Origin of the sequence: Nocardioides astragali (assembly GCF_024436375.1) — a bacterium.
In the GTDB taxonomy this organism is placed as follows: Bacteria; Actinomycetota; Actinomycetes; order Propionibacteriales; family Nocardioidaceae; genus Nocardioides; species Nocardioides astragali.
The window spans coordinates 805,667-855,385 of the sequence record NZ_JAFMZM010000003.1 but is presented as its reverse complement, the minus strand read 5'-3'; the positions used below and the strand labels follow the sequence as shown (position 1 = coordinate 855,385).

The window sequence follows — 49,719 nt, the reverse complement described above, 5'->3', positions numbered from 1 at the left end:
TCTTCGGACAAGTCACTTCCCGGACCCGCCAGACAACACCCTAGAACTCTGCTTCCTGCTGCGTCTTGACACAGAGGGGTGCCAGATCCCGTAACCCGGACGCGCCGACAGGCGGCGGAGTGACGCAACTTTGGCGACGCACAGGGCGGCAGACGGGTGCGTCCAGTGTCTCAGTCAAAAGCCCGAGACGTCGAGCAGAGGCTCCTTCATGCCGTCGGGGTCGCCCGCGGAGTCGTAGTCGAAGCGCCCGGCACCGATGAGGGCGCGGCGCACCTGCGCTGGCGTTGATCTTGGGTGGGTGGACAGGTAGAGGGCGGCCGCTCCGGCCGCGTGGGGCGCGGCAAACGAGGTACCGTCGTACAGGGAGTAGGTGCCGCCGACGTCGGCGGAGAGGATGCAAAGAGACGGTGCGGCGATGTCGACGGCGGCGCCGTAGTTGGAGAAGTAGGGGAAGGTGTCGTCGAGCACCGCCACAGGAGCCTTCTTCATGCAATCGCTGCTCAGGCCACCCGGCACGCCGTCGAAGTCGGCGACGCCCGAAACCGTGATCACGTCGGAGTATGCCGCGGGTGCGACCGCACTCGCGTCGATTCCGTCGTTGCCCGCGGCTGCGACCGCGGTCACCCCCGCTGCCGTCACGCGACAGATGGCTTCGTGGAGCGCCTGGCCGCTCACTCGGCCGCATTTACCGTCGTCGCTGCCGACAAAGACGAAGCTCATGTTCACGACCTCGATGGTCGCTGCGTTCGAGACCACCCACTCCAGGCCGCACAGCACATCGCTCAGGCGGCCCCCGCCGCCCGCGTTGAAGGACGCGACCGCCCAGATTCTAGACCCGGGGGCGACGCCCACCACGCCGATCCCGTTGTCGGCGGCGCCGATCACACCGGCGACGCCGATCCCGTGGTTGTTCTTGTTATGGAACCCGAGGCCCGCGCAGTCGACGCCTGGGCGTACGTCGACGTCCGGGTGGTCGAGCTGAAAACCACCGTCGATGACGGCGACGTCAGCGTCCACAACGCCGCTGCCATCGCCGGACCTCGTGCTGGAGAGTTCACCTTCGACCCGGTTCACGCCGTTCGGGAGAGTCTGCGGGGGCTGCTTCCCAGCCAGCCTGATCTCGATGTCGTCGCTGACGTAGAGCACTGCGGGGTCGGCCTCGAGGGCGGCACGTCCCTGGGGAGTGGCGGCGGCGGCGAATCCGTTGATCGCGTGCGAAAACACCCGGGTGACCGCGACGCCGCCCGCCCGCTCGTGTGCCCTAGCCCGCGGCGTCGAGGCGACGTCGTCGCGGAGCACCACCACGACCGCCGTCTTAGGCGCATCGGTGACCACCGAGTCCGCGACTGCGGATTGAGCTGGCGGAACAGTAGGGATCATGAGGACGGCGGCTGCCACGCCTATGGTCCTTGCGGAAACGCCTGTCGAGGGTCCAGCGCGCATGATTCTCATTCCCCGCGCCGAGCCGCGACTCAGTCGTTGCGTGTACCTGCGAATCAGCGTCGACCAGAGAGACAGGAGAAGCAATACCTCAACCGGGGCACATCTGACACACGCCTCACCCGCCAGCGTTCAGCGCCGAGCCATGCGTGGTGACGGTGGCAGGACTCGGCACCGCCTTCGCGACGCTGTGTACAACCGAACGAAGGTCGAAGCTGCAGAGGTGGCGCCGTGGTGTTCCTTGGGTGCGTCATAGTGGGCGATGTGACGCTGGTCGCGCGCTCTCGGGATCAGCCCTTGGACCACGCCCACTGCGTGACCGTCCGCATCGGCGTCCAGCCGGTGAAGGTGCCGACGGGTGCGGCTGTCTCGACGCCGACGCGGGTGAGTTCTCCGCCGTGATCGGCGTACGCCTGGGCCAGCAACGTCTCGGTTTCCAAGGTCACGCCATGGACGACCAGGCGGCCACCGGGGCGGAGAGCAGCGAGGCAGGTGTCGAGCACGCCCTCACGCGTCGCACCGCCGCCGATGAAGATGGCGTCCGGGGCCTCCAGACCCTCCAGTGCAGAAGGAGCTCGCCCCTCGACCACCACCAGGTCGGGGACGCCAAGAGCAGAGGCGTTGCGGCCGATGCGCTCAGCACGGTCGGGGTCGGACTCGATGGCGATGGTGCGGCAGGTGGGATGCGCCCGCATCCACTCGATGCCGACCGAGCCGGCACCCGCGCCGACGTCCCAGAGGAGCTGACCGGGAGCGGGCATCAACCGGGCAAGGGCGGAGGCGCGGAGGTCGCGCTTGGTGAGTTGGCCGTCGTTCTCGAAGGCGTCGTCAGGGAGGCCGGGGGCCCAGGACGCGAGGCCGTTCCCGACAACCTCCAGCGCAATGACGTTCAGCGCCGGCGACTCAGAAGCCCACGACGAGGCGACGCCGGAGACGGAGGACTCGGAAGCAGCGCCGAGGTCGCCCAGCACGGTCAGACGGGAGTCCCCGAAACCCGACGAGGTCACGAGAGAGGCGACGTCAGCAGGCGTCGAGGCATCGCTCGACAGGACCAGGATCCGCCGACCCGGTGCTAGGGCTAGCACGAGACGCTTGATCGGCCGGCCCACGAGCGAGACGACCTCGCACGACTCGGCAGACCACCGCATCCGGGCGCGAGCCAACGACACCGACGACACTGCAGGCACCACGCGGACCGTAGCCCCGAGGTCGAGCAAGGTCGACGCGATCCCCGACACCAGCGGATCCCCCGACGCCAGGGCCACGACCGCGCGGCCGGCGTACTCCGACAACAGAGACGGCAGCCCGGAGGCCAAGGGCGAAGGCCACGGCACCCGCTCCTGACCGGGGACAGAAGGCACCAAAGACAGGTGCCGCGACCCGCCCCACAGCACGGCCGCATCCAGGACAAGTGCGCGAGGCGCAGGCGACAGCCCGGCAAAACCGTCAGCACCGATGCCGACGACCACGACCTCGGTGGGCACCCCAGTGGACGACATGGCCGCAGACGCTATCGTGACGCGGACAAGGCGAGAGGTGCCCCATTCGGGGAGAATCTGGGAAGCCGGTGAGAATCCGGCACAGGGCCCGCTGCGGTGACCGAGGCACGACCTCGGAAGTCCGAAGACCGGCCTCCCGCCACCCATGAAGCTGGCAACGAGAGCGGGAGCCCCCATGCCACTGCACTACCCCCTGTCCGCCGTCGTCGCCCCCCAGGTGGGCCAGCGCGACGACATGACGCTGGCCCTGATCCTCACCACGATCTCCCCGGAGGTCGGCGGCGTGCTCGTGCGCGGCGAGAAGGGCACGGCCAAGTCCACGACCGTCCGCGCCCTCGCCTCCGTGCTGCCGCCGATCGAGGTGGTGGCCGGCGACCGGTTCGCGAGTGCCCCCGGGGACACCTCGCCCGACGGCCCAGGCCCGGACAACAGATGGCCTCTCGAAGCCGAGACCGAGACCCGGCCCGTACGCCTCGTCGAGCTGCCCGTCGGCGCCACCGAGGACCGCGTGCTCGGCTCGCTGCACCTCTCGAAGGTCCTGGCCGACGGCGTGGCCGAGTACGAGCCCGGCCTGCTTGCCCGCGCCCACCGCGGCATCCTCTATGTCGACGAGGTCAACCTGCTCCACGACCACCTCGTCGACCTGCTGCTCGACGCCGCGGCGATGGGCCGCTCCACCGTGGAGCGCGACGGCGTCTCGGTCGCCCACGCCGCCCGCTTCGTGCTCGTCGGCACCATGAATCCCGAGGAGGGCGAGCTCCGCCCTCAGCTCCTCGACCGCTTCGGCCTCACCGTCGAGATCGCCGCGCCGCGCGACCCGCAGCTGCGCGCCGAGGTCGTACGCCGCCGACTCGCCTTCGACGCCGACCCGACTGCCTTCGTCGCGTCGTACGCCGACGCCGAGCGCGCGCTGACCGACCGGATCGTGGCCGCCCGCAAGCTGCTTCCGGAGGTCGAGCTCACAGACGCGGTGCTCACCAAGGTCGCCGAGGTCTGCGCCGCCTTCGAGGTCGACGGGATGCGCGCCGACATCGTCACCACGCGTACGGCGATCGCGCACGCTGCGTGGCACGGCCGGACCCACGTCACCCGGGCCGACATCCGCCAGGCGGCGCTGCTCGCGCTGCCGCACCGGCGGCGGAGGAATCCGTTCGACGCGCCGGGGCTGGACGAGGACCTGCTCGACCAGGTCCTCGGGGACGAGGAGCCCGATCCGGAGCCGCCTGCTCCGCAGGGACCCGAGGGTGGAGCTGACGAGTCCGATGAGTCTGGTTTCGAGACGGGCGCGGAGCGCCCTCCTCAACCCACGGATGGGGCAGAGCGCCCTCCTCAACCAACGGAGGGGGAGGACGGCGGATCGGATGGGGCTGGCGATGGGGACCGCCCGGATCAGCCGACGAGTGAGGACGAGGGTCTCGTGACGGGCGCTGAGCGCCCCCCTCGACCAACGATGGAGAGTGTCGTCGGGTCCGCTGCGCCCTACCAGGTGCGCCGGTTCGAGGTCACCGGCACCGGGGCCGGGGAGTCGGGCAAGCGCAGCCGCGCCCTCACGACCAACGGCCGGCGTATCGGGGCCGAGCCGCAGGGCGAGAAGCACGGCAGCCTCCACCTCGTCGAGACGATCCGCGCCGCAGCGCCGCACCAGCGGGCACGGGGTCGGACCGACGGCCGCCTGGTCTTCCACGACAGCGACCTGCGGACAGCCCGACGCGAGGGACGCGAGGCCAACCTCGTGCTCTTCTGCGTCGACGCGTCCGGCTCGATGGCCGCGCGCAAGCGGATGGAGCAGGTCAAGACCGCGATCCTCAGCCTGCTGCTCGACGCCTACCAACGCCGCGACAAGGTCGGACTGGTCACCTTCCGGGCCGACTCGGCCGACGTCGCGCTGCCGCCGACCCACTCGGTCGACATCGCCGCCAAGCGCCTCGCCGACCTGCCGGCGGGCGGACGTACGCCGCTCGCGGAGGGGCTGCTGACCGCGGTCGAGGTCCTGCGGGTCGAGAAGGTGCGCGATCCGCGCAGGCGTCCGCTGCTCATCGTGATCACCGACGGCAGGGCGACGCACGGACCCGACGCCGTCAACCGCAGCCGGGCCGCCGCGGGCTGGATCGCCGAGCACGGCATCAGCGCGGTCGTCGTCGACTGCGAGCAGGGGCCGATGCGGCTCGGGCTCGCCGGCCAGCTCGCCGCAGCCATGCAGGCCACTCACCTGCCGATCGCGGAGGTCAGCGCCCAGGCGCTGGCGGGCGTCGCTCGGGTCGCATGAACTCCCCCATGAGAACACCCACACTCAGTCAGGACCTGTACGACGTCATCGCGCGCCGCCGCGACGTACGCGCCGAGTTCAGCGGCAAGCCCGTCGCCCTGCAGACGCTGCGCCGCGTCCTCGACGCCGCCCACTCCGCGCCGAGCGTCGGGCACAGCCAGCCGTGGGACTTCGTGCTCGTCTTCGACGAGGACAAGCGCGACCGGTTTGCCGAGCACGTCGAGACGGAGCGGCAGACCTTCGCCGACGAGCTCCCGCCGGACCGACGGGAGACCTTCGGCAGGATCAAGGTCGAGGGAATCCGGGAGTCGGGCCTCGGCGTCGTGGTGACGTACGACCCGGAGCGCGGCGGGCAGCACGTGCTCGGACGGCACGCGATCGCCGACACCGGCCTCTACTCCACCTGCCTCGCGATCCAGAACCTCTGGCTCGCCGCCACCGCCGAGGAGCTCGGCGTGGGGTGGGTCTCGTTCTACCGCGAGGAGTTCCTCGCCGACCTCGTCGGCCTGCCCGACGGCGTACGTCCGGTCGCGTGGCTCTGCCTCGGGCACGTCACCCGGCTGCAGGAGGTGCCCGACCTGGTCCGGCACGGCTGGCGCGACGGGCGGCCGCTCGACGAGGCCATCCACTTCGAGAGCTGGAGGAGCTGACGTGCCACAGGGAGTCCCGGCCACCGTCCCCGACGACGGCCTCACCACGCGCCAGCGCCGCAACCGGCCGCTCGTCGTGGTCCACACCGGCGACGGAAAGGGCAAGTCGACGGCCGCCTTCGGCCTCGCGCTGCGCGGCTGGAACCAGGGCTTCGACATCGGGGTCTTCCAGTTCGTGAAGTCCGCGAAGTGGCGCATCGGCGAGCAGACCGTGCTCGAGCGGCTCGGCCGGCTCCACGAGGAGACCGGCGAGGGCGGGCCGGTCACCTGGCACAAGATGGGCGCCGGCTGGTCGTGGTCGCGCAAGGGCGGGACCGAGGACGACCACGCCTCGGCCGCGGCCGAGGGCTGGGACGAGATCAAGCGCGCGCTGGCCGAGGAGCGGCACGACCTCTACGTCATGGACGAGTTCACCTATCCGATGAAGTGGGGCTGGGTCGACGTCGACGACGTCGTGACCGCGCTGGTCGAGCGCCCCGGCCGCCAGCACGTCGTGATCACCGGCCGCAACGCCGACCCGCGCCTGGTCGAGGCCGCCGACCTCGTCACCGAGATGGGCAAGGTCAAGCACCCGATGGATGTCGGGCAGAAGGGCCAGCGAGGCATCGAGTGGTGAGCCTCCCGCGACTGATGGTCGCCGCCCCGGCCTCCGGCCACGGCAAGACCACCGTCGCCACCGGCCTGATGGCCGCGCTCGCCCGCGCCGGCCACACCGTTAGCGGCCACAAGGTCGGCCCCGACTACATCGACCCCGGCTACCACGCGCTCGCCACCGGCCGCCCCGGCCGCAACCTCGACCCGCACCTCGTCGGCGAGAAGCGCCTCGTCCCGCTGCTGCTGCACGGCGCCGCCGGCGCGGACCTGGCCGTCATCGAGGGCGTGATGGGCCTGTACGACGGCCAGATCGGTGGCGACGGCTTCGCGTCGACCGCCCACGTCGCCGCCGTCACGCGCACTCCGGTGATCCTGGTCGTCGACATCTCGTCGGCGTCGCGCACCATCGCCGCGACGATCCACGGGCTGATGACGTGGGCGCAGCCGCCGGTCGACGTGGTCGGCGTGATCCTCAACAAGGCCGGCTCCGAGCGGCATGCGGAGGAGGTGGTGCGCTCCATCGGCGACCGGCTGCCGGTGCTCGGCACCCTCCAGCGCGACGACGGGATCGAGGCTCCGTCGCGTCATCTGGGGCTGGTGCCGGCGGCGGAGCGGGCGGATGCCGCGGCCGCGCTCGACCGGCTGGCGGCGCAGATCGCCGGGGCGGTCGACCTCGAGCGGGTCGTACGCCTCGCGTCGGCGGCGCCGGACCTGCGCGAGACTCCCTGGGACCCGTCCGTCGAGGTAGTCCGCTGCGAAAGGCCAGGCGGAGCGTCCGAGACACCGGCGTTCCGCAGCGGACTACCGAGCGGAGGCAACGGCGCGAAGGGCGCGCGCATCGCGGTCGCGGGAGGCCGGGCTTTCACGTTCCGCTACGCCGAGACGGTCGAGCTCCTGCGCGCGGCCGGGGCCGAGATCGTGGAGCTCGACCCGCTCATCGACACACGGCTCCCGGAGGGCACGACGGGGCTCTACCTCGGCGGCGGCTTCCCGGAGATGCACGCCGCCGAGCTCGGCGCCAACGAGCGCCTCCGGCGCGACATCCGTACGTCGATCGGCCGGGGACTGCCCACGGTCGCCGAGTGCGCCGGGCTGCTCTACCTCTGCGAGTCGGTGCGGGGACCCGAGGGGCCGGCCGTCCCGATGGTCGGTGCGATCGCCGCGGCTGCTGAGATGGCGCCGAGGCTGACGCTGTCCTACCGCACCGCCACCACTCCGACCGACAACCTGCTGAGCCGCGCGGGCGAGCAGGTCACCGGCCACGAGTTCCACCGCACTCACCTCACGGGCGTCGACGACGGCGACCCGGCCTGGCTGATGCCCGACCCTGCGGGCGTGGCGACATCGACTCTGCACGCGTCCTACCTCCACACCCACTGGGCCGGCCACCCGCAGCTTGCGCAGCGCTTCGCGGCGGCAGCGGCGGCGTACGCCGGCCCGGACCTGCGCCACCACGGCGACCGCGAGGCCACGCCCGGCCTGGTCGACCTCGCCGTCAACGTCTTCGACGGTCCCCGCCCGCGCTGGCTCGACCGCGCGCTGGCCGACTCGATCACGGACTCGGACAGCTATCCCGACGCAAGCGCGGCCGAGACGGCCGTGGCGCGCAGGCACGGGCGCGGCACCGGCGACGTCCTCGCCACCGCCGGCGCCGCCGAGGCCTTCACCCTCGTCGCGAGGCTGCGGCCGTGGCGACACGCGGTCGTCGTACATCCCCAGTTCACCGAGCCCGAGGTCGCGCTGCGCACCGCCGGGCACGCGCCCGGTCAGGTCGTCCTGACGCACGACGACGGGTTCCGCCTCGACCCGAGGCAGGTGCCCGACGACGCCGACCTCGTGGTCATCGGCAACCCGACCAACCCCACCGGCGTACGCCACCCCGCCTCCGCGATCACGAGCCTCGCGAGGGTTGGCCGGCTGGTCGTGGTCGACGAGGCCTTCCTCGACGACGAGGTCGAGACGCTGGCCGACGAACGGGTGCCCGGCATCGTCGTGCTCCGCAGCCTCACCAAGATCTGGTCGATCCCCGGCATCCGCGCCGGCTACCTCCTCACCGAGCCTCACCTCGTCGCCGACCTGCGCGCGCTCCAGACACCCTGGTCGGTCTCCGCGCCGGCGATCGCCGCGCTCGTCGCCACCAGCACCGAGACGGCACGGGACGAGGCCAGGAGGAGAGCCGAGGAGCTTGCCCACAGGCGCGACCACCTCGCGCAGGGACTCGAGGAGCTCGGCATCGAGACGGTCCCCAGCACCGCTCCCTTCGTGCTGGCCAGGACGGGACGAGGAAGCCGGGAAGTCCTGCGCAGCCTGGGTTTCGCGGTCCGCAGAGCCGACACCTTCCCCGGCCTCGACGACTCATGGGTCCGCATCAGCGCCCGGCGCACGCCGGTCACCGACGACCTGCTGGGTGCGCTACGCTCCACGCACCCAGTCCTGAGGAAGCCGGTGGGAATCCGGCACAGTGGCGCTACTGTGACACCGCTCCAAAGCACAAAGGAGCGGTGAAGTCAGACCCGACGGACTGGAAGTCAATCCCCACTACCCGGGACGCTTTCATCCCGAAGGAGGAACCATGGCGCACGCCATCTCCAGCCCCACCTCGATCTCAGGTGCGGGCTCAGCTCCGTCCGACCTCGTCATCCCGGCCCGGGAGCTCGCTCCCTGGCTCGCCTTCGGCGCCCTGTTCGCCATGTCCGTGCTCGTGCTGATCAGCTCGGCGCAGGGCGCGATCACCATCCCCGAGGGCACCGCGATCCACGAGTGGGTCCACGACGGCCGGCACCTGCTCGGCTTCCCCTGCCACTGACGCGCGCGGGATGAGCACCCGAACCTTCCTGGTCCAGGGTCTCGTCGCCGGTCTCCTCGCCGGGATCGCCGCGTTCGTCGTGGCGTACACCGTCGGGGAGCCCCAGGTCGACCGGGCCATCGCGCTCGAGGAGGCTGCCGGCGCCACGGCAGCCGACCACGAGCACAGTGACGACCCAGCCGCGGGCCACTCCCACGACGACGAGGACGCGGTCGTCACCCGCGCCACGCAGTCGACCCTGGGCCTGGCCACCGGCACCCTCGCCATCGGCGTGGTGCTGGGCGGACTCACAGGCCTGCTCGCCGCCGTCGGCCTCGGCCGGCTCGGCGGGCTGCGACCCGCGGCCAGCACGGCGCTCGTCGCGCTACTGGGCGCGGTCTCCTTCAGCGTCGTGCCGTTCCTCAAGTACCCCGCGACACCTCCGGCCGTCGGGTCCGGCGAGACCATCGACAACCGCACCGCGCTCTACTTCGGGTTCCTCGCGGTCTCGGTGCTCGCCGTGCTCGCGGCAGTGGCGGTGGCCCGCGCGGCCGTACGCCTGTGGAGCGGGGTGCCGGGCGTCGTCGCCGGCGCCGCGACGTACGCCGTCATCGTGGTCGTCGCCGCCCTCGCGTTCCCGAAGGTCGACGAGCTCGGCGACTTCCCGGCCGGCCTCCTCTGGGACTTCCGTGTCGCGTCGCTGCTGACCCTGCTCGCCCTGTGGGCGGTCATCGGCGCCGCCCTGACGGTCCTGGTGGACCGCACGTGGCGGCAGCACGACGCGGTCCGGGCCCGGCGCGAGCTCGCCGCGTCGCTCTGAGGTACCACGTGTCAGTGGGGGTGAGCCGGGCGCTGGGCATCGCGCTCGGCCACCTCGCCGACCGCCGCTTCGGCGACCCGCGGCGCGCCCATCCCGTCGCGGGGTTCGGCCGCGTCGCCGCCGCCCTGGAGACGCGGACGTACGCCGACTCGCGGGCCCGCGGCGTCGTCCACCTGGTCGTCCTGGCCGGGGGCGTCACGGCGCTCGGCGCCGCAGTCGAGCGACGGTCGACGGGCCACCCCGTCGTCCACACCCTCCTCACGGCCGCCGCCACGTGGACCGTGCTCGGCGGCACCTCACTCGGCCGGGAGGCGACGGCCGTCCACGACCTCCTCGCCGCCGACGACCTGTCCGGCGCTCGACAGCGGCTCACCCACCTCGTCGGCCGTGACACGAGCGTCCTCGACGGGAGCGAGGTCAGCCGGGCCTGTGTCGAGTCGGTCGCGGAGAACACCTCCGACGCGGTGGTCGCACCGCTCGTGTGGGGCGCGGTGCTCGGCGTCCCTGGGCTGCTCGGCTACCGCGCCGCCAACACCTTGGACGCGATGGTCGGCCATCGCGGCGAACGCTACCGCCGCTTCGGCTGGGCGTCGGCGCGCTTCGACGACCTCCTCAACCTGCCCGGCGCGCGGCTCAGTGGGCTCCTCGCTGCCGGCCTCGCCCCCACGGTAGGAGGGCGACCCAGGGCCGCCATCGCGGCGTGGGTCCGCGACGCCCGGCGGCACCCGAGCCCCAACGCCGGCGTCGTCGAGGCCGCCTTCGCCGGCGCGCTCGGCGTACGCCTCGGTGGCCGCAACCACTACTCCCACGGTGTCGAGGACCGGGTCCGGCTGGGCGACGGACCACCACCGACCGCGGGCGACATCGGCCGCGCGGTGCGGCTGGCGCGCCACGTCGGCACCGGCGCGGCGGCTGCAGCGGTGCTCGTCGCGCTCAGGCGCTGAGGCCTACGCGAACGGGTCCGGCAGCGCGCCCGGCAGCCCCGCGAGGAGCTCACGCGCACGGGCGGCGTGCTTGTTCTCGACGAGCACCTCGTACTTCGTCGCCACGACCTGCGTGACGGAGGAGAAGTCGCGCTGACCGCGGGTGAAGGCGTAGCCGGTGAGCGCCCACACGAGGCCGAAGGTCGCGCCCATGAAGGCGGTGCTCAGCAGCACCTGCCAGATGTTCTCGTTGGTGAACAGCGCGAAGATCAGACCGACGAAGATGCCCAGCCAGAGGCCGGAGAGGATGCCGCCGGCCGCGATCTTCGACCACGTCAGCCGGCCCGTCACCCGCTCGATCCGCTTGAGGTCAGTGCCGACGATCATCAGCTGGTCGACGGGGAAGTCGGCGTCGGCGAGGAAGTCGACGCTCTTCTGCGCGGCGGCGTAGTCGTCATAGACCGCCAGTGACTGCGGGAACTGGAGCTTGAGGGCTGGGCAGGGGTGAGGCCCGAGGTGGACATGCCTCCACGATACGACCGGGACCACGCCCAACTGCCGCGCTCAACCCCTGTGCTGCACCCACTCCGCCCGCCGCGGTTGTCGTCGCGGCAGTGCTCGCCCTCAGGCGGGGTCGCTGACCTGGCGCAGGCTGCGAGCCAGCACGGGGACCATCACCGCGGCGAGGACCAGGTGCAGCCCGACCAGCGAGAAGACGCCGGCCTGGAAGGCGACGCCGGAGACCGGGATCGTCTCCCCTCCGTCGACCACGAAGTCGACGCCTGCCGCCCGGGCCACGGCGGCGACGAGCCCGGCGGCCACCGTCGCCACGAGCGTTGCGACCAGTCCGGCGCCGACGAGCCTGCGGAAGCGGTGGGTGGCGGGGAGACGGGTCACCGTGTCGGTGGCGGTCATCGCGAGACCTCCGTGCCGTCGGCCTGCACCCGCTCGGGCAGGCCGAGCCGGGCGAAGTGCTCGGGGCCGAAGATGGTGACCTCCGTGACCATGCCGCCGCTGATGCGCAGCACGTCGATGGAGAGTGGCAGGTAGGCCGCCACGTCGTCGCGCCAGAGGTAGTAGCCGACCGCGGGCTGCCGGTTCACCGACGTGGGGACCGAGCGCAGGCCGCTCATGTCGGGATAGCCGCCCGCGACCCAGTCCGCGAGCACCGCGTCGCGACCGATGAGCAGGCCCTGCGTCGGCGGCATCGCGAACCGCACGTCGTCGCGCAGCATGGTCGCGATCGTGTCGATGTCGACGGCCACGCTGGCCTCGGTGAAGCGGCGTACGAGCTCGCGGGTGTCGGCGTCGTCCTCGCCGCCGGTCCAGTCCTGGCGCTCGGCGGGCAGGTGCTCGCGCATGCCGGCGCGGGCTCGCTGGAGCGCGCTGTTGACGGAGTTGACGGAGTCGCCGAGGAGCTCGGCGACGTCCTTCGCGGGCCAGCCGAGGACGTCACGCAGGATGAGCACGGCGCGCGGTCGCGGTGCGAGGTGCTGCACCGCGACGATGTAGGCCAGCTCGATCGTCTCGCGTGCGACGGCCACCGCCTCGGGCTCGTCGGCGTCGTCCGCGCGCAGCTCCTCGAGCAGCCGGTCCGGGTAGGGCTGCAACCACAGCACCTCGCCGCCGGTCGCGGGCTCCGGGCGCCGCTTGGCGAGCAGGTCGAGGCAGGTGTTGGTGGCGATCTTGTAGAGCCAGGCGCGGAAGGTCGACCGGCCCTCGAAGGTCTCCCGTCGCCGCCAGGCCCGGAGGAACGTCTCCTGAACGGCATCCTCGGCGTCCTCGAACGAGCCGAGCATCCGATAGGAGTGCACGTGCAGCTCGCGGCGGTGGCGCTCCGCCATCCCCGAGAACTCCGCCTCGTCGACCTCACCCAGACCGCTCACGTCCAGTCCCTCCATCAGCGCGTGCGCACACATCGCGTCATCCTTCCGCCTCGTCGTGTCCTGTCACCACGTATGACGGCGACGGGCGGGAGAACTCATCACTCAGGCGCGGGCGGCGACCCACTCCGCGGCCGCGCCTGCGTCCGGCACCGTCTCAACGGCATCGACCGCCGCGCGACGGCGTACGACGACCACGGGCACGCCCAGCTGTCCGGCAGCCGCCATCTTGGGCCAGGTGTAGGTGCCGCCGCTGTCCTTGGTGACGAGGACGTCGATGTCGTGCTCGCCGAGGAGCTCGAGCTCGCCGGCGAGGTCGTAGGGACCGCGGTCCATCAGCACCGTCCACGGCGACGGCAGGTCGACCTCGGGCGGGTCGACGACCCGCACCACGGCCCGGTGGCCGGCCAGCGGCCCGACGAAGTGGTCAAGCGGCTGGCGTCCGACCGTCAGCAGCGGACGCCGGCCCAGCCGCGCCGTCAACGCGGCGGCCACGGAGTGGTCGTCGACCCAGTGCCAGTCCTCCGACCCGGGAGCCCCGCCCCAGCCGGGTCGCTCCAGCCGGAGCAACGGCACGTCCTCGGCGCGGCAGGCGACGACGGCGTTGGCCGACATCCCCTCGGCGAAGGGGTGGGTCGCGTCGACGACCGCGTCGATGCGGTGGCCACGCAGCCAGCCGCGCAGTCCCGCGACGCCTCCGAACCCACCGATCCGCACCGGTCCGACCGGCAGCCGTGGCCGCTCGACCCGGCCGGCGAGCGACGACACGAACTGCACGTCAGTGGCCTCGAGCATGACCGCCAGCTCCCGCGCCTCGCTCGTCCCGCCCAGGACCAGCACCCTCATCGCGACGCCCCCGGCTCCAGCGCCGGCAGCCCGGGTGGCGCTCCCGAGTTGGCGAGGTCGAGCAGGGCGTCGAGGTCGAGGTGCTCCTCGGCGAGGTCGCCGAGGAGGTCCAGCCGCCGCTCCCGCAGCTCGGCGAAGCTCACGTCCGCCGGCATGTACGACGCCCCTGCCGCGCGCGACACCTCCGACAGCAGGGCCCGCCGGAGCTCGTCGCCCTCCAGGCTGCCGTGCCACATGGTCCCGAGGACCGCGCCGGACCGGGCGCCGCCGAGGAACTCCTCGCCGCCGTGGCGCTCGATGCGGCCGTGGTGGATCTCGTAGCCGTGGGCGGGTACGCCCAGCGCTGAGCCGGTCGGCAGCCGGAGCACCTTCTCGCCGGCGAAGGTCGTCGTGACGTCGAGCAGGCCGAGACCGGGCTCGTCGGCGCCGGCCGCGCCCTCCACGCCGTCGGGGTCGGTGATCCGCCGGCCGAGCATCTGGAAGCCACCGCAGATCCCCAGCACCGGCTTGCCGGCAGCCGCGTGGTCGAGCACGGCCCGGTCGAGGCCGCGCTCGCGCAGCCAGCCCAGGTCCGCCAGCGTCGCGCGGGTGCCGGGCAGCACCACGAGGTCGGCGCCGGCCAGCGCGCGGGCCTCAGAGGCGAAGGTGACGTCCACGCCGGGCTCGATGCCGAGGGCGTCGACGTCGGTGAAGTTGGAGATGCGCGGCAGCCGCACCACGGCGACCCGCAACCGGGCCTGCTCGTCCGACGCCCGGCGCCCGGCGAGGTCGAGGGCGTCCTCGGAGTCGAGCCAGAGGTCCGGGTGCCACGGCAGCACGCCGTACGCCTCCCGCCCGGTCAGAGCCCGGATCTCGTCGAGACCGGGGCGGAGCAGGTCGAGGTCGCCGCGGAACTTGTTGATCACGAAGCCGCAGACGAGCGCCTGGTCGGCCCCGTCCAGCAGCGCGACGGTGCCGAAGAGGGCGGCGAAGACGCCGCCACGGTCGATGTCGCCGACCACGACGGTCGGGATCCGGCCGTGCTGCGCGAGGCCCATGTTGACGTAGTCACCGGCGCGCAGGTTGATCTCCGCGGGGCTGCCCGCGCCCTCCACCACGACCAGGTCGTAGCGCGAGGCGAGGTCGTCGAAGGCGGCGTACGCCGCGTCTCGCAGGTGGGTGCGCCCACCCACGAAGTCCTGGGAGTCGATCGTCCCGCCGGGCCGGCCCATCACGACGACGTGGCTGCGACGGTCGCCGCCCGGCTTGAGCAGCACCGGGTTGATGGCGGCCTCGGGCTCGACGCCGGCTGCCACCGCCTGGATCCACTGGGCGCGGCCGATCTCGGCCCCGTCGGCGCACACCATGGAGTTGTTGGACATGTTCTGCGCCTTGAAGGGCGCCACCTTGATCCCCCGCCTGGCGAACGCCCGGCAGAGCGCGGTGACCACGATCGTCTTCCCGGCGTCCGACGTCGTCCCGGCGATCAGCAGCGCACTCACGGCGCCAGCCTAGAGAGAGGCACTGGCACGACCTCCACCAGTCCGAGACGATTTTTTGCCGTGGACTTGGTTCGTTCTTGAGACAACAGGGGCAGACTCGGTGTATGACCAAGCTCCTCACTGACAACCGGGTGGTCGGCCCGCTGTTCCTCCTCATGGCCGTGCTCAACGCCTTCGCCATCACGGGGAACTTGTACTCCTGAGGCCGCCGGGCCCTCTCCCCACCCCGCGGTGGCACGATCTGCCGGTGGCGACGCCTGAGCTCATGTCCGACTGCTCGAGATGCTTCGGGCTGTGCTGCGTGCTGCTCCCCTTCGCGGCCGCCTCCGGGTTCGGCGTCGACAAGCCCGGTGGCACTCCGTGCCTCAACCTGCTCGACGACGACCGGTGCGGCATCCACACCTCCCTGCGCGAGGACGGCTGGCCGGGGTGCACCGTCTTCGAGTGCTTCGGCGCGGGCCAGCAGGTCTCCCAGGTCACCTACTCCGGCCGCTCGTGGCGCGAGCAGGACAACCTGGGCGAGATGGGCGCGGTCCTCTCGGTGATGCGCCAGCTGCACGAGATGCTCGTGCACCTCACCGAGGTCGGCCGACGCTCGCCCGACCCTGCGGCCGAGTCAGCGCGCGCCGAGATCACGACGCTGACCGAGGCCGACCCCGAGACCCTGCTGACCTACGACCTCGACTCCCTGCACCAGCGGGTCGGGGGCCTGCTCGCCGACGCCAGCGCTCGCGTACGACGCCCGTGGCCGGCCGCTCGCGACCGGTCCCGCGCAGACCTGGCCGAAATCCGCCTGACGGGCGACCTCCGAGGCTGGGGCTTTCGCGGCGCGACGATGATCAGGGCCGACCTGCGCGGGGCAGACCTCCGGGAGGCGGACCTGCTCGGCGCGGACCTGCGCGACGCCGACGTCCGTGGGAGCGATCTCTCCTCGGCGCTCTTCCTGACCCAGCCCCAGGTCAACGCGTCGGTGGGCGACGCGACCACCGTGTTGCCCGAGGGCCTGGCCCGCCCGGGCCGGTGGCTCGCCTAGGCAGTGAGCAGGCCGACGCCCAGGCTGGTCAGGCTCAGCGCGAGCAGCAGGGCGCCCGCGAGCACCAGCACTATCAGCCGGTTGGGCTCGGTGCGCCCGGCTCCCATCGAGGAGAAGAAGAAGCCGCCGGGCATCAGGAGCGCCGACACGGCGACGCCGGACCGCGACAACCAGTCCAGCGCCCCGCCCTGGCTCGTCGAGTCGGCCAGCACCTGGCAGACCAGGGCGAGGATCAGCAGCACCCCGGCGTGCGCGTGGCCGGCGCGGGCGAACTTCTCCTGGAACGGCGTCACCTCGGCCGCCCCGCGCGCGATCTTCAGCAGGTAGAGCCCACCGGTCTCCACCGTCACGAGCGACAGCAGCAGGACGCCGGTGAGGATGCGTGACTCGTCGGAGAGGACGTAGGCGGTCTCCATGCGGGCACTCCGATCGGGTTGGATAGCGAACTCTCCAAAGATTAGACAGTATGCTATCCAAAAGCAACGCGAGGAGATCTCATGTGGATGGCGGAGCTGGCCGAGCGCAGCGGAGTCGCGGTTCCGACGATCAAGTTCTACCTGCGCGAGGGCCTGCTGCCGCGGGGCGAGGCACGCGGTGCCACGCGGGCGACGTACGACGTCGAGCACGTGCGGCGGCTGCGCCTGATCAGGGCCCTCGTCGACGTGGCGGGCTTCCGCCTGGACCGGGTACGCGAGGTGCTGGCCGTGCTCGACGACCCGTCGGTGTCGCTGCACGAGGCGCTCGGCGCCGCGCACCAGCTGCTCTCCCCGGCCGTGACCGAGGAGCCGACGCAGGAGAGCCGGGACGCCGTGGCAGAGGTCGTCCGCGCCGTCGACTCCGCCGCGGATCCGGACGGCCGGCACGCCACGGCGGTCGCCGCCGCGCTCGACACCATGAGCCGTGCCGGCCAGCCGGTCTCCATCGAGGGACTGACGCGCTACGCCCGAGCCGTGCGGGAGCTGGCGGCGGCCGAGGTCGGCCTGGTCGCGCCGGAGAACCGGGACGAGGCGGTGACGTACGCCCTGCTGGGCAGCGTGCTGGCCGAGCCGGCGATCCTCGGGCTGCGCCGGATGGCGCACGAGGACCAGTCGATCAGGCGGTTCTCGGACCCGTCCTGACGCGTCACGACCCCGGCGCCTCACCGAAGGCGTGGTCGTCGCCGAACGGGTTGTCGCAGAAGATGACCGACCAGTGCACGCATCCGATGGGCTCGTCGACCAGCGGCCGCTCGTCAATGACCAGGAGCCAGCGGCCCGCCTCGAGCGGCGCGCGGTCGCCCACCAGGCCACGGGCCGAGCCGGGAGCGCTGAGGGTGCGAGTGCACCACGGCTCACCGTCGGCAGTGGCCGCGTCGACGAAGGTCACCGCCGCCTCGTCCACGAATCCGATCGGCTCGCACCCGTCGTGGGCCAGTCCCGCCCGTCCCTCGACCGCGAGCAGGTCACGTGCCTCGTCGGCGGACTCCACGCGCCAGGCCGCGACCCCGCGGATCGTGCAGACCTCGCGGTAGCTCTGCACGATCCAGCCGGCGTCGTCGGTGTCGAACTCGCAGTGCTGCTCGATCCAGCGCTCGTCCGGCTCACGGGCGGCGGCAGCGACCACGTCCTGCTGTCGGTCCGCCGCAGGGGGCAGGGCCTTCTCGAGCTCGGCGGTCACCAGGTCAGCGAGGACGTCGCGCTTCTGGTGCGCCTGCACGAGTGACGCTCCGTTGAACCCGAGGTAGGCCAGGACGACGAGCGCGAGCAGGCCGCCGAGGACCTTTGCCAGGACGGACACGACGCGGGAGGCACTGGTCATGCCCTCGATCGTCGCTGGTCCGGGCCCGACTGGCGACCCACTGGGTGCTCAGTCGAGCCCGGCAGGAGGTCAGGAGTAGCGGTGGCTCTTGGCCGCGTGTGCGCGCTCGCGCGTGCAGGTGCGGCCGCTCATGTTGCGGTGACCGCACAGCTCCTCGCTCGCCGCCGAGTCGGTGCCGAAGACCGTCTCGGGTGCGGGCCCGGAAGCCGGTCCGGGCGCAGCCTTCTCAGCCGCCACCGGCGGCGCGACGGGGGGCCGGGCCGCGGGCCTGGCCGGCGCACTCGCCGACCGCTTCTGTGCTGCGGCGTACTTGGCCTCGCGCATCGCCCGCAGGTTGTCCATCTTGCTCATGGCTTGCTCATCGCTCGATCACACCCCTGAACCTACGCGGTCGCAGGGACACTCGCGCGGCGACGTGGCTCACCGGCTCCAGTCGATGCTGTCGTGCACGGCCTGCAGCCGGGCTCCGCGCACCGGGTCGTGCTGAGCGACCCAGGCGATCCGACCGCGGAGGTGGTCCTCGTAGGCGGGGACGTCGTCGCGGTTCTGGGTGCTGGGTCCGTACCTGTGGCAGTTGTGCAGGATGGCCCGCAGGACGTCGACCTGGGACCGCGCCACACGCGGCCGGTCGTTGACGACCAGGCCAGCGAGGCGCTGCCGGCCCGCACGGGGCATGACTCCCGTCTTGCGGGCATTCAGCCTGAAGCCCTCGTCCTTCACGATGTCCTCGATCGCCTCGATCAGCCTGGAGGTGCCCGTCCCCCAGCCCGCCGCTCCCGAGAAGGCCAGGTCGTCGGCGTACCGCGTGTAGCGCCCGCCCCACGACCTGGCCAGCGCGGTGAGCCGTACGTCGAGCCGGAAGGCCCCCAGGTTCGCCATCGCCGGCGACGTGGGCGCGCCCTGCGGGAGGTGCGGGACGGCGAGTCGACGGCCCAGGCGCCAGTGGGCGTCCAGGAGACCCTCGTCCGCGGGCTTGGGGACGGCGCGCCAGGCCGAGCGCGGCAGGACGCACGTGACCAGACCGGCCAGGCAGTGCGCCACGGGCTCGGGGTAGCCGGCGGTGCGCCAGATGCCGTAGACGCGGGAGACGGTGACGCTGGCGAAGAACGCCTCGAGGTCGAGCCGCAGGACGACGCTCCTGCCGGCGTGGGGCGAGGCATAGGACCGCACCGAGCCGCCGGGACGGAAGCCCCTGGCCGCGTCGTGTGGCGGGATCAGGGACGCCACCTCGTCGAGCAGCCGGCGCTGGATGACCTTGAGCCTCGGCTTGGGTGCCTCGAGGACCCGGATCGCGCCGCTGGGGGCCGGGCGATGGCTCACCCGGTAGTGCTGGAGGGGCACGTCCGACGCGCTGCGCGCGAGGTGTCGGGGGTCGGCGAACCAGTCGAGCTCGGACCCGCTGACGCCGAGGAACGCCGCGACGTCGTCGAGGCCATCGAGCACGGGGAGTCGCCACCGGTTGGTGAGCATCGCCGTCCCCGCCACGGTGTGCACGCGCGCGGAGGCGGCCCCTGCCTTGGCCGCCGCCGGGCGCGTGGCGATGTTGGCCGCGAGCTCCCGGGGGCGGTCGCCCGGGGCGCGGGGGTAGAGGGCGAGCGTCTGCCGGACGAGGGGGGCCAGCCACCGGGGACGGCGACCCAGGACCACCGTCCCGTTCTCGACGAGACCCTCCTGGGTCCACTCGCCGGCGAGGAACCCGGCGGCCAGGGCACGCGCCAGGTCGGACCTCATCCGGACCGCGACGCGATGGCTGGGGCGGGGTGCGGCAGCGCAGCCCGACCTGTCCCGTCGTGCGCGCGATGACCTGCAGCGGAGCGCAGCGAGTCGCGCGCGGTGCTGTGCCCGAACGTTCCGGTGGTCCCCGGGGTAGCCCCGGAGAAGCAAACCGGTGACGCGCACCGGTCCGCCGTCTCGAGATTGCGCTGCCGCACCCGGGCACCCTAGCGGCAGGCACCACAGCGTCCGGGCCTGCGCAGGATCAGGAGTCGGGCGCTCCGCAGTACGCGGCCAGGTGGGCCAGGGACGCGTCTAGCCCCTGCTGGTGGGCGTCGGCGTCGATGCCCGCCGGGACGTCGGTCGCGTCGATCGCGACCCGGGTCCCGCCGCCGCGGGCGGTGAACGTCCAGGTCATCGTCATCCGGCCGGCGTTGCCGGGGTCGTCGGACTCGAACTCGACGCCCCACACCACCCGCTCGCCGGGCACGAGCTCGTCGATCACGACGTGCGTCACGTCGGTGTCGGACGTGGTCTTCCCGCCACCCTCAGGCGCCTCGTCGTAGTGGAGCGTCATGGTGAAGCCACCGCTCTCGTGCAGACGAGCCTCGGAGAGCTCGCCACGCATGCCGTCGGGTGGCAACCAGGCGCCCAGGGCCTCAGGGTCGACGAAGGCGGCGTAGACCTCCTCAGGCGTGGCGACGACGTCGGCGACGGCCCGGTCGATCCTCGGCACGGCTCAGCTCCTCCGTCGCCAGACGACCATCGACTGGCCCGCGGCCTGGTGGAGCACCGGGAGCTTGTTGGCCGGCGCCTGCGCGGCACCGCGCATGGCGAGCATGCGACGTACGGCGTCGAGCTCGGCCAGCAGCTCCTCGTTGCGCGCGCGGAGCGCGTCGACCTGCAGCTCGAGCGCCATGATCCGGCGTACGCCCTCGATGCCGATGCCGGCGCTGGTCAGGTCCGCGATCTGGCGCAGGCGCTCGAGGTCGCGGTGGGAGTAGCGCCGACCGCCTCCGCCGGTGCGCCCGGGCTCGATCAGCCCCATCCGCTCGTAGGCCCGCAGCGTCTGGGGGTGCAGGCCGGTCAGCTCCGCAGCGACGCTGATGACGTAGACCGCGGCTTCCGGGTTGGGCTGGGGCGAGAACGGCGAGGTGCTCATGCGGTGTTCATGCGGGGTCCCCGCGGCGTTGTTCGACGGAGGAGCGGAGCGGAGGAGACGAAGAACGTCGTGGGGTGTTCATGCGGGGTGCTCATGACTCGAACAGTCCGTTGCGCAGCGGCTTGCCGGCGGTGGCCGCGCGATAGGCCTCGAGGGCCTCGCGCGCGGTCTGGTCGAGAGTGGCCGGCACCTGGACCTCGACGGTGGCCAGCAGGTCGCCCTTGCTCCCGTCGCGCCGGGTGGCGCCCTTGCCGCGCACCCGGAAGGTGCGTCCGTTGGGCGTGCCGGGCGGCAGCTTGAGGGTGACCGGAGCGCCACCCAGGGTCGGGATCTTCACCTCCGCCCCGAGGGCCGCCTCGTCGAAGGAGACGGGTACGTCGAGGGTGAGGTTGTCGCCCTTGCGCCCGAAGACGCGGTGCGGAGTCACCTTCACCGTGACGAACAGGTCACCCGGAGGGCCACCCTGCTCACCTGGCGCACCCTTGCCCTTGAGGCGGATCCTGGCGCCGTCCTTGACCCCCGCCGGGATCCGGGCCTGGATCGACCGCGCGGAGGTGCCGCGCCCGCTGCCGTGGCAGGTCGGGCACGCCTCGTCGTAGACGAGCTGGCGGCCGCCGCACGCGGGGCAGGTCTCGTTGATCGAGAACGCGCCACCCGTGCCGGCCACGACGAAGCCCGCGCCCTCGCACTCGGGACAGATGTGCGGCCGGGTGCCGGGCTTGCCGCCGGTGCCCTGGCAGGTGGCACACGCCGCGTCGGACGTCAGCCGGAGCGAGACGGTCACGCCGTCGAGCGCGTCGGTGAAGCCGATGGTGGCCGTCGTCTCGGCGTCGGCGCCGCGCCTCGGGCGCGCCTGCTGCTGGGTGCGGCCGCGGGCCCCACCCCCGAAGATGTCGCCGAACATGTCGCCGAGCCCGCCGGAGCCGCCGCGGTCGCGGAGCAGGTCGTCGAGGTTGAAGCCTCCTCCACCGAAGCCACCGCCGCCCATGCCTGCGCCGAAGCCGCCGGTCGCCTGCAGCGAACGGAACTCGTCGTACTTCTTGCGCTTGTCGGGATCGCCGACGACGTCGTACGCCTCCGCGACCGCCTTGAACGTGTCGTGCTTGGCGTCGTTGCCGGGGTTGGAGTCGGGGTGGTTCTCCCGGGCGAGCTTGCGGTAGGCCTTCTTGATGTCGGCCGCGCTCGCATCCTTGGCGACGCCAAGGACCTGGTAGAAGTCCTTGGTCGCCCAGTCGTTGCGGAAACCGTCGGTCTCAGCCATGGATGAACCTCCCTTCCCTCATCAGCCGGGTCGGCCGGTCAGGCCTCGGCCGGGTCGACCACGAGCACCTGGGCCGCGCGGACGACGCGGTCGCCGAGGCGATAGCCGCCCTTGGCGACGTGCTTGACGGTGGTCACCTCGACGTCTGCGTCGGTGCCGAGGTGGCTCAGCGCCTCGTGGAGCGTCGGGTCGAAGGCGTCACCGGGCTCGCCGAAACGGACCAGCCCGGCAGCCGCGACCACCCGCTCGAGCTGCTCGGCGACCGCCTTGAGGCCGCCCTCGAGCTCGCCGTGCTCCTTGGCGCGGTCGATGGTGTCGAGGACCTCGACGACGGGGGTGAGCGCCTTGTAGGCGGCGCTCTCGGCCACCAGCTGGCGGTCGCGGTCGACGCGCTTGCGGTAGTTGGCGTACTCGGCCTGGAGGCGCTGGAGGTCGTTGGTGAGGTCGGCGAGCAGTCCCTTCATGGCGGCCAGCTCGTCCTCCTCGGTGTCGGTGTCGATGTCGTCCGGACGCTCCTCGGCGGTGCCGGAGTCATCACCTGCGACGGCGTCACCGGCGACCTGCTCCTCGACCTCGGTCTGCGACGGGGCCTCGCCCGCCGCGTCGCCGAACCCCTCCGGAGAGGGAGCCACGGCGGGCTCCCCCTCCGGCTGGTCGCTCACGTCGGGACCCAGGTCGGGCTCGGCGGGGCGTTCGGTCACTTGGACTCACCCTCGGTGCCGGTCGACCCCTCGTCACCCTCGGCGGGCTCGTCGACGATCTCGGCGTCGACGACGTCGTCGTCGGCCTCACCGGTGGCGCCACTCGCGCCACCCGCGGCGGCCTGCTCGGCCTCGGCGGCGGCGTACATCGCGGCGCCCATCTTCTGGCTCGACTCACCGAGCTTGGTGACGGCCGCGCCGATCTCCTCGGAGGAGGCGTCCTCCTTGGCGAGGGCCTCCTTGAGCGCGTCGACGTCGGCCTGGACCTCGGTCTTGACGTCGTCGGGGAGCTTGTCGGTGTTGTCGGCGAGGAACTTCTCGGTGGTGTAGACGAGCTGGTCGCCCTGGTTGCGGGCCTCGACCGTCTCGCGACGCTTGGCGTCCTCCTCGGCGTACTGCTCTGCCTCCTTGACCATGCGGTCGATCTCGTCCTTGCTCAGGGCCGAGCCGCCGGAGATGGTCATCGACTGCTCGCGCCCGGACGCCTGGTCCTTGGCGGCGACGTGCACGATGCCGTTGGCGTCGATGTCGAAGGTGACCTCGATCTTGGGCACGCCGCGGGGGGCGGGCGGCAGGCCGGTCAGCTCGAAGTTGCCGAGCGGCTGGTTCTGCGACCACATCTGGCGCTCACCCTGCGCCACCTTGATCTCCACGGACGGCTGGTTGTCGTCGGCCGTGGTGAAGATCTCCGAGCGCTTGGTTGGGATCGTGGTGTTGCGCTCGATCAGCGTGGTCATCACGCCGCCCTTGGTCTCGATGCCGAGGGACAGCGGCGTGACGTCGAGGAGCAGGACGTCCTTGACCTCGCCCTTGAGGACACCGGCCTGCAGCGCAGCACCGACTGCGACGACCTCGTCGGGGTTGACGCCCTTGTTGGGCTCCTTGCCGCCGAGCAGCTCCTTGACGAGCTCGGTCACCGCGGGCATGCGGGTCGAGCCGCCGACCATCACCACGTGGTCGATGTTGGCGACGGCGACGCCGCCGTCCTTGAGCACCGACTGGAACGGGGCGCGCGTGCGCTCGAGCAGGTCGTTGGTCAGCTTCTGGAACTCGCTGCGGGTGAGCTTCTCCTCGAAGTGCAGCGGGCCGCCCTCGCCGTGCGTGATGTAGGGCAGGTGGACCGTGGTCTCGGAGCTCGAGGACAGCTCGATCTTCGCCTTCTCCGCGGCCTCCTGGAGGCGCTGCTTGGCGATCTTGTCGGCACCGAGGTCGACGCCGTTGTTGTCCTTGAACTTCTTGACCATCCACTCCACGACGCGGTTGTCCCAGTCGTCACCACCGAGGTGGTTGTCACCGGAGGTCGCCTTGACCTCGACGACGCCCTCGCCGATCTCGAGCAGGGAGACGTCGAACGTGCCACCACCGAGGTCGAAGACGAGGATCGTCTGGTCGTCGCCCTTGTCGAGGCCGTAGGCCAGGGCAGCCGCGGTCGGCTCGTTGACGATGCGGCTGACGTTGAGCCCCGCGATCTCGCCGGCCTCCTTGGTCGCCTGGCGCTGCGCGTCGGAGAAGTACGCCGGGACGGTGATGACCGCGTCGGTCACGGGCTCGCCGAGGTAGGCCTCGGCGTCGCGCTTGAGCTTCTGGAGCACGAAGGCGCTGATCTGCTGGGGGGTGAAGGTCTTGTCGTCGATCTCGACCTTCCAGTCCTCGCCCATGTGGCGCTTGACGGACCGGATGGTGCGGTCGACGTTGGTGACCGCCTGCCGCTTGGCGACCTCTCCGACGAGCACCTCGCCGGACTTGGTGAAGGCCACGACGGACGGGGTGGTCCTGGCGCCTTCGGCGTTGGCGATGACGGAGGGCTCGCCACCCTCGAGGACGGCGACGACGGAGTTCGTCGTGCCCAGGTCGATGCCGACCGCTCGTGCCATGTGTGTCTACCTCCTGCTGTGGCCCCGGGATGTCCGGGGACGACGTCGTGGGTCCGGGTGCCGGAGCACCCGCCGATGTCCACCATCCTGACGTCTGGCGTCCGAACTGGCAAAACAGTTGAGTCGATCCGGCTCAACTCTCATCACCCGGTTCAACGCACGACGCGCGTGGATGTTCCCGTTCCGCGTCATCGATTTCGCGGCGGCTTCGGGCAGGCCCCTAGCCTTGGCGCATGATCCGGCACACGGTCGCCTTCCGCCTCCACCACGCTCCCGGCTCGGCCGAGGAGCAGGACTTCCTCGCCACCGCACGTGGGCTGGCCGACATCCCCGGCGTCGAGTCGTTCGAGCAGCTGCGGCAGACCAGCGCGAAGAACGACTTCGCGTTCGGCTTCTCGATGGAGTTCGCTGACCAGGCGGCGTACGACGCCTACAACGCCCACCCCGTCCACACCGCGTTCGTCACGGACCGCTGGGTGCCCGAGGTGGCGGACTTCCTGGAGATCGACTACCAGCACCTCTGACCTGGCGCTCGGTCAGCGGGTCCAGACGTACGGGGTCGTCGTGGTCACGGCCCTCAGGCCGGAGCGCTCGAGGATCGGGCGCGACATGTCGGTGCAGTCGGAGTGGATGAGGCTGATGCCCCGGTCGAGGGCCGAACGTGCCCGCGCCGCGACGAGGGCGCGGTAGATCCCCCGGCCGCGGAACTCGGGCAGCGTCGAGCCGCCCCAGATCCCCGCGAACGCGGTGCCCGCCACCGGGGTCAGCCGTCCGCCGCACACGATGCGGTCGCCGACCTCGGCGATCCAGAACTCGGAGTCACCGCTCTCCAGCTCGGCGAGCGCCGAGGCCACCGACGGGCCCCGACCGGTGCCGAAGACGGACTCCTGGGCGGCCAGCATGCGGGTCAGGTCGGTCACGACGTCGTCGCCCTCGCCGATCCGGCGTACGACGACCGGGCCGTGCGGCGTCTCGGCAAGGGGTACGTCGACCGCGAGCAGCGCGGCCTCGCCGATCATCACGGTCTCGAGCGGCTCCGCGACGAGACCGTGGGCGACCAGTCGTTCCCCGAGGTCGGGCGGCAGGTCGTGGCCGCGCGACTTCCACTCGAAGGACGACACCTCCGTGTCGTCGCGGTAGTGGGCGACGGTCCGGTCGATGAGGTCGTCCAGCGCGTCGCCTTCGGCCCCCGCGAGGTCGCGGTAGGAGACGAAGCCGCCGTGGTCGAACACCGCCCAGAGGAGCGGTCCCTCCTGCACCACCTCGAGGGCGCGGGCCATCTCGGCATCCGTGCGCAGCTGGTCGTCGTAGGCGCTCAGCAACTCGTCGGGGGTCACGGCCGACACCCTAGGCGGACTCCGACGGCGACCGCCCTTGGATTTCGGGTCCGCCGCGCATCCCCGAAGCGGGGGGAATCGGCGGTATTCGCCTGCGTGAACGCGCATTGAGGCCGCACACTGTTGCACGTGCTCCACCGGGGGATCCGGCGCCGCGTCGGCGGCGCCTCTGTCGTCGTGCTGCTGGTGGCTGCCCTGATGGCCTTCTCCGTCGACGACCGTGCGGGCGCGGACCCCACCCGGTGCCAGCAGCACCGCTTCGACGCCCGCGAGCGCTCGGGCATCGTCACCGGCGAGGGACCGCCCGTCCTGGTGATCGGCGACTCGTGGTCGCTCGGCCTCGGCCAGGACGACCTCGGCAGCTCGTGGGCCGCCCGCCTGCCCGGCGAGGTGCACGTCGACGGGTTCTCCGGCTCCGGGTTCAGCGCGCGGGCCAGCGGGTGCGGCCGCGTCTCCTTCCACGACCGCGCCTCGACCGCGCTCGGCACCCGCCCGCACCTCGTCGTGGTCGAAGGCGGCCTCAACGACCACGACCAGCCCGCCGCCGCCATCGACCGCGGTTTCCGCGAGCTGATGGCCGACCTGGCCGGGCACCGGGTCGTCATCGTCGGGCCCGCGGACGCCCCCTCTCGCTCCGGCGCGGTGCCCCGGGTCGACGCCCTGCTCGCGTCCCTGAGCGCGGAGTACGGCGTCCCCTACGTCCGCACCAGCGACCTGGACCTCTCCTACCTCGAGGACCGGCTGCACCTCACCGAGGACGGGCACCGCGACTTCGGCGACGCGGTCGCCGACCGAATCACCGCCGTCTCACCCTCCCGGCCGACGGTTATCGCCGGCTGATCCGCTCTCCGCAGAGGGAATCGCGCGATCTTCCGATTATCGGACGCGCGTCGATTGTTCTCCGCGGGGCGTGCAGGTTCTCGCGTTGCATGAACCTGCAGATCTGCGTCCATTGACGCCAGCACCGCAGATTGCGAACTTGTGCACTGGTCTGCCTCACCAATCCCCTCCTCGCGCCCACTTGGGCGCGAACTCATGATTGGAAACCCCAGTGAAAAGAAGTCGCCTGGCCAACCTGGCCGGACTCGCAGTGGCCGCGGTCACCGCGTCCCTCCTGGCACCTGCCGTCACCTCGGCAACCGCCGCCCCCAACAACGACCCGGCCACGAGCAATCCTCGTGGCGAGGCCCGCGCAGCGGCGTTCTCGTGGGTCGAGGGTCACCGCACCCAGCTCAAGCGCGCACCCGGTGACCGGATCACGCAGGTCGCGTCGCTCCCCGGCGCCAACGGCACCTGGTCGAACGCCTACCAGCGCACCCACCGGGGCCTCGAGGTCTTCGGTGGTGACTTCGTGGTCATGACCGATGCTGCCGGCAAGGTGGTCACCACCTCGATCGCCCAGCGCAAGGTCATCGACCTCCCGACGCTCCGGCCGACGGTCGGTGTCGCCGCAGCCAAGAAGGCAGCGGGCACCCGCTTCGACGAGGTCGAGCGCGTAGGCGCCCCGGAGAAGCTGATCTACGCGCTGGGCCGGCCCCGTCTGGCCTACCGCGTCCCGGTGTCCGGTGAGCAGGCCGGCCTCCACGCCGGAGAGGACGTCTACGTCGACGCCAGGACCGGCAAGGTCCTGGACTACACCGTCACGCTCGCCCACGGCACCGGTGACGGCTTCCACAACGGCCCCGACCCGCTCTCCTTCCGCACGACGCAGTCCGGATCCACGTTCACCATGTCCGACTCGACGGTCCCCGGACTCACCTGCGGACAGGCCAACGGAACGTCGCGCACCGTGCCGGTGCTCTCCGGGCCGGACGACGTCTGGGGCCAGGGCAACACCTCCATCGAGACCGGCTGCGTCGACGCGCTCTACTCCGTCCAGCAGCAGGACGACATGCTCAAGAACTGGCTCGGTCGCAACTCCTTCAAGGGTGACGGCACGTCCTGGCCGATCCACGTGGGGCTCAACGACCAGAACGCCTTCTACTGCCACGGCCAGGCCGACTGCGGCGGCCGCAACGAGGTCCAGTTCGGCAAGAACCCCAGCGGCAACTGGGTCTCCACGCTCGATGTCGCCGGTCACGAGATGGGCCACGGGATCGACGACTACACCCCGAGCGGCATCTCGCGCCGCGGCACCCAGGAGTTCGTGGGCGACGTGATGGGCACGCTCACTGAGCACTACGACAACCAGCCGTCGCCGTACGACACTCCCGACTACCTGATCGGCGAGGAGGCCAACCTCGTCGGCAGCGGCGAGATCCGCAACATGACCAACCCCGCCGCGGAGGGCCACCCCGTCTGCTACACGACGGCGATCGACACCACGCAGGTGCACGCCGCCGCGGGTCCCGGCGACCACTGGTTCTGGCTGCTCGCCAACGGCGGCACCTCGCGCTGCGACAGCACCGCCGTCACCGGGATCGGCATCCAGAAGGCCGGCAAGATCTTCTACAACGCCATGTTGTTGAAGACCACGGCCAGCGGCTACCAGGCCTACCGCACCTGGACGCTCCAGGCCGCCAAGACCCTGCACCCGACCACCTGCACCGAGTTCAACGCCGTCAAGCTGGCGTGGGACGCCATCAACGTGCCGGCGCAGACCGGTGAGCCGACGTGCTCCAGCACCGGTTCGGTCAGCGTCTCCAGCCCGGGCAACAAGACCGGCACGGTCGGCACCGCCATCAGCAGCTTCACCCTGAGCGCCTCCGGCGGCCAGTCGCCCTACACCTGGACCGCGACCGGCCTGCCCTCCGGGATCACGATGAGCTCTACCGGCACCGTGTCCGGCACGCCGACCGCAGCCGGCACCTTCACGGTCACCGCGACCGCGCGTGACTCCGCGGGCGCCACCGGCTCCACGCAGTTCACCTTCACCATCAGCGGTGGCGGTGGCGGTAGCCAGCTGCTCGGCAACCCGGGCTTCGAGTCCGGCGCGACCGTGTGGACCGGCACCTCCGGCCCGATCACCAACAGCACGGGCCGCCCGGCCCGCACCGGGTCGTGGAAGCTGTGGCTCGGCGGCAACGGATCGACCAGCACCGAGACGATCAACCAGTCGGTGACGATCCCGTCCACCGCGACCGCGGCCTCGCTGTCGTACTGGATCCGGACCGACACAGCCGAGTCGGGCTCCACGATCTACGACCGCATGCGGGTCCAGGTCGTGGACGGCGCGACGGTCACGACGCTGCGCACCTTCAGCAACGTCGGCACCAACGCGACCTACACGCAGTTCGCGCACAGCCTGCTGGCCTACAAGGGGAAGACGGTCACCGTCCGCTTCACCATGACCGAGGACTCCTCGCTCCAGACCAGCTTCGTGGTCGACGACACCGCGCTCAACGTCTCCTGACGTAGCGCCCCCACCGGACGGGGCGGGGCAGCAGCAGTGCTGCCCCGCCCCGTTCGTCGTCTCGACCCTGCCCACACCCAGCCTCTCGGGAGATCCCCATGCGCACACTCCGTACGACCACCCGGTCCGCCACCCGGTCCGCCACCCGGTCCGCCCCCCTGGCCACGGTGGCCGCCGGCGCCCTCGTCGCCACCATGTCCGGGGTGGCCCTCGTCGGCACCGGCTCGCCCGCCGTCGCGGCCCCCTCGCCCGACCTCAGCACCGCCAACGTCACCGCCCACCTGCAGCAGCTCCAGTCCATCGCCAACGCCAACGGCGGCAACCGCGGCACCGGACGCCCGGGCTACAAGGCCTCGCTCGACTGGGTGAAGGCCAAGCTCGACGCGGCCGGCTACACCACCCAGGTGCAGAGCTTCTCGACCTCGTCCGGCACGTCCTACAACCTGATCGCGGACTGGCCCGGCGGCGACGGCGAGCACGTCGTGATGACCGGCGCCCACCTCGACAGCATCGCCTCCGGCCCCGGCATCAACGACAACGGCACCGGCTCCGCGGCCGTCCTCGAGGCTGCCCTCGCCTGGGCCGCGAGCGGCAACACCGCCCGCAACCACCTGCGCTTCGCCTGGTGGGGTGCGGAGGAGCTCGGGCTCCTCGGCTCCAACCACTACATGCGCAACCTGCCGACGGCGGAGAAGGACAAGATCGACCTCTACATGAACTACGACATGGTCGGCTCGATCAATCCCGGCTACTTCGTCTACAACGACAACCCGGCGGGCAACGGCGCCCGCGACAGCCTGACGGCCTACTACGCGTCCAAGGGCATCCCCTGGGAGTACATCGACGTCCAGGGACGCTCGGACCACGCTTCGTTCCGCAGCCACGGCATCGCGACGACCGGCATCTTCTCGGGCGCCGAGGGCACCAAGACCTCCGCCCAGGCACAGAAGTGGGGCGGTCAGGCCGGCCAGCCGTACGACCCGTGCTACCACCGCTCCTGCGACACGATCTCCAACGTCGGCACCACCGCGCTGGACCGCAACCTCGACGCGATCGGTCACATGGTGTGGCTCTACGCCGACAAGGACTACGGCACGACGCCGCCGACCACCCCGCCGCCGGGCGCCAACCTGCTGGCCAACCCGGGCTTCGAGTCCGGCGCGGTGAGCTGGGCCGGCACCTCGGGTGCCGTCACCAGCAACACCGGCCGCCCCGCACGCACCGGGTCATGGAAGGCCTGGCTGGGCGGCAACGGCAGCACGTCGTCGGAGACGATCTCGCAGCAGGTCACCATCCCGTCCACCGCGACGGCCGCGTCGTTGTCGTACTGGATCCGCACCGACACCGCCGAGTCCGGCTCGACGGCCTACGACACCCTCAAGGTGCAGGTCGTCAGCGGCACCACCACCTCGACCCTGAGGACCTTCAGCAACGTGGGCGTCAGCGCGACGTACGCGCAGTTCTCCCACAGCCTGCTGGCCTACAAGGGCAGGACCGTCACCGTGAGGTTCGTGATGTTCGAGGACTCATCGCTGCAGACGAGCTTCGTGCTCGACGACACGGCCGTCACCACCGGCTGATCCACCACCAGATCCGCCGGCTGATCCGCCGGCTGGAGCTCCTGTCGGGCCGGTCCTACTCCGCCAGCCACGCCGCCCAGGCGTCGAAGGAGTAGGGCCGGCCCAGGAAGTCGGCGACGAGGTCGGCGGCGTCCTTGCTGCCGCCCATCGCGAGCACCTTGTCGCGATAGGCGCTCGCCTTGTCGGCGGCGAACATGTCGTCGCGGTCGAACGCGGAGAACAGGTCCTTGGAGATCACGAGGGACCACATGTAGGTGTAGTAGCCCGACGAGTAGCCGTCGAGGTGGCCGAAGGCGCAGTGCATGTGGGCGCCCTCCAGCGGCGGGAACACCGAGTAGCGACGCTGGAGCTCGTCGCCGTAAGCCGTCAGGTCGTCGTGCTGCCGCGCGTGGAACCAGTAGGAACGAGCGGCGTAGGACATCTGGTGGACGGCGTATATGCCCTTGCCGAAGTGGTCCGCCCGGCGCATCGCGGCGACCAGGTCGGCCGGGATCGTCTCGCCCTCGGCGTTGCGGGCGAAGGTGGCGAGCACGTCGGCGTCCCAGGCCCATTCCTCGAGCATCTGGCTCGGGGCCTCGACGAAGTCCCACTCGGTCGCGACGCCGGAGAAGCGCAGCCACTCCCCCTGCCCGCCCAGGACGTGGTGGACCAGGTGGCCGAACTCGTGGAAGAGCGTCACGACCTCGTCGTGCTCCATCAGGCCGCGGCTGAAGTTGCAGACCAGGACGCCCTCCGGCAGCTGCTCGCCCGCGATGCCCTTGACCATGTCGAACTGGGCGGCGTGCTTGTACTTGCCCTCGCGCGGGTGCAGGTCGAGGTGGATCCGGCCGATCCGCACGCCCTCCAGGTCGACGTCGTAGCTCGCCACGTCGGCGTGCCACGTGCCGGTATCGGGCTGCGGGACCGGGGTCCACCCGAGGCCGAAGAGCCGGCCGGTGACGTCGAGCAGGCCCTGGCGGACGGACTCGAAGGGGAAGTAGGTGCGCACCACCTGGCCGTCGACTTCGTACTGCTCGCGGCGCACGAGCTCGGCGTAGTAGCGGGAGTCGTAGGTCGCGACGTCCTCTGCAGCCGGGTCGTCCACGCGCTTGCGCTCGAGCAGCACCGCGACCTCCTGCCGGGCGCGCTCGATCGCGACGTCACTGATCCGGTCGATGAACTCGGCGATGGCCTGGCCGGTGCCGATCATCTTGACCTCGGCGTCGTAGTCGGGCCAGGAGGCGTAGCCGAGCAGGTCGGCGGTCTCGCGCCGCACGGCCAGCAGGTCCTGGAGCACCTCGTCGTTGGCGGGCCACGCGACATTGCTCTGCGCGAGCGCCAGGTCGCGACGCGCGTCGGCGTCGGAGCCGAAGGTCGTGAACGGGACCAGGTCGGGGTAGTCGGTGGTGATCGTGACCAGGCCGTCGTCGTCGGCGGGGTGGGCCGCGCGATAGTCGTCGGGGAGTCCGGCCAGGCGCTCGGGCGCGATGCGGATGGAGCGTACGTCGTCGCGGATGTTGCGGCCGAAGTCCTGGGAGAGCTTGACCGCGCGCTCGCTGAGCTTGCGCAAGCGGTCGCGGGTCGCGTCGTCGCGGTCGACACCGGCGCGGCGGAAGTCGCGCAGCGTGTGGTCGAGCACCCGTCGGGCGTCGTCGTCGAGCCCGCCCTGGGGGCCCGCGTCGAGGGCGTCGAGCACCGCGAACAGGTCACGGTCCTGCCCCAGCTCGGTGACGTACTTCTGGACCTGCTGGCTCAGCTCGTCGGCCCGGTCGCGCACCCCGGCGTCGGGGTGCACCTCGGCCCAGAGGGCGACCGATCCGGCGTTGGCGATGGCGATCTCGGCACGGTTCCAGGCCGCCAGCACCTCGCGCGCACCACCCTCGCCCGGACCCTGGGCGGACTTCACGTGCTCGACCTGTCGCTTCGCCTCGGCGAGCTGGCCCTCGCAACGCTCGCCGACCCACGCCAGCCAGTCGCCGCTTCCGGGCAGACCGAGCGGCTCGTGCGCATCGGAGGTGGACGTGGGCTGCGTGTCGGTGTCGTGGGCCACGAAGGAGGAGCCTACGCACGGGCTGTGACGAGCTCCACCGGGTTGTGCGACCGGCCGCCGCGCGACCCCACGTAGCGTGTCGGGGTGAGCACTCAGGGGGTGACGGGGTTCCGGTTCCGCGACGTCTGGCTCGTGGCCTACGGCCCCTCGATCGTCTCCGCGGTGGGGCACGGCGCGATCATGCCGGTGCTCGCCCTGCGTGCGCGCGACCTCGGCGCGGACGTCAGCACGGCCGCCGCGATCGTCGCGCTGACCGGCGTCGGCATGCTGCTGGCCAGCCTTCCTGCGGGCGCTCTCGTGGCCCGGATCGGCGAGCGACGGGCGCTGGTCGGGGCCGGGTTCGCCGACGCCGGGGCGATGGCCCTCGTCGCCCTCACCGACTCCGTCGTGGCCCTCGCGGTCGGCGTACTGCTGAGCGGGGTGTGCTGGACGCTCTTCCTGATCGCGCGCCAGGGCTTCATGATCGACGTCGTCCCGGCCACGCACCGGGCCCGCGCGATGTCGCTGCTGGGTGGTTCCTACCGCGTCGGCGTGCTCGTCGGGCCGCTCATCGGTGCGGGCCTGATCAGCCTCACGGACCTGAGCAGCGTCTTCTGGCTGGGGGCCGCCATGTCGGTCTGCGCCTCGCTGCTCGCCGCGCTGATGCCCGACCTGGGCGAGGAGAAGCGGGCCGCGGCGAAGGCGTCCGGCCACCTCGCGGTGTGGACGGTCATCGCCTCCCACCGGCGGGTCCTCGCCACCCTCGGCACCGCCGTCGTCATCCTCGGGATGAGCCGCTCGCTGCGGCTCAGCCTGCTGCCGCTGTGGGCCGACCACCTCGGGCTGTCCGCCGCCACCACCTCGCTGATCTTCGCCGGCGCGGCCGCGCTCGACGTCGCGTTCATGTGGCCGGGCGGCTGGCTGATGGACACCCGCGGCAGGATGGTCGTGGCGGTGCCGGTCGTCCTCTCGATGGCGGTGGCCTGCCTGCTGCTCCCCCTCGCCACGTCGGTGGCGTCGGTGGCGCTGGTCATGGGCCTCATCGCCTGCGGCAACGGCCTCGGGTCGGGCATCGTGATGACGCTCGGCGCCGACGCCGCGCCGGGCGAGGGCCGGGCGCAGTTCCTGGGCGCGTGGCGGCTCTGCGGCGACATCGGCAACACCGGTGGCCCGCTGCTCGTCGGCGCGGTCGCGGCAGTGGCGCCGCTGGCGACCGCCTGCCTGGTGGTCGGCGTGCTCGGGCTCGCCGGTGCCGGCTGGGTGGGCTACTGGACCCACCGGGTCGACCGGGCGCGCGTCAGCGCCGCCGGCGGCCGACCGGTCCGCCAGGTGCCTGCCGGATGATCCGGTCAGTGGTCGTCGCGCTCGGGGGGCTGTTCGCTGGCTGGGCGACGGTGCCGAGCCTGATCGGGCTCAGCTTCGAGGTGAACGGGTTCGGTAGCGACAGCACCCCGCTGGGAGTGCTCGGCTATGTGCTGCTGACGCTGCTGTGGCCGGTGCTCACGGTGGGGATCGGGATGTGGCTCGGCCGGGTGTGGTCCGGGCTGGCCGCGTACGGCGTCGGCGTGGCGATGGGCGTGGTGGTCCTGGGAATCTTTGCGTGAGACGCCCACCTCGAGGCCGGTCGCCGGTGGTCAGCCGACGGTCACCGTGACCTCGTTGGAGACCGCCTCGGTGTCGGTGTCGACCACGCGGAACTTGTTGGGACCGGTGCGGCTGGTCTGCACGTAGGTCGCGAACGTGCCGCCGGAGACCGACATGGTCACCGGGAAGTCCTGCCAGGCGCCGTTCTCGAAGCGCTGCACCTGCAGGATCGCGCCCTCACCGGACTGGTAGGTGCCGGTCAGGTCGATCTGCTGCATCGGGCTGACCGACTGCTGCGTCGCGGTCAGCGAGATGGCCTCCGCCGGGGCCTCGGACGACGTCTCCGTGCCGGCACTGGGCTCCACCGGGTCGGGTGCCGGGGCCGAGGTGCCGGTGTCGCTTGGCCTGGGCAGCTGGAAGGTTGAGGGGGTGCCGCTGTCGTCGCTGGCGCTCGACGCCTCACCGATGCCCGTGGCCTTGACCCCGACCATCACGGCGAGCCCTCCCAGCAGGCCGATGGCCACGGCGACGCCGACCAGGGCGATCAGCCCGGTCAGGACGGGACGGTTCTCGCTGTCCATGGGGACCTTTCAACCGGAGGGCGGGGCTCTCGACATTGTCCAAGATGGCTGGTCGCATGGCCAACCAGCGCGCACCGACGCCTGCGTCCCGGGCGCCCCTCAGCCCGGACTTGGCAGGATGGGGACATGCAGTCACCGTTGCGGCACGGCAGGGCAGCCATCGGTACGACGATCGCCGGAGGCGCCCTGGCCGCGCTGTCCCAGGCCCCGGAGCGCGCCTCGCGCCTGCTGCGGCACCGCTACCCCACGGTCGCGGTCACCGGGATGACCGGCGTGGGCAAGACCCGGCTCGCCGACCGGCTCTCGCGCCGCGCGAGCGCTCAGTCCTCGGCGGAGACCGACCAGGACGTGGGCTCCGCTGTCCTGGAGCGGCGTACGCGCCGCAACGCGAAGCTGCGCGGATACCGCTTCCGCGTCGTCCCCGGCGAGAACGCCGCCACCCGCCTCGGTGCGCTCGACGAGGTGTTCCACGACGAGCCGGTCGACGGGGTCCTCCATGTGGTCGCCAACGGCTACGCCACCCCGCGGCGCACGGGCGGCACGAGCGGTTCCGCACTCGCCTCGCGCGAGGAGCAGCTGGCTGCCGAGCTGGAGGACTGGGCCATCACCGCGCACCGGATCGCCAGCATGGCCGTACGCCGCGAGCGGCCGACGTGGCTGGTGGTGGCGGTGACCAAGGCCGACCTGTTCGCCGACGACATCGACGCCGCCGTGCGCTACTACTCCCCCGGCAGCGGCTCGCCCTTCGGCGACAAGCTCGACGAGCTGCGCGCACTGGCGGGCGGGGCGAAGCTCTCGATCGACGTGCTGCCGGTGTGCGCGCAGGGCGGTGGCAGGAAGTCGGCTGACCCGTCGAGGCTGACCGACAAGGCGTGCACGGACCTGCTCGGTCGGCTCGAGCTGCGCATGGCCCAGCTCTGCGGGCACGTCTGAGCGGTCCAGCCCACCGACGGAAGTCGTTCACAACTTCACGACTCCGGGTTTCGACGCCGTTCATCGGGGGAGAAGAGCGCCATGAGGCCGATCGCGATCAACCAGCGGGCGTTGCGGACCGCCAAGGAAGAGCTGGACACCGCCCGCGAGACCCTGCGGTCCGCGCTCGGCGACGTCGACCATCCAGCCGACGACTTCCCGTGGCGCGGCCTGATGGTCGAGGGCGTACGCAGCCTCGTGGACGACGCTGAAGAGATCACCAAGAAGTGCCGCACCATCGCCTCGGCCATCGACGACTCGATCATCGACTTCGACGAGCTCGACCTGATGGTCGGCCAGGCCGCCCAGGTCGCCGCCAAGCTCGACCAGGTGGACCCGCGATGACCCGGGTCGTGGTCGACAAGATCGAGGTCCAGCAGGACGGCCTGAAGTTCGGCGATCCCATCGGCTGCCACTACCACTGGCTCGAGCCGGACAAGGTCGACTCCTACGGCGACTCCGTCCGCCGGCTCGCCGCCAAGGTCGAGCTCGCGGCCGACGGGTTCGAGCGCACCGCGACCCTGTCCGAGGAGGTCTTCGCGGGTGAGGCCGCTGACGCCCTGCGCGACCGTGCCGGCCGCCGCCACGAGGAGTCGGTGAGCGTCCGCGACAACCTGCGCGGACTCGGGCGGGCCATCAACGCCTACTCCGACGTGCTGCGTCGGCACCGCGAGGGCCTCGACCAGCTGCGCGCCTTCGCGGCGGCCCAGGGGCTGGAGATCCGCGACAACCGCATCTGGCCCCCGGTCGAGACGATCGCCGGCGACGCTCCGCAGAAGGAGATCGACGCCTGGGAGCGGGACTGGAAGGCCTACCAGCAGTGCTTCGAGACCAAGATCGAGCTGCGCGACGCCCGCCGGGTGAGCACGCGTGAGCTGATCAAGGCGCTCGCCGACCATGCCGGGGTCCACCCCGACAAGGACCGGGCGAGGTTCGTCGCGGCCGACGCCAACCAGGTGAAGTTCGGCGAGCTGCGCCGCGAGGCGGCCGAGGAGGCGATGGAGGCCGTCCAGGCCAACGACCGCGCCGATGCCGCCCAGCGCACGGTCGACGGGCTCAAGCGCCGCGAGCAGTCGGCCCTCGACGACCTCGAGGAGATGGTCCTCGCGGAGCGTCCTCCGGCGGAGATCCAGGCCCAGGCCGACAAGGTGGCCGCCCTCCACCGCGAGCTCACCGAGGCTCGCGTCGAGGCCCGTGAGGCCGACACCGTCGCCGACCGAGAGCAGGCCCAGGCCAACCGGGCCGCGCGCAACCTCGAGGACGCCGAGGCCGGCAAGCCGCGGCTGGCCGACCAGACCTCGTGGCAGTCCGCCGACCTGAAGGACCGGCTGGGCTGAGGGCTGGGCTGAGAGCTGTCAGCCCAGGAGCTCGACCTCGTAGCGCGGCACCGGGTTGTCCCTCAGCGCGCCGCACGTCAGCTGCCGAGCGGCCTCGAGCACTCGGAGCACCTGCACCCGGACCGTGCGGTCACCGGCGTCGAGGGTCACCGTGGTGAGGTCTGCCTCCGTCCGCGCCGCGGTGGGGCGTACGTCGTCCAGGCCCCGCAGGTCGAGGAGCCGCCGCACGTGGATCTCCGCCGCCTGCACCGGCATCGGCATGTCCGAGCGACCGCGGAGGTGGTCCAGGGACACGCGGCCCTCGACCGCTGCGTCCGCGACGTCGAGCGCCGCGTCCGGGTCGACGCGCCCGTAGTAGAGGCCGCGCGGAAGGACGAGCAGGTTGCCGGCGAACCGGTCGCCTCCGATGTGCGAGCACTCCCAGACGGCGTCGGCGTGGCGGCTCCTCGCGAGGGCCAGGGCGACCGGCCTGCCGCGCTCGGCGCAGCACGCGTCGTGCCGGCCGTGGGTGCACACGGCGAGGAGCGGACCGTCGTAGGGATCCAGGCCGGGCGAGCGGCCCTGGCCGAGGGCGGTGAGGTCGAGGCCACGCACGTCGTCGACGGTCGCGAGCGTCCCCGCCTCGAGCCAGGAGTCGGCACCGGCCGCGCGCGCGGCGAAGACGCGGACTCCCGCCTGCCCGGCGCGTCGGCCCGGCCGCCGGACCAGCAGCACCCGTACGCCCGACCTGCGCCCGGTGCGCGACAGGTGGTCGCCCAGACCATCGGGCAGTCGTGCGTCGCGGAGGGCCTCGACGCCCCACGCACCCCGGTGCTCGACCAGGAGGAAGCTGCGCACCGTCGACGCGGTGCCGGCGAGGTCGTCGTTGCGAGCCAGGCTGGCCGCAGCACACCGGAAGGGTGTCACCGCACGACCTCGAGCAGGCCCTCCCGCACCAGCCGTCGGCACAGCACGAGCGCACTCGCGGGATCGAGGGGGAGATCGGCCGGCGTCAGCTCGTGGCGGGCCGCGACCACGTCGACGGCGTCGCGGATGCGGGCGGGCACGCGCAGCACGCGGTCGCCGAGCAGGACCCGTACGACGTCGTCCCCCGCGGCCGCGACGACCTCACACGGGTGGCCGGGGCGGCGCCGCAGGACGCTGTCGTCACTGAGGCCCCGCGTCAGGGCCTCCCGGTCGAGCAGCGCGCCGGCCATCCGGGGCGGGCGCTCGCTGAGGAAACGCACGGCCTGCTCCTGCGCCGCGGCGGGCGCGTCGAGGCGGCGTACGGCGTCGGCGACGGCACCGAGGTGCCGGCCGATCCCGTCGGCCAGCCGGTCGGGATCGGTGAGGTAGCCGGCCGGGAGGTGGTCGTCGGCAACGTCGTCGAGGACGTCGAGGACGAGGCGCGAGACGAGCTGGCGCCAGGTGAGCTGGTTGATGCCGATGGTGAGGTGCAGCGACACGGCCTCCTGCGCCCGTGCGGCGTGGGGGGTGCCGGTGGGGAGGTAGGCGACGACGCCGGGCTCGAGGAGGAGCTCACCGGGACCGCCCTCGCCGTGGATCTCCCAGAGCTTGGTGCCGTGGGTCTGCATCACGAAGACGTCGTGGGAGTCGGAGTGCACGGCGAAGCCCTGGGCGCCGGGCGGGGTGAGGTAGGCGTTGGCCTGGCAGGGGTGGCCCAGCTCGAGCTCGAGGCCGGCGAGGAGGTCCGACACCGGGGTCCAGTAGCGCTGGAGGCCCTGGAGCACGATCGTGGCGCCCTCGTCGTGCAGGCGCATCAGCTTCACGGGATCGACCAACCCGGTCAGGGGCTTGCCGGCCAGGCTGCCGCCGCGGGTGAAGGACGACTCGGGCAGCACCGACCCGTCGCGGGCGACCCGGACCGCAGGTGCGCGGATCGCAGTCTCGGTGAGCAGGTGGTCGACGTCGGCGAGCGACAGGGTGCTGGCGCCCAGGCTCGGGTCGGTGCGATGGACGTGGACCGACGACGCCCAGACCTTGTCGATGAAGGTCTGGGCGTCCCCGGTGAGGCGGTCGAGTGCGCTCAGAGCGCGATCCCGTCCGTCCCGTCGGCGTCGGTCCCGTCGGTGCTGTCGGAATCGGTCGAGTCGCCGTCGGTGGAGTCCGTCGAGTCGCCGTCGGTGGAGTCCGCGTCGGTGCCGTCCGCGTCAGTGCCCGGAGCGGACGGGACGCCCGTGGGGTCGACGCCCTCGGTGCTCATCTCGTCGTCGTTCAACGGGTTGTCAGGAGTCGTCGTCATGTGATCCTCCTACTCAGCTCCGGCGGGCGATCCGTCGGCGCACTACCAAGTCTCGATCCCGGCTCGACCACCGTCCCACACCCCTCGGGGCGGGGGAAACCCTCCGCCCGGCTCAGAGCAGGCCGCGCCGGCGCGCGATCGCGGCCGCCTCCGTGCGGGAGGCGGCGTCGAGCTTGGCCAGGATGTTGGAGACGTGGACCGAGACGGTCTTGGTGCTGATGAACAGCTGCTTGCCGATCTCGCCGTTGCTGCGTCCCTCCGCCACGAGGGCGAGGATCTCGGCCTCGCGGGGGGTGAGGACGGCCACCTCCGCAGCGGTCGCCGGAGCGGCCGCGGAGCCACCGGCCGTGAGCTCGGCCAGGAGTGGCGCGGCCCGCATCGCGTGCCCGGCCTCGCGGGCCTGGTCACCCGCGACCCGAGCGCCCTGCGCGTCGCCGACCGCCCGGAGCACGCCGGCCAGGCGGACACGGGTCTGGGCGAGCTCCGGCACGCTGCCGTAGGCCAGGGCGGTCTCCTCGGCGGCACGCCACGCCTCGACGAGCTCCTCGCTCGAGGGCGGCTCGACCTGGGCGAGCCACCGCCAGCGCAGGTGCTCCGCGGTGCGGCGGGCCACCCACATGCGGTATTCGGGGCCGCGGCTGGCCTCGTAGCGGGCGTAGAAGTCGATCACCCGTGCGCCGTCGGCCATCAGCCGGTCGACCGCTGCCCTGGTGGTCTCGCGCTCGTCGGCCGACTGGTGGGGCGCCGCGCTGGCGAAGACTCCGACGACGATCGTCGCCAGCCGGAGCCGGGCCTGGAACCACTCGTGCCACAGGGGTACGACGCTGGCAACCACGTCGTCGTAGATCGCGAGCGCGCCCTTGGCGTCGACGGCTGCTGCTGCCCGCATCAGCTCCGCGCTGCCGGCGATGATCGCGGTGAGGCCGTCGCTGCCCCAGTAGTCGCGCAGGCGCTCGAGCGCCATGCTGTGGGTGTTGCCTCGGATGCCGATGATGATGAGCATCTGCTGGGCGAAGAACAGCCACTCGTAGACCATCGGCGGGTCCTGGCCCGTGACGTCGAGCAGGCTCCACGCCTCATCGAGCCGGCCCTGGTGGGTCAGCGCGATGGCGTAGAGGAGCCTCGCCTCGGCGGGGTAGGGCGACCACGCGAGACCGCCGGCCTCGCTGCGGGCGATGAGCTGGCGGTAGACCTCGCCTGCGGCGTCGAGGTCGCCTCGATCCTGGAGGAACCGGCCCAGGAAGTAGAGGGCGCGAAGCTCGGGCTCGATGAGCCCGGCGGAGCTGGCGCGGTCGGCGGCCGCGCGCCATCCGGTGCCGGGGTCCTGGCCGTCGTGCTGGTGGTCGAGCAGGGCGAGCGTGGTGTGCAGCTCGACCGCCAGGCTGGTGAAGTCGTTGCGCTCGGCGAGCTCCAGCGCCTCGAGTGCCGCCGCCCGGGCCTCCTCCGCGCGCCAGTTGCCCAGGCACTCCGCGTAGACGAAGAGCGCACGGGCGAGCAGCTTGGGCGGGCCGTCCCGCAGCAGCTCGACCGCCTCCGCTGCGATCTCGCGCGGCGACTCGGTGGTGTCGGTCAGCGTCAGGGCGGAGGCCAGCGACGTGAGCAGCTGACCGCGATCCACCGCGGGCGCGTCGGACGGCAGTGTGGCCAGCCGCGCGCGCAGCACCTTGACGGCCTTCGGCACCCGACCCGCCGCGACCAGCGCTTCGGCGCAGCGCCGGACGAGGGCGAGCAGGTCGACGTCGGTCACCGGGGTCCGCGCGGTGTCGATGAGCTCCAGAGCGTCGAGGAAGTGGGTGGCCGCCTCGGAGGGACCGCCGACCGCGAGCGCCTCCTCACCCGCCTCGATGGAGGCGCGGATGGCCACCGGCTTGTCGTCGGCGCGGCGGGCGTGCTGGGCCAGCTCGGCGGCGGTGCCCATCGCGCGTCCCTCACCGAGCGCGGAGACGAAGTCGGCGTGGAGCCTGACCCGCTCGCCGGGCAGCAGGTCGTCGTAGACCGCCTCGCCGAGCAGCGCGTGGCGGAAGGCGTAGGTCCCCCCGCGGGAGGCCACCAGCACGTTGGACTCGACCGCCGTGCGGAGCGCGTCCTCGAGCTCGGCGGAGCCGAGGTCGGACACGGCGGCGAGCAGGCCGTGACTCACCTGGCGCCCGGCCACGGAGACGATGCGGACCACGCGGCGGGTGGCCTCGTCGAGGCGGTCGAGGTGGACCAGGAGGACGTCGGCGAGCTCGCCGGGGACCTGTCCCGACCAGGCCGCACCGACGAGCTCCTCGACGAAGAAGGGGTTGCCCTCGGCCCGGTCGACGATGGAGACGTATTCAGCCTCGGACAGCGTGCCGGGACGCAGGGCGCGGACGAGGGTGCGTACGTCGTCGTCGGCGAGCGGCTCGAGCTGGAGCCGGTCGACGCCGCGCAACCGCATCCACTCGGCCACCTGCCGGCGGAGCGGGTGTCGCCGGTGGAGGTCGTCGGCTCGGTAGGAGATGACGAGCGAGACGCCCGGAAGGGCGCGGGAGAAGAGGAAGCTGAGCATGTCGCGGGTGGACTCGTCGGCCCAGTGGGCGTCCTCGACGATCACGAGGACCGGCGCCTGCTCGGCGACGGCGGAGAGGAGGTCGCCGAACGCGTCGTAGACGTTGCCGCGGTCGAGGGCCTGGTCGCCCGACGCGGTCTCACTGCTGCGGATGCGACGCCCGGGGAGCAGGCGGGCGAGCGTGGGGTGCTGCTCGAGCACACGACCTGCGACGTCGGGCAGGTCGGCCATCAGCCGACCGAGGATCTCGGAGAAGGGGAGGTAGGGGAGCGAGCTGTCGGCGAGGTCGAGGCAGTGGCCGGCGACGACGTGCCAGTCGGCCTCGATCGCGCGGTCGCGCAGGGCCATCAGGACCCGGGTCTTGCCCACCCCCGCGTCGCCGGCGAGAAGCATCGCCCGGGCGACCTGGTGGCCCTTGGACGCGCGAATGCCGAGCTGGGAGGTGAGTTCTTCCAGCTCGGCATCGCGTCCGATGAGATCGGTGGTCCTCAGCGCCGGCACGGGGGACATTGTGTCCTGCCGCTCCGACACCCGAGGGCCGACCACGCTGCGCGTCATCCCTTGGTCTGGTCGGCGCGGCGCGTCCAGCGACGGACGCCGTAGTCCTTCCGGATCCGGTCCTGGCGGTAGGCGATCTCGGCACTCAGGAAGCTGTCGGTGCTGAACATGTGCTTCTCCTCTTCGAATCCCTCTTCAGGGGGCCCCTTCTGGGACCGTGAGTAGAGATTCCGTCCATGAGGTAGGGCCGGACATCGGGCGGGCGCCCTATTCACGCGTGGCCAGCTACCTCAGATGCCGTCGGGAGCGGCGTACGAGGCCGTCTGAGGTAGTGCGCGCGCCGTCCCTGGCGGAGTAGTCCGCTGCAGAAAGCCGGTCTGCCGGCGGCGATGACCCGCGATTCGCAGCGGACTACCCACCGGGGGTCAGGAGGGGGTGCCGACGACCGGGCGGCCGGCCTGCCAGACCCCGGCCACGAGCGGGACCCCGGGCCGGTAGGCGAGATGGACGTACGACGGCGCGTCGAGGAGCACGAGGTCGGCAGCGTTGCCAGGGGCGAGCACGCCGACGTCGTCGCGGTCGAGGGCCGCGGCGCCCATGGCGGTCGCGGCGTGCAGGGCCTCGGCCGGGCTCATCCGCATCTCCCGGACCGCCAGGGCGATGCACAGCGCCATCGACGAGGTGAAGCAGGAGCCCGGGTTGCAGTCGCTGGCGAGCGCGACCCGGACGCCCGCGTCGATCAACCCACGGGCGTCGGGATAGGGCTGGCGCGTGGAGAACTCCACGCCCGGCAGCAGGGTCGCGATCGTGCCGCTCGACTCCAGCGCGGAGACGTCGTCGCCGGACAAGAAGGTGCAGTGGTCGACCGCGGCCAGGCCGAGCTCGCAGGCCAGCTGCACCCCACCGCCGTACGTCAGCTGGTTGGCGTGGAGCCGTCCGCGCAGCCCGCTGTCGGTGCCGGCCAGCAGGATCGCCCGGGCCTCGTCGACGTCGAAGGCGCCGTCCTCGCAGAACACGTCGATCCACCGGGCGTGCGGCGCCGCGGCTGCCAGCATCGGACCGGTGACGAGGGCGACGTAGTCCTCGGGCGTGGTGCCGTCAGGGACGACGTGGGCGCCGAGGAAGGTGGTCTCGTCGGTGAACTGGCGGGCGACCGCGAGGCTACGCGCCTCGTCGTGGACCGACAGCCCGTAGCCGCTCTTGATCTCGACCGTGGTGGTGCCCTGGCCACGCATCTCGGCGACGAGCCGGGCGACGTGCGAGGTCAGCTGCTCGTCGGTGGCGGCGCGCGTCCTGGCCACCGTCGTACGGATCCCGCCGGCGGTGTAGGGCTCGCCGGTCATCCGGGCCTCGAACTCCGCCGACCGGTCGCCGGCGAAGACCAGGTGGCTGTGCGAGTCGACGAAGCCGGGGATGACGGCGCGGCCACCGGCGTCGACCCGGACGTCGGCATCCGGCGCCTCGGCGCCCGGGCCGACCCAGGCGATCCGACTCCTCTCGACCACGACGGCCGCGTCGGGCAGGAGGCCGAGGAGGCCGCCCTGCTCCCGGCGCGCGGGGTCGTTGGTGACCAGCTCGCCGATGCCGGTGATGACGGTCGTTGTCATGCGGGGTCCCTGCGGCGTTGTTCGGAGGAGCGCTTCGGGGTCCCCGTGGGCTCGTGGGGGAGGAGCGCAGCGGGGGAGGCAGGAGGCCGTGGGGTGAAGCGGTGCGGGGGAGAAGAACGTCGTGGGGTGCTCATGTCATCTCTCCCCAGATGCCGGCGATCGCGGCCTCCAGCTCGAGGCCGATGTCGTAGCGCTGCCCCTCTTCCACGACCCACCGGCCGTCGACCATCACCCGCTGCACGTCCTCGGCGCACGCCGCGAAGGCGACGGCCCCCTCGTCACGCCCGGCCCCGGCGGTCCTCGGGCTCGCCGGGTCCACGACCACGAGGTCCGCGCGCTGACCCACCGCGATGGCGCCGGCGTCGGACCAGCCGAGGGACGCGTGGCCGGCGGCCGTGGCGGCCTCGAGCAGCTCGGGCGCGCTCCAGTGGCCTCGCTGCTGGGTGGCGAGCCGCTCGTCGAGCTCGAGGGCGCGCATCTCCTCGAACGGGTCGATCACCGCGTGGCTGTCGCTGCCGAGGGTCAGGCGGGCGCCCGCGTCGTGGAGCCGCCGCGACGGGCCGATGCCGTCGCCGAGGTCACGCTCGGTCGTCGGGCAGAAGGCGGCGAAGGCCCGCGCCCCGCCGATCAGCGCGATGTCGTCGTCGGTGAGGTGCGTCGCGTGGACCAGGCTCGTCGTGGGCCCCACCAGGCCGTGGTCGGCGAGCAGCCGGGTGGGCGTGACGCCGTACGCCTCGAGGCACGCCTCGTTCTCGGCGACCTGCTCGGAGACGTGCGCGTGGAACGGCCGCTCGCCCACCCACGACGCCACCGCGTCGAGCTCGGACGCCGGCACCGCCCGGACCGAGTGGACGGCCGCGCCGGTCACGGCATGAGCACCGCCGTCGAGGGCGTCGACCCGCGACGTCCACTCCTCGACCGAGCCGTCGACGTAGCGGACCTGGGCTCCTCGGGGGGCGACGCCGAATCCGGAGGAGAGGTAGAGGGTGTCGAGCAACGTGATGCGGATCCCGGCCTGCCGGGCCGCCTCGGCCAGCACGAGGCCCATCTCGTTGGGGTCGTCGTAGGTCGAGCCGTCCGGCCGACGGTGGACGTAGTGGAACTCGCCGACGCACGTGATGCCGGCGGCAGCCATCTCGCGGTACGTCGCCCGCGCGAGGGCGAGGTAGGAGTCCGGGTCGAGCCGCGCGGCGACGGCGTACATCTGGTCGCGCCAGGTCCAGAACGTCCCGCGCTCGCGCTGGGTGCGGCCGCGCAGCGCGCGGTGGAAGGCGTGGCTGTGGGTGTTGGCGAGGCCGGGGACGACGAGTCCCCGGACGGGGATCGCGCGTGGCGGGTCGCTGTCGGGCGTCACCGCGGTGAAGCGCCCGCCCTCCACCTCGACGAGCACGTCGTCGCGGAAGGCGCCACCGGAGGCCGAGGGCAGCCAGGCCCGTTCGAGCAGGTACGCCGTCACTCCGGCGCCCCGGTCAGCTCGGCCAGCACGTCGGCCAGTGCCTCGACCCCGGCGCGGCAGTCGGCCATCTCGGCGTGCTCGTCGGGCGAGTGCGAGACGCCGGTCGGGTTGCGCACGAAGACCATCGCGGTGGGGATGCCGGCGTCGGACAGGATGCCGGCGTCGTGGCCGGCCTGGGTCGGGATGACCGGCCAGTCGCCGAGCCCGGCCAGCCGCTGGGCGAGGCCGGGGTCGAAGGCCACCGAGCCCGACACCGACTCGGGCGTCACGACCAGCGAGGTGCCGTCACGACCGGCGCGCTCGTCGGCCTGGCGGGAGATCTCCGCGACCATCGCGGCGAGGGTGTCGTCAGCGGAGGCCCGGGCATCCAGCCAGGCGGTCACGAGCGAGGGCACCGCGTTGGTGCCGTTGGGCTCGACCGAGACCCGGCCGAAGGTCGCGCGCTGCCCGGCGAGCCGGGCCTGCTTGTTGGCGGCCAGCGCGGTCATCGCGTAGGTGAGCATCGGGTCGTGCCGGTCCTCCATGCGGGTGGTGCCCGCGTGGTTGGCCTGCCCGGCGAAGTCGAAGCGCCAGCGCCCGTGCGGCCAGATCTCGCTGGCCAGGCCGACGGCGACGTCGCGGTCGACGAGGTCGCGCCCCTGCTCGACGTGCAGCTCGACGAAGGTGCCGACACCTTCCAGCGACAGCAGGCCGCGCGAAGGATCCAGGCCTGCCGCGGACACCGCGTCACCGAGGAAGGTCCCGTCGCGGTCGCGGAGCTCGCGTGCCTCCTCCCACGTGGTCGCACCGGTGACCAGCCGTGAGCCGAGGCAGGCGCGGCCGAAGCGCGAGCCCTCCTCCTCGACGAAGACCGACACCCCGATCGGACGGCTGGGCTCGAAGCCCCGCTCGCGCAGCAGGTCGATCGCGGCCAGCGCGGACGCGACGCCCAGCGGACCGTCGTACGCACCACCGTCGAGGACGGAGTCGAGGTGGGAGCCGGTGAGCACGCCCTGGTCTCGCGACCCTTCGAGACGGCGCTGGCGCGCCTCCTCAGGACGGCGCAGGCGTGGGGCGCCTTCCTCGACCGACGGGGACGAGGGCGACCACCAGGCGACCTGGTTGCCGATCCCGTCGGTCTCGACGGTGAGCCCACGGGCGGCGCACTCCTCGGCGAACCACTCCCGCAGCTCGATCTCGGCGGAGGCCCAGGGTTGGCGGAAGTAGCCGCCCGACGAGGCCGAACGGCCGACCGGGGCCAGGTCGCGCCACATCTCCTCGAGGTCACGACTGGGGGGCATGACCCCAGTCCACCGGGACCGTCGACCCCGGTCAACGCACGGCCCCGGCAAGTCGTCTCGGATATGAGACCCGGGGGCCCGGCGTTAGGTTGGCCGTCATGACCACGATCGCGCCCCCGTCGCCAGGGCCTCGCTGGCTCGGCGGCGCACTGCAGGGTGGTCTTGCGGGCGCACTGGCTCTCCTGCTGCTCCCGGTCGGGATCACGTCCGTCCGCGACGGCGGCGTCCGACCTGCCTGGACCACCGTGCTGATCGTCGCCCTGGTCGGCCTCCACGTGCTCGTCGCGCTGGCCCACCGCTGGCCCAGGGAGGCCTTCGGCCTGGGGTGCCTCGCGATGCTCGTCGTCGTCGCGGCCCCGGACCTCGGCGGACCGACAGCGCTCGAGGCGGGCGGGCCTTACTCCCCCGTGCTCCTGCCCACGGGGCTGGTGTTCTTCGTCCTCCTGTACGCCGTCGCCGCGCACACCGCCGCGCCGTGGCCGACCATCGCGCTCGGGGTCGGTCTGACCGGCTGCTTCCTGGCCGTCGTACGCCTGTGGGACACGGCGTTCGTGCTGCCCGTCTCGGCGCAGTGGGTGTGGCGGCTGTTCCTGACCGCCGCCGTGCTCGGCGGGACCGCGGCGGCCTGGGCACTGGGTCGCTATCGCGCGACCCGGACCGCCTGGATCGGCGCGCTGGCCGAGCGGGGTGCCGCTGACGAGAGGCGCCGGATCGCCCGGGAGATGCACGACGTCGTGGCCCACTCGCTGGCGGTGATGGTCGCCCAGGCGGAGGGCGGTCGCATGGTGGTGGCCGACCAGCCGGAGCGTGCTCCGCAGATCCTGGAGTCCATCGCGACCTCCGGCCGCGAGGCCCTCGCCGAGATGCGTGGCCTGCTGGGCGTCCTGCGCGACGGTGCGTCGCCGGGGGCGCCGCAGCCCACGCTGGGAGATCTTCCGGCTCTCGTCGAGCAGGTGCGCACGACTGGCCTGCCGGTCGACCTGGCCGTGGCCGGGGAGCCGCTGCACCTCCTCCCGGTGCGGGAGACGGCTGCCTACCGCCTCGTCCAGGAGGCGCTCACCAACGTGGTCAAGCACGCGCCTCGCGGCTCGTCCGCCACAGTGGCGCTGACCTGGGAGGCGGCAGCCCTGCGGGTGGCGATCAGCAACGAGGACGCGACGGCCCCGGCTGGCGACCCGACCCGAGGGCGTGGACTCCTCGGGATGCAGGAACGCCTGGATGCGGTCGGGGGCTCGTTCCGCGCGGGGCGGGTCGAGGGCGGCTGGCTGGTGGAGGCGAGGATCCCGGCATGACGAGCAGCGACGGTGTGGTCAGGGAGGAGATCAGGGAGGAGATCAGGGAAGAGATCAGGGTCGTCATCGTCGACGACCAGGAGCTGATGCGCACGGCACTGCGCATGATGGTCGAGTCGCAGCCCGACCTGCGGCTCGTCGGCGAGGCGGCGGACGGCATCGAGGCTCTCGAGCTCGTGCGCTCGCGCCGGGTCGACGTGGTGCTGATGGACCTGCGGATGCCCCGTCTCGACGGCATCGCGGCGACCGCCCGTATCACCGCCGAGCTGCCGGACACCCGGATCGTGGCGCTCACCACCTTCGACCTCGACGAGTACGCCTTTCCCGCGATCCGCGCCGGCGCGAGCGGGTTCCTCCTGAAGGACGCCCGTGCGGAAGAGATCGTCGAGGCGATCCGGGTCGTGCACGCCGGGCACGGCGTGGTGGCGCCGTCCACCACCCGGCGGCTGATCGAGCACGTGGCGGCGTCCCCGGCGGAGGGCGCCGGACCCGCGGGCGTGCTGGAGAAGCTGACGCCGCGCGAGGCCGACACGTTGCGCGAGATCGCGACCGGCGACACCAACGCCGAGATCGCCCGACGCATGCACCTGTCGGAGGCGACGGTGAAGACGCACGTCGGCCATGTGCTCGCCAAGCTCAGCCTCCGCGACCGGGTCCAGGCCGTGGTCCTCGCCTACGAGTCCGGACTGGTGCGTCCGGGGGATTCCTGAGCCGCACCTCATCCTCGAGGATGAGGTGCGCGCGACCGCAGGACGACGTACGCGCTCGCACCCCGCGACAGCGTGGAGGCATGACAGCTCTCGACGCCTCGCGCACCACGAACGCTCCCACGACCACTCCCGCTACTAGTTCCACCACCAGTCCCGCGACTGGTCACCGAACCGCCGCCCTCGCCCCGTGGCTGGCCGGGCTCTGGGCCATCGTCTGCACCGGCACGGCCGTCCTGCACCTGGTCCGTGACACCGGCGCTCCGTGGGTGCCGACGCCCGCCTCGGTGCTGGGCTCGTCCTCCTCGGCGGACGTCTCGGCACTCATCGTCGCGCTCGGGGCCCTGGCGGTCGCCGGGCTGGTGCTGCGCCCCCGATCGGCACGCGTGGCCGGCGCCTTGCTGGTGGCGAGCGGGCTGGTCGTGGCCCTGCTCCTCGCCGACGTCCGGGCCCTCACATTCCTGGGCTACGGCCCGATGCTCCTCCTCGGTCTCGTCGGGATCGGTCCGGCGTCCGAGGTCGACGGGGCGGTGCTGGTGCCCGCCCTGGCCGCAGTGGGCCACTCCGTCGGGGGCCTCGCGCTCGTCCTCACCGGAGCGACCGCCATCCGGGCCTCCAGTGCCCG

At 72.3% G+C, this 49,719-nt stretch carries 47 protein-coding genes and 1 riboswitch (1 of these 48 running past the window's edge); of the genes, 21 read left to right on the top strand and 26 right to left on the bottom strand.

The window, feature by feature from the left end; all coding sequences use genetic code 11:
* Positions 1 to 174: 174 nt before the first annotated feature.
* Positions 175 to 1,527 carry a S8 family serine peptidase gene (locus tag J3P44_RS13275; protein WP_255890873.1) on the bottom strand — a complete coding sequence of 451 codons (1,353 nt, stop codon included), beginning with the start codon at positions 1,525 to 1,527 and terminating at the stop codon, positions 175 to 177.
* 203 nt (positions 1,528 to 1,730) lie between these two features.
* Entirely contained in the window at positions 1,731 to 2,939 is a 1,209-nt protein-coding gene (gene cbiE / locus J3P44_RS13270; RefSeq protein WP_255890872.1) for a precorrin-6y C5,15-methyltransferase (decarboxylating) subunit CbiE, read from the bottom strand.
* Between the two features lie 18 nt (positions 2,940 to 2,957).
* Positions 2,958 to 3,090, top strand: a riboswitch (cobalamin riboswitch).
* A 24-nt stretch (positions 3,091 to 3,114) separates the two neighbouring features.
* Here cbiE and J3P44_RS13265 point away from each other — a divergent pair.
* From J3P44_RS13265 to J3P44_RS13235, 7 genes are all read left to right on the top strand, one after another.
* Complete coding sequence (locus J3P44_RS13265) at positions 3,115 to 5,205, top strand: magnesium chelatase subunit D family protein (RefSeq protein ID WP_255890871.1); 2,091 nt, start codon at positions 3,115 to 3,117, stop codon at positions 5,203 to 5,205.
* 8 nt (positions 5,206 to 5,213) lie between these two features.
* Entirely contained in the window at positions 5,214 to 5,855 is a 642-nt protein-coding gene (gene bluB, locus J3P44_RS13260; protein ID WP_255890870.1) for a 5,6-dimethylbenzimidazole synthase, read from the top strand.
* A 1-nt stretch (position 5,856) separates the two neighbouring features.
* On the top strand, positions 5,857 to 6,471 hold the full coding sequence (gene cobO, locus J3P44_RS13255; RefSeq protein ID WP_255890868.1) for a cob(I)yrinic acid a,c-diamide adenosyltransferase: 615 nt from the start codon (positions 5,857 to 5,859) through the stop codon (positions 6,469 to 6,471).
* The gene (cobBC, locus tag J3P44_RS13250) at positions 6,468 to 8,954 is read left to right on the top strand and encodes a bifunctional hydrogenobyrinic acid a,c-diamide synthase/histidinol phosphate aminotransferase CobBC (RefSeq protein WP_255890867.1); all 2,487 of its coding nucleotides are present in this window, start codon (positions 6,468 to 6,470) and stop codon (positions 8,952 to 8,954) included. Before cobO ends, cobBC begins: the two co-directional genes overlap by 4 nt.
* A gap of 67 nt (positions 8,955 to 9,021) precedes the next feature.
* On the top strand, positions 9,022 to 9,255 hold the full coding sequence (locus J3P44_RS13245; protein ID WP_255890866.1) for a CbtB domain-containing protein: 234 nt from the start codon (positions 9,022 to 9,024) through the stop codon (positions 9,253 to 9,255).
* Between the two features lie 10 nt (positions 9,256 to 9,265).
* The gene (locus J3P44_RS13240) at positions 9,266 to 10,054 is read left to right on the top strand and encodes a CbtA family protein (protein WP_255890864.1); all 789 of its coding nucleotides are present in this window, start codon (positions 9,266 to 9,268) and stop codon (positions 10,052 to 10,054) included.
* An 8-nt stretch (positions 10,055 to 10,062) separates the two neighbouring features.
* The gene (locus J3P44_RS13235; protein WP_255890863.1) at positions 10,063 to 10,998 is read left to right on the top strand and encodes a cobalamin biosynthesis protein; all 936 of its coding nucleotides are present in this window, start codon (positions 10,063 to 10,065) and stop codon (positions 10,996 to 10,998) included.
* A 3-nt stretch (positions 10,999 to 11,001) separates the two neighbouring features.
* On the opposite strand, the gene J3P44_RS13230 is transcribed toward J3P44_RS13235, so the two are convergent.
* The 5 genes from J3P44_RS13230 to J3P44_RS13210 all read right to left on the bottom strand — a co-directional run bounded on the left by J3P44_RS13230 (position 11,002) and on the right by J3P44_RS13210 (position 15,187).
* Positions 11,002 to 11,526 carry a YflT domain-containing protein gene (locus J3P44_RS13230; protein ID WP_255890862.1) on the bottom strand — a complete coding sequence of 175 codons (525 nt, stop codon included), beginning with the start codon at positions 11,524 to 11,526 and terminating at the stop codon, positions 11,002 to 11,004.
* 75 nt (positions 11,527 to 11,601) lie between these two features.
* Positions 11,602 to 11,892, bottom strand: coding sequence for a DUF6069 family protein (locus tag J3P44_RS13225; RefSeq protein ID WP_255890861.1), 291 nt, complete (start codon positions 11,890 to 11,892; stop codon positions 11,602 to 11,604).
* A complete protein-coding gene (locus J3P44_RS13220; protein ID WP_255890860.1) occupies positions 11,889 to 12,896 on the bottom strand; it encodes an RNA polymerase subunit sigma-70 in 1,008 nt (335 codons plus the stop codon). The genes J3P44_RS13225 and J3P44_RS13220 overlap by 4 nt, the downstream gene beginning before the upstream one ends.
* Before the next feature lie 69 nt (positions 12,897 to 12,965).
* Positions 12,966 to 13,706, bottom strand: a complete 741-nt coding sequence (locus J3P44_RS13215) for a cobalt-precorrin-6A reductase (RefSeq protein WP_255890859.1) — start codon at positions 13,704 to 13,706, stop codon at positions 12,966 to 12,968.
* Complete coding sequence (locus tag J3P44_RS13210) at positions 13,703 to 15,187, bottom strand: cobyric acid synthase (protein ID WP_255890858.1); 1,485 nt, start codon at positions 15,185 to 15,187, stop codon at positions 13,703 to 13,705. The genes J3P44_RS13215 and J3P44_RS13210 overlap by 4 nt, the downstream gene beginning before the upstream one ends.
* Before the next feature lie 247 nt (positions 15,188 to 15,434).
* On the opposite strand from J3P44_RS13210, the gene J3P44_RS13205 reads away from it, so the two are divergent.
* Positions 15,435 to 16,220, top strand: a complete 786-nt coding sequence (locus J3P44_RS13205) for a pentapeptide repeat-containing protein (protein ID WP_255890857.1) — start codon at positions 15,435 to 15,437, stop codon at positions 16,218 to 16,220.
* On the opposite strand, the gene J3P44_RS13200 is transcribed toward J3P44_RS13205, so the two are convergent.
* Positions 16,217 to 16,636: a hypothetical protein gene (locus J3P44_RS13200; protein ID WP_255890856.1), complete on the bottom strand. Its 420-nt coding sequence runs from the start codon at positions 16,634 to 16,636 to the stop codon at positions 16,217 to 16,219. The genes J3P44_RS13205 and J3P44_RS13200 overlap by 4 nt on opposite strands.
* Before the next feature lie 81 nt (positions 16,637 to 16,717).
* Here J3P44_RS13200 and J3P44_RS13195 point away from each other — a divergent pair, with 81 nt between their 5' ends.
* Positions 16,718 to 17,338 (top strand): MerR family transcriptional regulator, encoded by a 621-nt coding sequence (locus J3P44_RS13195; protein WP_255890855.1) that lies wholly within the window; start codon positions 16,718 to 16,720, stop codon positions 17,336 to 17,338.
* Positions 17,339 to 17,342: 4 nt separating this feature from the next.
* Here the strand turns inward: J3P44_RS13195 and J3P44_RS13190 are convergent, their stop codons facing one another.
* The 8 genes from J3P44_RS13190 to dnaK all read right to left on the bottom strand — a co-directional run bounded on the left by J3P44_RS13190 (position 17,343) and on the right by dnaK (position 24,728).
* Positions 17,343 to 18,017 carry a hypothetical protein gene (locus tag J3P44_RS13190; protein WP_255890854.1) on the bottom strand — a complete coding sequence of 225 codons (675 nt, stop codon included), beginning with the start codon at positions 18,015 to 18,017 and terminating at the stop codon, positions 17,343 to 17,345.
* 69 nt (positions 18,018 to 18,086) lie between these two features.
* Positions 18,087 to 18,368 carry a hypothetical protein gene (locus J3P44_RS13185; RefSeq protein WP_255890853.1) on the bottom strand — a complete coding sequence of 94 codons (282 nt, stop codon included), beginning with the start codon at positions 18,366 to 18,368 and terminating at the stop codon, positions 18,087 to 18,089.
* 69 nt (positions 18,369 to 18,437) lie between these two features.
* A complete protein-coding gene (locus J3P44_RS13180; protein WP_255890852.1) occupies positions 18,438 to 19,748 on the bottom strand; it encodes a reverse transcriptase family protein in 1,311 nt (436 codons plus the stop codon).
* A gap of 247 nt (positions 19,749 to 19,995) precedes the next feature.
* On the bottom strand, positions 19,996 to 20,466 hold the full coding sequence (locus J3P44_RS13175; protein ID WP_255890851.1) for an SRPBCC domain-containing protein: 471 nt from the start codon (positions 20,464 to 20,466) through the stop codon (positions 19,996 to 19,998).
* 3 nt (positions 20,467 to 20,469) lie between these two features.
* Entirely contained in the window at positions 20,470 to 20,892 is a 423-nt protein-coding gene (locus J3P44_RS13170) for a heat shock protein transcriptional repressor HspR (protein ID WP_255890850.1), read from the bottom strand.
* Between the two features lie 91 nt (positions 20,893 to 20,983).
* The gene (dnaJ, locus tag J3P44_RS13165) at positions 20,984 to 22,153 is read right to left on the bottom strand and encodes a molecular chaperone DnaJ (RefSeq protein ID WP_255890849.1); all 1,170 of its coding nucleotides are present in this window, start codon (positions 22,151 to 22,153) and stop codon (positions 20,984 to 20,986) included.
* Between the two features lie 38 nt (positions 22,154 to 22,191).
* Entirely contained in the window at positions 22,192 to 22,854 is a 663-nt protein-coding gene (gene grpE / locus J3P44_RS13160; RefSeq protein WP_255890848.1) for a nucleotide exchange factor GrpE, read from the bottom strand.
* A complete protein-coding gene (gene dnaK / locus J3P44_RS13155; RefSeq protein ID WP_255890847.1) occupies positions 22,851 to 24,728 on the bottom strand; it encodes a molecular chaperone DnaK in 1,878 nt (625 codons plus the stop codon). Before dnaK ends, grpE begins: the two co-directional genes overlap by 4 nt.
* Before the next feature lie 233 nt (positions 24,729 to 24,961).
* On the opposite strand from dnaK, the gene J3P44_RS13150 reads away from it, so the two are divergent.
* The gene (locus J3P44_RS13150) at positions 24,962 to 25,252 is read left to right on the top strand and encodes a Dabb family protein (RefSeq protein ID WP_255890846.1); all 291 of its coding nucleotides are present in this window, start codon (positions 24,962 to 24,964) and stop codon (positions 25,250 to 25,252) included.
* Positions 25,253 to 25,264: 12 nt separating this feature from the next.
* Here the strand turns inward: J3P44_RS13150 and J3P44_RS13145 are convergent, their stop codons facing one another.
* Positions 25,265 to 26,065 (bottom strand): GNAT family N-acetyltransferase, encoded by an 801-nt coding sequence (locus J3P44_RS13145; RefSeq protein WP_255890845.1) that lies wholly within the window; start codon positions 26,063 to 26,065, stop codon positions 25,265 to 25,267.
* A gap of 129 nt (positions 26,066 to 26,194) precedes the next feature.
* Here J3P44_RS13145 and J3P44_RS13140 point away from each other — a divergent pair, with 129 nt between their 5' ends.
* The 3 genes from J3P44_RS13140 to J3P44_RS13130 all read left to right on the top strand — a co-directional run bounded on the left by J3P44_RS13140 (position 26,195) and on the right by J3P44_RS13130 (position 30,997).
* On the top strand, positions 26,195 to 26,905 hold the full coding sequence (locus J3P44_RS13140) for an SGNH/GDSL hydrolase family protein (protein WP_255890843.1): 711 nt from the start codon (positions 26,195 to 26,197) through the stop codon (positions 26,903 to 26,905).
* A 211-nt stretch (positions 26,906 to 27,116) separates the two neighbouring features.
* Positions 27,117 to 29,417, top strand: a complete 2,301-nt coding sequence (locus tag J3P44_RS13135) for a M4 family metallopeptidase (protein ID WP_255890842.1) — start codon at positions 27,117 to 27,119, stop codon at positions 29,415 to 29,417.
* Between the two features lie 98 nt (positions 29,418 to 29,515).
* On the top strand, positions 29,516 to 30,997 hold the full coding sequence (locus J3P44_RS13130) for a M28 family metallopeptidase (protein WP_255890840.1): 1,482 nt from the start codon (positions 29,516 to 29,518) through the stop codon (positions 30,995 to 30,997).
* 55 nt (positions 30,998 to 31,052) lie between these two features.
* Here J3P44_RS13130 and J3P44_RS13125 read toward each other — a convergent pair whose 3' ends face one another.
* The gene (locus tag J3P44_RS13125) at positions 31,053 to 33,026 is read right to left on the bottom strand and encodes a M3 family metallopeptidase (protein WP_255890839.1); all 1,974 of its coding nucleotides are present in this window, start codon (positions 33,024 to 33,026) and stop codon (positions 31,053 to 31,055) included.
* An 84-nt stretch (positions 33,027 to 33,110) separates the two neighbouring features.
* Here J3P44_RS13125 and J3P44_RS13120 point away from each other — a divergent pair, with 84 nt between their 5' ends.
* Together J3P44_RS13120 and J3P44_RS13115 are read left to right on the top strand one after the other, a co-directional pair.
* The gene (locus J3P44_RS13120; RefSeq protein WP_255890837.1) at positions 33,111 to 34,349 is read left to right on the top strand and encodes an MFS transporter; all 1,239 of its coding nucleotides are present in this window, start codon (positions 33,111 to 33,113) and stop codon (positions 34,347 to 34,349) included.
* Positions 34,346 to 34,609 (top strand): hypothetical protein, encoded by a 264-nt coding sequence (locus tag J3P44_RS13115; RefSeq protein ID WP_255890836.1) that lies wholly within the window; start codon positions 34,346 to 34,348, stop codon positions 34,607 to 34,609. The genes J3P44_RS13120 and J3P44_RS13115 overlap by 4 nt, the downstream gene beginning before the upstream one ends.
* Before the next feature lie 30 nt (positions 34,610 to 34,639).
* Here J3P44_RS13115 and J3P44_RS13110 read toward each other — a convergent pair whose 3' ends face one another.
* Complete coding sequence (locus J3P44_RS13110; protein ID WP_255890835.1) at positions 34,640 to 35,170, bottom strand: hypothetical protein; 531 nt, start codon at positions 35,168 to 35,170, stop codon at positions 34,640 to 34,642.
* Between the two features lie 126 nt (positions 35,171 to 35,296).
* Between J3P44_RS13110 and J3P44_RS13105 the strand changes: the two genes are divergently transcribed.
* The 3 genes from J3P44_RS13105 (at position 35,297) to J3P44_RS13095 (ending at position 37,479) form a co-directional block, all read left to right on the top strand.
* Complete coding sequence (locus tag J3P44_RS13105; RefSeq protein ID WP_255890834.1) at positions 35,297 to 36,103, top strand: hypothetical protein; 807 nt, start codon at positions 35,297 to 35,299, stop codon at positions 36,101 to 36,103.
* An 81-nt stretch (positions 36,104 to 36,184) separates the two neighbouring features.
* Complete coding sequence (locus J3P44_RS13100; RefSeq protein ID WP_255890833.1) at positions 36,185 to 36,487, top strand: hypothetical protein; 303 nt, start codon at positions 36,185 to 36,187, stop codon at positions 36,485 to 36,487.
* Positions 36,484 to 37,479: a hypothetical protein gene (locus J3P44_RS13095; RefSeq protein ID WP_255890832.1), complete on the top strand. Its 996-nt coding sequence runs from the start codon at positions 36,484 to 36,486 to the stop codon at positions 37,477 to 37,479. Before J3P44_RS13100 ends, J3P44_RS13095 begins: the two co-directional genes overlap by 4 nt.
* 18 nt (positions 37,480 to 37,497) lie before the next feature.
* Here J3P44_RS13095 and J3P44_RS25530 read toward each other — a convergent pair whose 3' ends face one another.
* From J3P44_RS25530 to J3P44_RS13055, 7 genes are all read right to left on the bottom strand, one after another.
* Positions 37,498 to 38,385, bottom strand: coding sequence for a ferredoxin family protein (locus tag J3P44_RS25530; RefSeq protein ID WP_255890831.1), 888 nt, complete (start codon positions 38,383 to 38,385; stop codon positions 37,498 to 37,500).
* Positions 38,382 to 39,320: a JmjC domain-containing protein gene (locus J3P44_RS13085; RefSeq protein WP_308212262.1), complete on the bottom strand. Its 939-nt coding sequence runs from the start codon at positions 39,318 to 39,320 to the stop codon at positions 38,382 to 38,384. Before J3P44_RS13085 ends, J3P44_RS25530 begins: the two co-directional genes overlap by 4 nt.
* 185 nt (positions 39,321 to 39,505) lie before the next feature.
* Positions 39,506 to 39,721, bottom strand: a complete 216-nt coding sequence (locus J3P44_RS13080) for a hypothetical protein (protein WP_255890830.1) — start codon at positions 39,719 to 39,721, stop codon at positions 39,506 to 39,508.
* Positions 39,722 to 39,833: 112 nt separating this feature from the next.
* Positions 39,834 to 42,755, bottom strand: coding sequence for a helix-turn-helix transcriptional regulator (locus J3P44_RS25100; protein ID WP_308212261.1), 2,922 nt, complete (start codon positions 42,753 to 42,755; stop codon positions 39,834 to 39,836).
* Positions 42,756 to 43,177: 422 nt separating this feature from the next.
* The gene (hutI, locus tag J3P44_RS13065; protein WP_255890829.1) at positions 43,178 to 44,359 is read right to left on the bottom strand and encodes an imidazolonepropionase; all 1,182 of its coding nucleotides are present in this window, start codon (positions 44,357 to 44,359) and stop codon (positions 43,178 to 43,180) included.
* 130 nt (positions 44,360 to 44,489) lie between these two features.
* Positions 44,490 to 45,815: a formimidoylglutamate deiminase gene (locus J3P44_RS13060; protein WP_255890828.1), complete on the bottom strand. Its 1,326-nt coding sequence runs from the start codon at positions 45,813 to 45,815 to the stop codon at positions 44,490 to 44,492.
* Positions 45,812 to 47,095, bottom strand: coding sequence for an allantoate amidohydrolase (locus J3P44_RS13055; RefSeq protein ID WP_255890827.1), 1,284 nt, complete (start codon positions 47,093 to 47,095; stop codon positions 45,812 to 45,814). Before J3P44_RS13055 ends, J3P44_RS13060 begins: the two co-directional genes overlap by 4 nt.
* Before the next feature lie 98 nt (positions 47,096 to 47,193).
* Between J3P44_RS13055 and J3P44_RS25815 the strand changes: the two genes are divergently transcribed.
* The 3 genes from J3P44_RS25815 to J3P44_RS13040 form a co-directional block, all read left to right on the top strand.
* Positions 47,194 to 48,387 carry a sensor histidine kinase gene (locus J3P44_RS25815; protein WP_372496570.1) on the top strand — a complete coding sequence of 398 codons (1,194 nt, stop codon included), beginning with the start codon at positions 47,194 to 47,196 and terminating at the stop codon, positions 48,385 to 48,387.
* 41 nt (positions 48,388 to 48,428) lie between these two features.
* Entirely contained in the window at positions 48,429 to 49,097 is a 669-nt protein-coding gene (locus J3P44_RS13045; RefSeq protein ID WP_255890897.1) for a response regulator, read from the top strand.
* Between the two features lie 80 nt (positions 49,098 to 49,177).
* Positions 49,178 to 49,719: the 5' portion of a hypothetical protein gene (locus tag J3P44_RS13040; RefSeq protein WP_255890826.1), read on the top strand. 505 nt of this gene lie beyond the right edge of the window; 542 of the gene's 1,047 nt are visible here — the first part of the coding sequence; the start codon lies at positions 49,178 to 49,180; the stop codon falls past the right edge of the window.

Coding starts and splice junctions, on each gene's coding strand:
- J3P44_RS13110 (WP_255890835.1), bottom strand. CDS start 35,170: ATGGACAGCGAGAACCGTCCCGTCCTGACCGGGCTGATCGCCCTGGTC.
- J3P44_RS13220 (WP_255890860.1), bottom strand. CDS start 12,896: ATGTGTGCGCACGCGCTGATGGAGGGACTGGACGTGAGCGGTCTGGGT.
- J3P44_RS13185 (WP_255890853.1), bottom strand. CDS start 18,368: ATGAGCAAGATGGACAACCTGCGGGCGATGCGCGAGGCCAAGTACGCC.
- J3P44_RS25815 (WP_372496570.1), top strand. CDS start 47,194: ATGACCACGATCGCGCCCCCGTCGCCAGGGCCTCGCTGGCTCGGCGGC.
- J3P44_RS13170 (WP_255890850.1), bottom strand. CDS start 20,892: ATGAGCACCTCGCCGTTCTCGCCCCAGCCCAACCCGGAAGCCGCGGTC.
- J3P44_RS13180 (WP_255890852.1), bottom strand. CDS start 19,748: ATGAGGTCCGACCTGGCGCGTGCCCTGGCCGCCGGGTTCCTCGCCGGC.
- dnaK (WP_255890847.1), bottom strand. CDS start 24,728: ATGGCACGAGCGGTCGGCATCGACCTGGGCACGACGAACTCCGTCGTC.
- J3P44_RS13240 (WP_255890864.1), top strand. CDS start 9,266: ATGAGCACCCGAACCTTCCTGGTCCAGGGTCTCGTCGCCGGTCTCCTC.
- J3P44_RS13190 (WP_255890854.1), bottom strand. CDS start 18,017: ATGACCAGTGCCTCCCGCGTCGTGTCCGTCCTGGCAAAGGTCCTCGGC.
- J3P44_RS13150 (WP_255890846.1), top strand. CDS start 24,962: ATGATCCGGCACACGGTCGCCTTCCGCCTCCACCACGCTCCCGGCTCG.
- bluB (WP_255890870.1), top strand. CDS start 5,214: ATGAGAACACCCACACTCAGTCAGGACCTGTACGACGTCATCGCGCGC.
- hutI (WP_255890829.1), bottom strand. CDS start 44,359: ATGACAACGACCGTCATCACCGGCATCGGCGAGCTGGTCACCAACGAC.
- J3P44_RS13130 (WP_255890840.1), top strand. CDS start 29,516: ATGCGCACACTCCGTACGACCACCCGGTCCGCCACCCGGTCCGCCACC.
- J3P44_RS13080 (WP_255890830.1), bottom strand. CDS start 39,721: ATGACGACGACTCCTGACAACCCGTTGAACGACGACGAGATGAGCACC.
- J3P44_RS13115 (WP_255890836.1), top strand. CDS start 34,346: ATGATCCGGTCAGTGGTCGTCGCGCTCGGGGGGCTGTTCGCTGGCTGG.
- J3P44_RS13100 (WP_255890833.1), top strand. CDS start 36,185: ATGAGGCCGATCGCGATCAACCAGCGGGCGTTGCGGACCGCCAAGGAA.
- J3P44_RS13105 (WP_255890834.1), top strand. CDS start 35,297: ATGCAGTCACCGTTGCGGCACGGCAGGGCAGCCATCGGTACGACGATC.
- J3P44_RS13095 (WP_255890832.1), top strand. CDS start 36,484: ATGACCCGGGTCGTGGTCGACAAGATCGAGGTCCAGCAGGACGGCCTG.
- J3P44_RS13245 (WP_255890866.1), top strand. CDS start 9,022: ATGGCGCACGCCATCTCCAGCCCCACCTCGATCTCAGGTGCGGGCTCA.
- J3P44_RS13215 (WP_255890859.1), bottom strand. CDS start 13,706: ATGAGGGTGCTGGTCCTGGGCGGGACGAGCGAGGCGCGGGAGCTGGCG.
- J3P44_RS13265 (WP_255890871.1), top strand. CDS start 3,115: ATGCCACTGCACTACCCCCTGTCCGCCGTCGTCGCCCCCCAGGTGGGC.
- J3P44_RS13200 (WP_255890856.1), bottom strand. CDS start 16,636: ATGGAGACCGCCTACGTCCTCTCCGACGAGTCACGCATCCTCACCGGC.
- J3P44_RS13225 (WP_255890861.1), bottom strand. CDS start 11,892: ATGACCGCCACCGACACGGTGACCCGTCTCCCCGCCACCCACCGCTTC.
- J3P44_RS13195 (WP_255890855.1), top strand. CDS start 16,718: ATGTGGATGGCGGAGCTGGCCGAGCGCAGCGGAGTCGCGGTTCCGACG.
- cbiE (WP_255890872.1), bottom strand. CDS start 2,939: ATGTCGTCCACTGGGGTGCCCACCGAGGTCGTGGTCGTCGGCATCGGT.
- dnaJ (WP_255890849.1), bottom strand. CDS start 22,153: ATGGCTGAGACCGACGGTTTCCGCAACGACTGGGCGACCAAGGACTTC.
- J3P44_RS13055 (WP_255890827.1), bottom strand. CDS start 47,095: ATGCCCCCCAGTCGTGACCTCGAGGAGATGTGGCGCGACCTGGCCCCG.